Raw genomic sequence first — 57268 nt, 5'->3', positions numbered from 1 at the left:
GTCGAGCGCTTCGCTCAGCCCTTGTTGATATGGCCGCGCCTGGTAGCCTAGCGCCAGGCGGGCTTTCTCCGAGCTGAAGAACATCCGGTACTTCGACATCGACAGGCCGTCCGCTGTCAGGAAAGGCTCCTTGCCGGTCATGCGCGCCACCGCCTCCGCCGCGTAGGCGAGCGGGTAAAGCGGCCAGCGCGGCAAGCGCATGGTTGGGGCACGCCGCCCCGTCATGGCAGCAATATCGGCCAGCATCTGTTGCAGGCCCACGTCCTGCCCGCCGAGGATGTAGCGTTCGCCGGTCACGCCGCGCGCCAGCGCCTGCATATGGCCTTCGGCCACGTCGTCCACATGCACCAGGTTGAGGCCGGTATCGACGAAGGCGGGAATCTTGCCGGTGGCGGCCTCTACGATGATGCGGCCCGTGGGCGTGGGCCGCACGTCACGCGGGCCGATCGGCGTGGAGGGGTTGACGATCACGGCAGGAAGCCCGTCGCGGGCCACCATGCGCTCCACCACGCGTTCGGCCAGCACCTTGCTGCGCTTGTAGGCGCCAATCGCCTCATGGCCGGCCATGGCGGCCTCTTCGGTCACCGGCGCGGTGGCGCCCGCGACGCGCAAGGTAGCCACGCTGCTGGTGTAGACGATGCGCTCGACCCCGCAAGCTAGTGCCGCACCCATCACCGTCTCGGTGCCAGCCACATTGGTGCGCACGATTTCCTCGGGATCCGGCGCCCACAGCCGGTAGTCCGCCGCCACGTGGAAGAGATAGCGCACCCCTCGGAGCGCGCTTTCCATGGCGCGCGCGTCGCGCATGTCGCCCTCGGCGATCTCCACGGGCAGGCCCTCCAGGTTGCGGCGCGGGCTGCCGGCGCGTACCATCGCCCGTACGCGAAAACCGCGCGCCAGTGCCTGCCGCGCCACTGCCGAGCCGAGAAAGCCGGATGCGCCCGTTACCAGGACGTAGTCCCCTGAACTCATTTCACCCACCGAAAAACCCTCAAAGTGTTGCTGGCTGTAGCCAGGTGCCAGGCAAAGGTTGCCGCACCGGTATATAGTAACCACCGTATGACGGGAAAGTGATTCCGGAATATCAACTTATGCTGAACCCGTTGACTGGGTCGGGGGGCCTATCTTTATGCAGGTGATTCTTGCTCAACCCCGCGGTTTTTGTGCTGGTGTGGTGCGCGCGATCGAGATTGTAGACCGTGCCCTCGTCAAACACGGAGCCCCGGTGTTCGTGCGACACGAAATCGTGCACAACAAGCACGTGGTCGAAGGGTTGAGACGCAAGGGCGCGCAATTTGTGGAAGAACTGGACGAAGTGCCGACCGGCGCCGTCACCATCTTCAGCGCGCATGGTGTCTCCAAGGATGTCGAGAGCGATGCCAGGACCCGCCAGCTGCACTCGATCGACGCGACCTGCCCGCTGGTGATCAAGGTCCACACCCAGGGGCGTCAGTACGCCGCCAGTGGCCGCACCGTGATCCTGATCGGCCATGCCGGCCATCCGGAGGTCGAGGGCACGATGGGGCAAATTCCCGGCAAGGTAATCCTGGTGCAGAGCGAGGCGGAAGTCGCACTGCTCGACCTGCCCGCAGACACCCCGGTTGCCTACGTGACCCAGACTACGCTCAGCGTGGACGACACACGTAATATAATTGCCGCCCTGAGCCGGCGTTTTGCCAATCTGGTCGGGCCGGATACGCGTGACATCTGCTACGCCACGCAAAACCGCCAAAGCGCCGTGCGCGAGCTCTCCAAGCAGGTGGAAGTGATCCTTGTGATCGGCGCCACCAATAGTTCCAACTCCAACCGCCTGCGTGAAATCGGCACGGAGAGCGGTGTGCCCAGCTATTTGATTGCCGATGGCAGCGAACTGAACCCCGAGTGGGTGCGCGGCGTCGAAGTCGTTGGGATCACGGCCGGCGCCTCCGCCCCCGAGGAAATGGTCAAGGACGTGATCGCCACGTTGCGCCAGCTCGGCCCGGTGGACGTATCGGTCATGGATGGCCGCGAGGAACACGCCGAATTCCGCTTGCCAGCCGAGCTGGCCGATCCGTCGCCGCGCAGGCAGGCAGCCGGCACGGCCACCGCCGAAGCCGCGCCGCAGCCGGACCCGCAAACCGCCGCTGGCTAACGCCCGGGCGCCCCTATAACAAGGAAGTACATTTTGGCCATTCCCTTTTTGCAGGTTGCCCGCGTGGGCGCCTATGTCGTCAAGCAGCACCTCTCGGGCAACAAGCGCTATCCGCTCGCGCTGATGCTCGAGCCGCTGTTCCGCTGCAACCTGGCCTGTAACGGCTGCGGCAAGATCGACTATCCGGATCCCATCCTGAACCAGCGCCTGTCCATCGAGCAGTGCCTGGGCGCGGTCGACGAATGCGGCGCACCGGTGGTGTCCATTGCCGGTGGCGAGCCGCTGCTGCACAAGGACATGCCCACCATCGTCAAGGGCATCATTGCGCGCCGCAAGTTTGTGTACCTGTGCACCAATGCGCTGCTGATGGAAAAGAAACTGGACCAGTACGAGCCGAGCCCGTACTTCGTCTGGTCGGTGCACCTGGACGGCGACCGCGAGATGCACGACCGCTCGGTGAGCCAGGAAGGCGTGTACGACCGTTGCGTCGAAGCCATCGCCGCGGCCAAGAAGCGCGGCTTCCGCGTCAACATCAACTGCACGCTGTTCAACGATGCCGAGCCGGAAAAGGTCGCCCGCTTCTTCGACTCCGTGAAGGCCATGGGCGTGGACGGCATCACCGTCTCGCCGGGCTACGCCTACGAGCGCGCGCCCGACCAGCAGCACTTCCTGAACCGCGGCAAGACCCGCCAGCTGTTCCGCGACATCCTGTCGCGCGGCCGCGCCGGCAAGAACTGGGCGTTCAGCCAGTCCACGCTGTTCCTGGATTTCCTGGCCGGCAACCAGACCTACAAGTGCACGCCCTGGGGCAATCCGGCGCGCACCGTGTTCGGCTGGCAGCGTCCGTGCTACCTGCTGGGCGAAGGCTACGTCGACACCTTCAAGGAACTGATGGAAGGCACCGACTGGGACGCCTATGGCGTGGGCCACTACGAGAAGTGTGCCGACTGCATGGTCCATAGCGGCTTTGAGGCCACCGCGGTAGCGGACACCATCGCGCACCCGCTCAAGGCGTTGGGCGTGAGCCTGCGCGGCGTGCGTACGTCGGGCCCGATGGCACCGGATATCGACCTGACCCAGCAGCGCCCGGCCGAGTACGTGTTCTCGAAGCACGTGGAGATCAAGCTCGAAGAGATCGGCCGCGCGAAGCCTTCCAAAGCAGCCAACGACGCCGCGGCACGCAAGGCCGCTGCGCACTAAGCCGAAGGCCGGCCAGCAAAAAGGCTCGCCCCCGGGTACCGCGCGTACCCGGGGGCGAGCCTTTTGTGTCTGGCGTTGTCGCTGACGCGCTGGCTCAGGCCCGGCGCTCAGGCGTCGGCGGACTGGCGTGCGTTGTGGTTGGCCAGGTACTTGAGCAGGCCGTCGATGCCGTTGCGCGCGACGATATCGGCGAACTGGCGGCGGTACACCTCGATCAGCCAGGCGCCCATCATGTTGATGTCGTAGATCTTCCAGCCGTTGCCGCTGCGCTGCAGGCGGTAATCGATCTGCATTTCATCGCCGTTGTTCAGCACGCGTGTCTCCACCACGACATCCGTGGCGCCGCTGGCGGCCAGCGTCGGCTTGTAGCTGAACTTCACGTTCTGCTCGCGCAGTTGCGACAGCGAGACCGCGTAGCTGCGCACCAGCAAGGTCTGGAACTGCTCGTACAGCTGCTTTTGCTGCTCGGGCGTGGCATTGCGCCAGGCGCTGCCGACCGCCAGCCGGGTGGTGCGCTCAAAATCGGCGTACGGCAGGAACTGGCGCTGCACGACCGCGGTGATCTTGGCGAGGTCGCCGTTGCGGGTGTCGGGGCTGGACTGGATGGTGCCGATCACGCCCTCGACCGCCGCACGTACCAGGCGGTCCGGCGAGGACCTGTCAACCGTTTGCGCTTGCGCGGGGCAAACCATGGCCACTGCGGCAAGCGGAACGAGGGGGATGAGGGGAACGAGGGCCTGGAAAGCAATACCGTGTTTCTTCATGCGAATTTGGACCTGAAAATGCCAGTCGGTTCGCCGCCGGCAACGCCCGGCAGACTTGCCAGGAAAATCAAACAGGAAATGCGCCGCGCTGCGCCGCTGCAGGGCTGCAGCCCGGTCCGCGCGCACGTGCCGGGGCAGTATAGCGCACCGGCGCGCGCGCTCCGCGCAGCGCCACACCGCGCCGTCCCGTTATACTCGCGGCTGCCACTTTGCGCCCTGCTTTGCGCCTTTGACTACGCGCGTCATTGCGCACCACACCGTTACTGCTCCCTATATCGCCCATGTTGACGTCGTTGGTCATCCGCATTGTCCAGTTTTCCACCCGCCGCGCATGGCCCGTCATCGCGCTGGCGTTGCTGCTGACCCTCGTCAGCGGCGCCTATGTGGCCGGCCATTTCGCCATCAATACCGATATCAGCCGCCTGCTCGAGTCGGACCAGCCCTGGGCGCGCCGCGATGCCGCCGTAAGCGCCGCGTTTCCCCAACGCGACCAGATGATCCTGGCGGTGGTACAGGCGCCGGCGCCCGAGCTGGCGAACGCCGCCGCCAATGAGCTGGCTGACGCGCTCGCCAAGCAAGGCAAGCTCTTTCGCGCCGTCAGCCAGCCCGGTGGCGGCGAATTCTTCGAACGCAACGGCCTGCTCTTCGTCGATACCGCCAAGCTGCGCGACGTTACGTCGGAGCTGACCCAGGCGCGGCCGCTCCTGAACGCGCTGGCGCACGACCCGACCCTGCGCGGCCTTTCCGATACGCTATCGACCACGCTGTCGCTGCCGCTGCAACTGGGCCAGGTCAAACTGGGCGACATGGCCAAGCTGCTCGGCAAGAGCGCGGATACGGTCGACCGGGTACTCGCTGGCAAGCCGGGCGCCTTGTCCTGGACCGGGCTGGTGGATTCGAGCCAGGAGCCCGCCCCGGGCCACCCCGCCACGGCGTTCGTCGCGCTCAGCCCCGTGCTTGACTACGCTGGCCTGCAGGCCGGCGCGGATGCCGCCGATGCCATCCGCGCCACGGCCACCAAGCTGGGCCTGGCACAGCGCTACGGCGCCCAGGTACGCCTGACCGGCTCGCAGGCGCTGGCCGACGACGAGTTTGCCTCGGTCAAGGAAGGCGCGGCCTTCAATGGCGCGCTGACGGTGCTGGTGGTGATCCTGATCCTGTGGCTGGCGTTGCGCTCCAAGCGCCTGATCCTGGCCGTGCTGGCCAGCCTGGCGGTCGGACTGGCCATCACCGCGGCCCTCGGGCTGGCCATGGTGGGCGCGCTCAACATGATCTCCGTGGCCTTTGCCGTGCTGTTTGTCGGCCTGGGCGTGGATTTCGGCATCCAGTTTGGCGTGCGCTACCGCGCCGAGCGCCATGTGCATACCGATATCCCGGACGCGCTGGCCAGCACGGCGCGGGCAGTCGGCGTGCCGCTGGCGCTGGCCGCGGCTTCCACCGCGGCGGCCTTCTTCTGCTTCCTGCCCACCAACTATCGCGGCGTGGCCGAGCTGGGCCAGATCGCCGGCGTGGGCATGCTGGTGGCGTTCCTCACCACCATCACGCTGTTGCCCGCCCTGATCACCGTGTTCCGCCCGAAGGACGAAGTGGGACGGGTCAAAGTGCCTGGCTTTAAATGGCTGGCGCCCGCCGACGATTTCTTCGAGCGCAATCGCAAGCGCGTACTGCTTGCAACCGGCGCCCTGATTCTGGCGGGGTCGCCGCTGCTGATGCACCTGCGCTTCGACTTCGATCCGCTGCACCTCAAGGATCCGCATTCCGAGTCGATGGCCACCTTGCTCTCGCTCAAGGACGCGCCCCAGGCAGGCACCGACAACGTCAGCGTGCTGGCGCCCTCGCTGGCCGCCGCGCAGGACGCCGCCGCCCGCCTGGCAGCGCTGCCGGAAGTCTCGCGCGCCGTCACGCTGCAGACCTTCATCCCCGACGACCAGCCAGCGCGGCTCGCCTTGATCGCCGCCGCTTCGGCCAGCCTGATGCCGGTGCTGACGCAGGCAACGGCCACCCCTGCCAACGATGCCAGGCTAGTCAATTCGCTCAAGAACGCGGCACGCCAGCTCGCGCTTGCCGCGGACGAGCACCCCGGCCCGGGCGCCGCCGAGGCGGCGCGCCTGGCAGCCTCGCTGCGAAAACTGGCCGCCGCGGACGCGGCCACGCGCGAGCGCGCCGAGCAAGCCATCGCCCAGCCGCTGCGCCTGGCGCTGGCGCGGCTGCAGCGCGCGCTAGCGCCACAGCCGATCGCCCGCGAAACCCTGCCGCCGGCACTGGTGCGCGACTGGGTTGCCCCGGATGGCCAGGCGCTCGTCAGCGTGAGCCCCAAGCTTCCCGTCGCGGCCACGCCGGGAGACGCCTCCAGCACCGGCGACAGCGATGCGCGCGACGCCGCGCTCACGCGCTTTATCGACGCCGTCCAGCGCGTCGAGCCCACCGCGGTTGGCGGCCCGATCTCGATCCGAGGCTCCGCCGACACCATCATGACAGCCTTTGCCCAGGCCGGCGTGTGGGCCGTGCTGTCGATCACGCTGCTGCTGTGGATCACGCTGCGCCGCGTGGGTGATGTGCTGCGCACGCTGGTGCCGCTGCTGGTGTCCGCGCTGGTGACGCTGGAGCTGTGCGTGGTGTTCGGTATTCCGCTCAATTTCGCCAACGTGATCGCGCTGCCACTGCTGTTCGGCATCGGCGTGGCCTTCAAGATCTACTACGTGATCGCGTGGCGCGAGGGCAAGACCCAACTGCTGCAATCCCCGCTGACGCACGCCGTGCTGTTCAGCGCCGCCACCACCGCCGCCGCCTTCGGCAGCCTGTGGCTGTCCCAGCATCCGGGCACGGCCAGCATGGGCAAATTGCTGGCACTCGCGCTAGCATGCACGCTGGTCGGTGCCGTATTCTTTCAGCCGATCCTGATGGGGCGGCCGCGCGAGCGGTCGGCCCCCGCCACCGGTCCGGCCCATTGATGTCTCGTCTCCATAGAACAATGACTCACCCCGACTCTCGCCTCTCTCGCCTCCTGCCGGCGCTCTCTTTCTCGCTGTTGGTCACAGCCTGCGCCAGCGGCCCGCAAGCCAGCCCTGACGACCCCCTGGAGCCGCTCAACCGCGTTGTCTTCAAGGTCAACGACAAGGCCGACGAGTACGTCGCGACGCCGCTGGCCAAGGGCTACCGCGCCGTCACGCCGCAACCGGTGCGCACGGCGGTCACCAATTTCTATTCGAACCTCGCCGACGTCGGCAATACGGTCAACAACCTGCTGCAAGGCAAGGGCGTGGATGCGGCGGAAAGCTTCATGCGGGTGGCGGTGAACTCCGTGCTGGGCATTGGCGGCCTGATCGATATCGCCACGCCCGCCGGCATCGGCAAGCACTCCCAGGACTTCGGGCTGACGCTCGGCGTTTGGGGCGTGCCGGCCGGCCCGTACCTGGTCCTGCCGCTGTTCGGCCCCAGCTCGGTCCGCGACGGCGTTGGGCTGTATGTGAACTTCCAGCTGTCCCCGACCACGTGGGTGAACGATGAAGGCGTGAAGTGGGGCCTGTGGGGCCTGGGCTTCCTGGACGCACGGACCAATGCGCTTGGCGCGACCGATCTGCTGTCGCTGGCGGCGCTGGATAAGTACAGCTTTGTGCGCGATGCATACCGCCAGCGCAGGCAGTACCTGATCCAGGGCGGTGGAGGGAAGCTGCCGGACTATGAGGATACCGAAGCGCCGGCCGAAAGCGCGGCGCCTGCGCCTGGCGCACCGGGGGCGCCGGCCACCACCCCCGCGCCTGCCGGCGCGGAAGACAAAACACCCGAAGGCGAAGCGAAGAAGCCCTGAGCCTGGCTTGACCCTGTCTGGCTGGCTCTGGCCTTAATCCGGGCCTTAATCCGGGCCTAAGCCAAACCCCATCCCCACCCTGCCCCTGGCGGCCAGCAGCGCAAGCCTGGCCAGCCTCGCATCCCTGCCCAGCCGGATCAGGTCCGGCACCTGTCCCGGCCCCGCCAGCAGCGCCTTGAGCAATGCCCAGATGTCGGTGCTGCCATCGGGACCCATGCCGGCCACCGCGGCGGGCGGCACTTCCCGCTGCGCGGGATCGATCACCACCCGGCAGGCGGCGAACGGCAGCCCGAATTCCTCGGCGACACGCGCTGCGATATGCGATTCCATGTCGACCGCCAGCGCACCGGTGGCCGCATGCAACGCCGTCTTGGCCGCCACCGAGGTCACAGCCTGGTCAGCGCCGGCAAGCACGCCGGAAATGGCCTCGGGCAAGGCAAGCGAAAGCGAGCGCGACCAACTGGCGTCAACGGGCCGCAATCGATTCCCATCATGGATGGCAGAGGCGACGATCACCCGGCCGGGCAACAGCGCGGGATCCAGCCCGCCGGCCACGCCAAAGCTGATCACGCCGGCGCAGGGATGCGCCAGGCGTTGCCGCAGGCCTTGCGCCAAGGCTTCGGCGCGCAGGCCGTGCAGGGTTTCAACGCCGGGGCCGGCGGCGATGCCGGCCTCGAAGCGCATGCCAGTCACCACCAGCGTGGGACCGGCATGGCGTTGCGGCAAGCTTGGCGCCGTCACATCCCCCACGCCACTGCCCGCGTGCCGTCGCGGCGCAGGTTGCGGTAGCGCGCCAGTGCCCACAGCGGGAAGAAGCGCGCGTAGCCGTGGTAGCGCAGGTAGAACACGCGGGGGAAGCCCACCGCGGTGAAGCGCGCCTCGCTCCACAGGCCGTCGGCCTGCTGCATGCGCATGAGGTAGTCCACACCACGCGCCACGGCCGGATGATCGACCTGGCCCGCGGCCATCAGGCCCAGCACCGCCCAGGCGGTTTGCGACGGCACGCTCGGCGCGGTCTCGTAGCCCTGGTAGTCGAGGCGGTAGCTGCTGCCGTCCTCGCCCCAGCCGCCGTCAGCGTTCTGGATCGAGATCAGCCAGTCGGCGGCGCGGCGCATTTCCGGCGCTTCGGGCGCCATGCCGGCCGCATTGAGCGCACACAGCGCGCTCCACGTGCCGTAGACATAGTTCGTGCCCCAGCGGCCATACCAGCTGCCGTCGGCCATCTGCTCGTCGAGCAGGTAACGCTGGGCGCGCCGGAAGGCTTCGCTGCTGGCCGCGGTCTCGCCCAGTTGGGCGAGCATCGACAGACAGCGCGCCGACACGTCGGCGGTGGGCGGATCGAGCAAGGCACCATGATCCGCGAACGGGATATTGTTCAGGTACTCATGCGTGTTCTCGGGCTCGAACGCGCCCCAGCCGCCGTTGCCGCTCTGCATGCCCGCCACCCACTCGCGCGCGCGGCTGACAGCCTCTTCGTAGCGTGAACGATGGCTGGCCGGTGCCACAGCCGGCGCGGCTGCGCCGGTGCGCGCCGCGCGGTCCATGGCCATCGCCACCACGGCGGTGTCGTCCACGTCCGGGTAATGCGGGTTGGCGTACTGGAAAGCCCAGCCGCCGGGACGCACGTCGGGGCGCCGCACGATCCAGTCGCCGCGCACGTCCAGCACCTGCAGCGGGCGCAGCCATTGCAAGCCGCGCTCAACGGCCGCCTCGGCGCGCGGGCCGCCCACTTCCAGCAAGGCGTGGCTGACCAGCGAGGTGTCCCACACCGGCGACAGGCACGGCTGGCAATAGGCCTCGTCGCCATGCACCACCAGCAGCTTCTCGATGGAGGCGCGGGCCACCGCCACATCGGGATCGGTGCGCGGCACGCCGAGCACGTCGAACATCATCACGGCATTCGCCATGGCCGGAAAGATCGCACCCAGGCCATCCTCGCCGTTCAGGCGTTCGCGCACGAACTTCTCGGCGCGGGCGATGGCGCGCGCGCGCAGGCTGCGGGGGAACAATGGCTCCGCCACGCGCAAGCCGGCGTCGAGCACACGGAACAAGCCGAACCACACGCGCTTCTGGTGCGGCGCGCGCGGGGCCAGCCGGGCTGCCTGGCAAGGACGGATAAACAATTCGTCGATGCCCACGCCACGCGGGTTCCTGGCCTGGGGACGCAGGCTGTTGAGCACCAGCAGCGGCACGATCACCGTGCGGGCCCAGTACGCGACCTTGGACAGGTGGAACGGGAACCACAGCGGCAGCAACATGATCTCCACCGGCATCATCGGCACCGCCTGCCACGGCATCACGCCGTACAGCGCGAGCAGCGTGCGGGTGAAGACATTGCTGGCCTCGGCGCCGCCCATCCCGTGGATGGCGGCGCGGGCACGGCGCATAGGCTCCGACTCGGTGTCGTCGCCAATCATCTTGAGCGCGAAATACGCCTTCACGCTGGCGCTGATGTCCGAGCGGCCCTGATGGAACAGCGGCCAGCCGCCATCGGCGTTCTGGATGCGGCGCAGGTAACGCGCGATACGGGCTTCCAGCACGGTATCCGGGGTCTCGCCCAGGTAGTGCACCAGCAGTACATATTCCGCCGGAATCGTGGCGTCGGCCTCCAGCTCGAACACCCAGTGGCCATCCGGCCGCTGGCTCGCCAGCAAGGCGTCAAGCGCGCGGTCAAGCGTGCCCTCCAGCTCATCTTGCGCGGGCTCATTCGAATTGGGGGATAGTGCAACTTGGCTCATCGGTTTCGATGTCCTCTTTTCAACAACGCAATTACGGCAATGCCGCACGCGGCCGTCAGCGGCCTTGTGCGGCAGTCAATCGGCGGGACCACCTCAGACGAGGCCATGCCGCAGCAAAATCCATAACAATCGCGGCCGCGGCACGCGCACCCGCGCACGCGGAGCAGCCCAGCCGCGTGCCAGCAAACCCTGCAGGATCACGTGGTAGACCTCGCCCATGATGCGCGGCGAACGGACCGTGCGGCGCGGCGCCGCGTTCATGATGGCGAATGCCTGGTCGTAGTACGCCTGCGCCTGCTGCGCGACGTCCAGGCACGCGCGGCCAACGGCGGGATGCCCGACGATGGCATGCGGCGCGCCGATCGGCACGCCCGCGCCCAGCAGCGCTTCGGCCGGCAGGTACACACGGCCCAGCTCCGCGTCTTCGTCGATATCGCGCAGGATATTGGTCAATTGCAACGCGCGGCCAAGGTGATGCGCCAGCGCTACGCCGGCATCGCGCTCCATACCGAACACACGCACGGCAAGGCGCCCCACCGCACTGGCCACGCGGTCGCAATAGAGATCCAGCGTAGCGTTGTCGGGGGCGCGGATATCCGCGTGCACGTCCATGGCCATGCCATCGATGACGGCGAGGAAATCCTCCTGCTGCAAGCCGAAGCGCTGAATCTGGGCAGCCAGCCCGCGCAATGCCGCCGGCGGCGTGCCGGCATAGCACGCGGCAAGATCGGCGCGCCAGGCGTCAAGCCCGGCAAGGCGCGTGGCGCGCGGGCCATCGCCATCGGCAATATCGTCCACCGCACGGCAAAAGCCATAGATCTCGAACATCGCCTCGCGTTGCGCGGCGGGCAGGATCTTGAGGGCGGTATGGAATGAGCTGCCGGACGATACGGCATGGCCCGCTTGCGGGACGGTTTGCACTGCGATTTCTGTTCCGGCCACGTAACTCCTCGTCACGCGTTGGACCGCCGTGCTGCTTTGCTGCCTGGGCCTGGCTTGTCGCCACAGCCCGGCACGCAGCGCCAGGCGGCATGTTTGGGGTAGTGGGCGATTATACCAACTCCGGCCATGGGCTCAGGCACCAGCCGAAGAAGGGGGTTGGAGGAGGGTGTGCCGTGCAGGCCACCGCCAGCGCCACCGGGGCTGGCGCTGGCCTAGCGCGCGCGGCACCGCGTTCAGATTGGCTGGCGAGCGCCTATTTAACGCGCTGGCTGGCGCGGCGGCGCTCCATCACGAACCTGCCGCGCCTTGGATCGTAGCGCGCTATTTCGATGTAGTTAGCATCGTTTAGCGGGTTGTTATCGCATTCCATGGCACCCGCGCCACTTGCTGCAACCTGCGCGGCCAGCGCACGCTCGGCCTCGGCGGCGGCACGCATGCGGCGCAGGTCGGCCAGCACAGACGGCGAGATGCGATCGAGCAGACGGCTGGACCTTAGCTTGTTCATGGCGGCCTTCCTCGAAGGGATGGCGCCAGTGTAGGCCCGTGGTACGGCCGTTTAATGTGCCCTGGACCACGCACCGGAGCATTTTTTGCGCCGTGGCTGGCGCGCGAGCCACTCCGGTGCCGCCAGCCGGCAGGCAGGAAACGTGCTCAGAACCCCAGCGGATAGCCGTCCTTGCGGTGGTCCGAAGCCGCCGCGTAGCCATCCTCCATGCGCATCGCGATCTGCGCGCCGCCGAATTCGAGGTTGCCCTGCGGCGCCACGTCCACCTTGTGGCCGCGCGCGCGCAAGCCTTCCACGGTGGCGGCGGGGCAATTCCACTCCACCGCGATGGTGGCGTTGTCGTCCAGCACGCGCCAGCGAGGCGCATCGCACGCGGCTTGCGGGTTCTGTCCGAAATCCGCGAGCCGGCTGGCCATTTGCAGGTGGCCTTGCGCCTGCATCGAGCCGCCCATCACGCCGAAGCTGGCCAGCGGCGCGCCCTTGCGCATCAGGAAGCCAGGGATGATGGTGTGGAACGGCCGCTTGCCAGGGCTCACCTGGTTGGGGTGGCCCGGCTTGAGATTGAAGCCCCAGCCACGGTTATGCAGCGCAATGCCGGTGCCGGGCACGACCACGCCGGAGCCGAAGCCTTTGAAGTTGGACTGGATGTACGACACCATCATGCCGCTCTTGTCCGCCGTGGTCAGGTACACGGTGCCGCCGCTGTGGGGCTTGCCCGGGCCGGCTGCCGCCGCGCGCTCCGGGTCGATGGCCTTGGCGCGGCTGGCCAGGTAGGCGCGATCGAGCAGGTGGGCGGCCTGCACCTCGGTCATTGCCGTAGGGTCGCCCACATACGCGTGCAGATCGGCAAACGCCAGCTTCATGGCTTCCACCTGCACATGGATAGCGGCGGCGGAGTCCACGCCCATTGCCGCGACATCGAAATGCTCCAGCATGCCCAGCGCCATCAGCGCGCCGATGCCCTGCCCGTTCGGGCCGATCTCGAACAACTCCAGGTCGCGATAGGACATGCTGATCGGCTGGACCCAGTCAGCGCGATGGGCGGCCAGGTCGGCCTCGGTGATCAGCCCGCCAGTGGCGCGCGCATGCGCGGCGATACGGCCGGCCAGCTCACCGTGATAGAAATCGTCGCCCTTGGTCTGGGCGATGCGCGCCAGCGTCTGCGCCTGGCCCGCGCAGATGAAGCGCTCGCCCGGCAGCGGCGCGCGCCCGTTCGGCGCGAAGGCGTCGGCAAAGCCCGGCTTGTCGATCAGCACGGGCACCTGCGCCTGCCACTGGCGGTGCACGGTGTGCGAGACCAGGAACCCGTTGCGCGCGTATTCCAGCGCGGGCTCGAAGAGCTCGGCAAACGGCAGGCTGCCGAACTTTTCCCAGGTGGCGCGCCAGCCGGAAACGGCGCCAGGCACGGTCACGGTGTCCCAGCCGTTGACCGGCATGCTGCCGTAGCGCGAGAAATACTCGGGCGTCCACGCCGCCGGCGCCCGTCCACTGGCGTTCAAGCCATGCAGCTCCTTGCCATCCCAGATCAGCGCAAAGGCATCGCCGCCGATCCCGTTCATACACGGCTCGACCACGGTCAGCGCGATCGCCGTGGCCAGCGCCGCGTCCACGGCGTTGCCGCCGCGGGCCAGCATGCGTAGGCCTGCCGCGGCCGCCAGCGGCTGCGAGGTGGCCACCACGTTGTCGGCCAGCACGGGCACGCGTTGCGAAGGATAGGGGAAATTCCAGAAATTGGTCATGGCTTTGCGAGGCTCCGAGGGTTGGGGGTTCTGGCCAGCGGCTTGCACGGCAGCGCCGGCCAGATGCGTTTGTGCTTTGTTCTTGCGCGGCGGCTACTCGATCTTGACGTTGGCCGCGCGCGCCACCTTCTCCCACGCGCGCATCTCGTCGCCGATCATGCGGCCAAACGGCTCGGGCGCGGTGTACTTGATCTGCACGCCCTGTGCTTCCATGGCCGCAGCCAGCTCCGGCGCGGCCAGCACTTCTTTCATCGCGGCGGAAAGTTGCTTGAGCACCTGGGGCGGCGTGCCCTTGGGCGCAACCAGGCCGAACAGGTTGTCGGCACGGAAGTCTCGGATGCCGGCCTCGGTCACCGTCTGGGCATCGGGCAAGGAGCTCAGACGATGCTCGGACGCCACCGCCAGCAACCGCAGCTTGCCGGATTTCACGTGCGGCAGGGCCGAGGGAATGCTGTCGAACATCATGCTCGCCCGGCCTGCCATCAGGTCCGGCAGCGCGAAGGCGCTGCCCTTGTACGGCACGTGCACCACGTCCACGCCGGTACGCAGCTTGAACAGCTCCGACTCCAGGTGCGACAACGTGCCGGAGCCCTGCGAGGCAAAGTTGTACTTGCCGGGAGACGCCTTGAGCAGGCTGACCAGCTCAGGCACCGAATGCGCCGGCAACGAGGCCGGCACCACCAGGATATGCGGCACGGTGCCGATGCCGGCAATGGGCACGAAATCGCGGGCGAGGCTGGCGGGCTGGTTGCTATACGTCGCAGCCGCGATGGCGGCATTGCTGACAGCGGCCAGGTAGAGCGTATAGCCATCGGGCGCGGCCTTGGCCGCGAAGCTCATGCCGATAGCCCCGCCAGCGCCGGGGCGGTTGTCCACCACCACCGGTTGCTTGAGCACGGTGGACAGGCGCTGGCCCACCGCGCGCGCCAGCACATCGGTGGCGCCGGACGGCGGGAAGGACAGCACCAGCTGGACCGCGTGGTCCGGGTAGTCCGCTGCGGCGGCTGGCGTGGCGGTGGCAGCGGCGCCCGCGGCCAGCGCCAGCAGCAGGCCAGCTTGTGCCCGCTTGCCCCCACGGAAGAGACGGGCTGGCCCCTGCAACGTGCGGGTACGGTAAAGCGACTGGATAAACATGATCAGGGTAGCTCCGGATAGCGTCGAAGACGTTAACTGCCGAGGTAGAGTCGGAACGGTCCGGGGCGCAGCCGCTTTGGCTGCCGGCTTGTTTGCGCGCCCCTGTCATGCTGGATCTGGCTTCGCCTTGGGGCGAGATTGACTGACGGGAAGCGCAGATTTTAGGCCCGCCCGGCGGCCACCGGAATGCGGATCGGCCATAGAGCTATGCGAAAATGGAATACGCATTGCGTGCCACGGCCTGGCGCCCTTGGCAGGCCAAGCCGGCGGCAGGCTTTCCCTCACCGTTCCGACGCTTCCGAAGGCACATCCCATGCAGCTGAAATGGATCGACGACCTGCTGGTCCTGGAGAAGACGCGCAGCTTCTCGCGCGCCGCCGAGTTGCGGCATATCACGCAGTCGGCACTGTCACGGCGCATCCGCTCGCTGGAGGACTGGGCCGGCGCGGTGCTGGTCGACCGCAACACCTTCCCCATGGACCTGACCCCGGCCGGCAAAACCTTCTGCACCAGCGGGCGCGAGGCACTCACGCTGCTGATGGAGGCACGTGCCACGCTGCGCCAGGAAAGCCGCATGCCGGGCAAGGCCATCCAGATCGCCGCCGGGCATACCTTGTCGCTGACCTTCCTGCCGGGCTGGCTCAAGGCATGCCAGAAGCGCTACGGCCAGTTCAATGCCCGGGTCGTGGCCGCCAACGTGCTCGAAGCCGTGGTGGCGCTGTCGGAAGGCAACTGCGACCTGATGCTGGGCTACAACCATGCGCGGGTGCCGGTCTCGCTGGATCCGGACAAGTTCCGCAGCCTCACGGTCGGGCACGACGTGCTGATGCCGCTGTGCGCGCCCAATGCGCGCGGCGCCCCGCTGTTCCCGCTAGGCAGCAGTGGCGCCAAACCGATTCCCTACCTGGCCTATACGGCCAGCACCACGCTTGGGCGCATCGTCGAGGTGATCCTCGAAGACGCGCCGCCACGCCGTGCGCTGGCGCGTTGCTATGAGGCCGACATGGCAATCCTGTTGATGAAGATGGCCAGCGAAGGCCACGGCGTGGCCTGGCTGCCGCGCACCACCGCGGCCGATGCGCTCGCGGCGGGCACGCTGGTGCCGGCAGGAGACGCCGCGTGGTGCTCGGCATTCGATATCTGTGCGTATCGCGCCGCCCATGCCAGCAACCCTACCCTGCTGGAACTCTGGGAGGTGCTGGAGCGGCAAGCGCAATAACACTCATCGCTGCACCGCTCGCACCGCCGCGTCACCTATGCTGTATAGGTTTGAAAACTGCTGCGGGAGCACTGACACCATGGGCCTTCTTGGCATCCTGCTGGCCCTTGGCCTGCTGATCTGGCTGGCCTACCGGGGCTGGAGCATCCTGCTGGTGGCGCCGGCGGCGTCGCTGCTGGCCGCGGCCACGGCCGGCGAGCCCCTGCTGGCGCACTGGACCCAGACCTTCATGGGTAGCGCCGCGGGCTTCCTTGCCCAATTCTTCCCGTTGTTCCTGCTTGGCGCGCTGTTCGGCAAACTGATGGATGACAGCGGCTGCGTCAATGCCATCGCCGCATGGATGACGCTCACGCTCGGGCCACGGCGCGCCATCCTGGCGGTGGTGCTGGCCGGCGCGTTGGTCACCTACGGCGGCGTCAGCCTGTTCGTGGCCTTCTTCGTGCTAGCGCCGATGGCGCAAGCGCTGTTCGCCGCCGCGCAGATCCCGCGCCGGCTGATGCCGGCTGCGATTGCGCTGGGCACCTCCACCTTCACCATGTCCGCCCTGCCCGGCACGCCGGCCATCCAGAACGCGATCCCGATGCCGTTCTTCGGCACCACGCCGTTTGCCGCGCCGGGCCTGGGCGTGCTGGCGTCCGCCATCATGCTGGCCTTCGGCCTGTGGTGGCTCGCGCGCATGGAGCGCGGCGCGCGCCGCGCGGGCGAAGGCTTTGGCGACGAGGCGCTGGAATCCGCCGACCGTGCCGCTGGCGATGAACTGGTACGCGAGCGCGCCACGGTGGCCAATGCGTTCGATCCCGCCGAAGCGCGCCACGGCGCGCGCAGCGCCGAATGGCCGGCAGTGTGGAGCGCGTTCCTGCCCTTGGTGATGGTGGTGGCCGTGAACCTGGCGATGAGCTTGCTGGTGTTGCCCCGCTGGGACGCGAGCTACCTGGCGAACGAGCGCTGGGGCGGCACCAGCCTGGCGGCGCTGGGGGGCGTATGGGCGGTGCTGGTGGCGCTGGCAGCGGCCATCCTCTGCCTGCTGGCATTGCACCGCAAGCGCCTGGGCAAGCTGCGCGAGAGCATGGACGCGGGCGCCAATGCCGCCGTGCTGCCGGCAATCAGCGTGGCCAGCCTGGTGGGCTTTGGCTCGGTCGTGGCCGCCCTGCCGGCCTTTGAACTGGTGCGCGAATGGGTGTTATCGATCGCGGGCGGTCCACTGGTATCGCTGGCGGTGGCCACCAATGTGCTCGCCGCGCTGACTGGCTCGGCTTCGGGCGGGCTGACCATCGCCCTGCAGGCGCTGGGCGGCACTTACCTGCAGCTATCTGAGGTGACAGGCATCGACCCGGCCCTGATGCACAGGGTCGCCGTGATTGGCGCTGGCACACTGGACAGCCTGCCGCACAACGGCGCGGTGGTGACGCTGCTGGCGGTTTGCGGCACCACGCATCGCGAAAGCTATCGCGATATCGTGGTGGTTGGCGTCATCGGCCCGATCGCGGCGCTGGCGGCGGTCATCGCGCTCGGCGGCGCCTTCGGTTCGTTCTAGGCAGCTTCCGGGTAAAACGCGGCGCGGCGCTCAGGTGGTGGCCGCACGCGCGTAGCGCTGGCGCGGCACGGGCAGCGCCTTCAACTGCTCGCGGCGGATCCTGATGGCTTCCTCGTTGCCGCGCTTGACGGCGGCGCGCAGGTTCAGCACTGCCTTGCGGTACTTCTTCTTTTTTCTGACGCTGGTGGTAATGGCCATGGCGATCCGTTTCCTTCTCTCCAGGTGAGTTCCCGGGCGCGCGCCGCGCGCCCGGCCGAACTGCTAGTGGAAACCGTTTCCCCCGGATCGTCAAGACGCGGCGCCGCGTGGCTGGGCCATGCGTAAAGATCCGAATACCGCGCACGAGAATTTTCAGATCGGGGCGCGTTGCCCCGCCAGCGGGCGCGCCCCCTGCCTCAGCTACCTCAGGTGCCGGAAGCGACAGTCACGAACACGGGGTTCGAATAGAACCACAGGTCGTTGTAGTTGCGCGCGTTGATGGCGTTGAAGCGCGGCGTGTTCTCCGTCAGGTCCGTCTTCAGGTCGGGCAGCGGGTTGCCGTTGGCGGTCTCGCCCGGCACGTTCATGCCAAGATTGGTGCCGCGCAGCCGGAAGTACTGGCTCTTGGCCGCGTTGAAGGTGTAGGTCACCGTGTTGTAGCCGTCCTTGTCCAGCTTCCAGTCGGCCTTGGTGAAGGTGGCGATGACCTTGGTGGAGTCATTGGTGTCCTTGCTGTAGCCAGGCGTGCCGGGCAAGGCGCGCGGCGTGACGTCGCCGGCGATCAGGTCGATGTGGTCCACCGTGGGCTTGACGTTGACGTTGGCGCCGCTGTCCAGCGGGTACTCGAAGTTGTTGCGCTCCGGGCTCTTGAAGCGGATGGTCACCGTCACGCTGTCGCCGGCACGGGCCTTGAGCTCACCGCCCATCTCGCGTTTGGTGCCGCTCGCGGCCACGTTGAAGTCCAGCGCGTTGATGAGATCGCCGAACACCGAGAACGCCTTGCCGGCGCGTAATCCATCCACCACTGACTTGATGCCGGTCCCCTCCAGCCAGACGTAATTGCGGGCGTACTCGCCGGGGAAGTAGCCGCTGCTGAAAAGCCCGCCGGCGGTCTTGAAATGGTGGTCCGAATTCGCGATGTTCCAGAAGCGGCGGCCGTCGCCCAGCAGCGCGTCCCAGATCCCGCCGACCTGCGCGACCACGTAGTCCACGCCGCCGTAGGTGCGCGACTTGAGGTTCGCATCAACATAGCTGCTGTTATAGCCGCCGCGGTCGGGCTCCATCTGATTGCCGACCATGCCTTCCACCGCGAACGCGATGTTCGGCGCGAGGTCATTGAATTCGCGGTAGTCGGCGGCCGTGTACTTGCCTGGATTGCGCGACGGATGGTTGATCAGCGCGTAGCTGGTATCGGGGAAGTTGGTCTTGAGCCAGGTGAACGCCTGCACCGCATCGGCGTGGCTGGAGGCGGCGGTGCGCGGCGCCTTGGCGTTCCAGGCCGCCACGTCCGCCGGATCGAACATGGTGTCGGGGCGGCTGGTGAAGAAATACTCGAATTCGTTGGCGCCCTTGACCGCCGTTGCGAGTGCGGGCGAACCGCTGAAGATGCCCACGTTGACGTGATCGTGGGTGGGCATGTCCCACTCGAAGGTCGAGAAGATCAACTTGCCGGGGTAGCGGCCATCGGCCTGCAGTTGCTTGACGGCCGGGACTTCGTAGTTAGCCAGGCCCTTCGAGAATGGGATCGAGCCGCCTGGGATTGCCGTGCCCGTATTATCGCGATCCGACACGCGCAGGTGGTTCGACAAGGCCATCCAGTCGAGGTTGTTAGCAGTGAAGGCCTGGTCGAGCACCGTGGTGAGCGGGCTCTGCGCGTCGTTCGATTCGATGGTGTGGACGTGCAGGTCGCCGGTGGTCCACTTGCCGGTGACTTCGGCAACCGGCGGCGGCGTAACGGGCGTGACGGGCGTGCTCGGTGCGGCCGGCGCGGTGTTGGCGGATTGCTCGCCGTTGCCGTTGCAACCGTAGAAGCCGCCGGCGATGCACAAGGAGGCCGCTAGACCGAGGATGGATCTGGTGTGGCGCATTGGATTCGATTTCCCTGATGACTCTGTTTTGTATTGACCCGGCTGGTCCGCGCGTCTTTCGTCCGGGCGCGCTGGCAAGGCTCTTGTGGGCGCAGATAGTGATTGGCGTTCGTGACACAGAGGTGACGCAAAGACGACAAATCCAGCATTTGGGTAAATCGATACACTCAATTGGGAAAATCCGTATCACTGACACGACATTCTGACTTACAGAACGATCAATCGCATGCGCGAGGCCTCGCTTAATGCGCGCGTCATGCAAATCGGCTAGAGCGGAGAGAAGAAAGCGTCACTGCAGCGAAAGGCGATGGCCGATGCGGCAAGCACTATAGTGAAGACTGTTTCCACGCCGCCAGAAGGATGCCGCATGAACGCCAGCCTCTATCGCACCACCGCCGTGAAAATCCTGATCGCCGCGCTGCTACCGGTGGCAGCCGCGCATGCGCAGCTCGGGGACCTGCTCAAAGGCGCCACGCAGGGCGGCACCGAGAGTTCGTCCGGTGGCCTGAGCGGCCTGGGCAGCAGCCTGGGCGGGATGAGTGGAATGCCCTCGCTGCAATCGCTGAGTTCGGGCAGCACCGGCAATGTCGCCGGGATCCTGGAGTACTGCGTGAAGAACAACTACCTTGGCGGCGCCAGCGGCGCCGCCTCGGTCAAAGACAAGCTGCTGGGCAAGGTCGGCGGCGACTCTCCCACATCCGACGCCGGCTACACCAGCGGCGCCAAGGGCATCCTGAGCAGCAGCGATGGCAAGCAGTTCGACCTGAGCGGCGGCGGCCTCAAGGACCAGGTCACCAAGCAGGTCTGCGACAAGATCCTCGCGCAGGGCAAATCGCTGCTGTAGGGCCAGGCACGCTGAGCGCCCGGTCAGCGCTCAGTGCTCAGGCGGCCGACAGGCGGAAGGCCGACACGGCATGGTGCAGCGCGCCGGCCTGGTCTTCCAGCGACGTGGCGGCCGCGCTCGCCTGCTCCACCAGCGCCGCGTTCTGCTGCGTCATCTGGTCCATCTGCGCGACCGCGCGATTGACCTCCTCGATGCCGGTGCGCTGCTCCGCGGTGGCCGAGGCGATGCCATCCATGATCGACGTCACGCGGCCGACCGCGTTGACGATCTCGGCCATGGTCTGCCCGGCCTGCTCCACCAGTGCCGAGCCGCTGTCGACCTGGCCCACCGACTCGACGATCAGCGTCTTGATTTCCTTGGCCGCGCCCGCGCTGCGCTGCGCCAGGTTGCGCACCTCCCCAGCCACCACCGCAAACCCGCGTCCTTGCTCGCCGGCGCGCGCGGCTTCCACCGCGGCGTTGAGCGCCAGGATATTGGTCTGGAAAGCGATGCCGTCGATCACGCCGATGATGTCGTTGATCTTGCGCGAGCTGGCGGTGATGCCGCGCATCTTGTCCACCACCTGGCTGACCACGCTGCCGCCTTGCTTCGCGATCTGCGAGGCGTCAGCCACATACTGGCTGGCCTCCTTGGCGTTGTCGGCGTTCTGGCGCACCGTCGCGGTGATCTGCTCCATGCTGGCGGCGGTCTGCTGCAGCGAGGCCGCCTGCTGCTCGGTGCGGCTCGACAGATCGCTATTGCCCGAGGCGATCTCCTGGGCCGCCGAGGTGATGGAATCGGCCGATTGCTGGATGCCCGCCACCGTGCCGGCGAGCTGGTCGCGCATATGGCCGATGGCGTACATCAGGCTGGAGCGGTCGTCCGGGTGGGTTTCGACGCGCGCCGTGAGGTCGCCGCTGGCCATGCGCAAGGCAAGGGCCGCAGCGGTAGCGGGCTCGCCGCCCACCGAGCTCTGGATGCTGCGGATCAGCAGCGTGGCCACCGCGGAAATCACGATGCCCAGCAGCACCAGCAGCCCCAGCGATTGATACAGCGAGGCGCGGAACTGCGCTTGCACGTCATCCATATACGTGCCGGCGACCAGGTCCCAGCCCCACGGCTTGAAGCGCGCCACGTAGCCGATCTTGGGGCTCGGCTGGTCGCTGCCCGGCTTGGGCCACCAGTAGTCCAGGTGGCCAGCGCCTTCGGCCGACGCGCCGCGGGCCGCGATATCGGCATACAAGGCGTTGCCCTTGGCGTCCTTGAAGTCGCTCATGTTCTTGCCGTTGAGCTTGGCGTTGATGGGATGCATCAACAGCACGGAATCCGCGCCGACGATGGTGATGTAGCCATCCTTGCCATAACGCTGCGCGGCAACGCGGGCCGTGGCCTGGGCCTTGGCATCGGCCTCGGACATCTTGCCCTGGCGCGCCTGCTCGGCATAGTCGCGCACCAGCGAGAGCGACATGTCGACAATGTTAGCCAGCTCGCCGCGGCGATCGGCCATTTGCAGCTGGCGGGTCTGGAAGGCGTGCATCACGGTCAGCAACAGCAGGCCGAGCCAGGCCAGCACAAGGGGAATCCACAGCTTTTTTCGCAGGGTCAGACGATTCATGGCATTCGCTTCTCGGGGCAATGGCCGGTCATGCAGGAGGCATGCGGCACCTCCGAATATCGGAGCCGGGTTCGCCTTCTTTAGCGAAAGGCGCGACAGGACCGCACGAAAGGCCACGAAGCGCAGAAAATGTCGCATGAAGCACCAAAATGGCGACAGGTTGTGCCAGGCCGAAACGCTCGCGCACCCGCACGGTGCCAAAAAAAACACCTGCCATCCGCCCCCGAAAGCGGCGCAAATACGGCTACAATGCGCCTCGCATTCCACTCGGTAATTGCAATTGACTTGCAATTACCTGGCTAGTGGACTGCCAAGGGTTCGAAGGTGCCTCCGGCGCGCAGCGCGCGGCGGGGGTTAAACGGGAAACAGGTGCGCCGCCGGCCATGCCGCGGCTAATCCTGTGCTGCCCCCGCAACGGTCAGCAGGTACAAAGGTGTCACGCCGCGCCAACAGGCCGCGGCAGCCACTGCGCATCATCGCGCGGGAAGGCGGCACCCCGGACGCGCCCCAGCGGCAGGCGTCCCCCTGCAAGCCCGGATACCGGCCTTCGACCGATCACCGGGGCTGCGGACGGGCGGCCAGGCGTGAGACGGCTGGCCACGCGCCCGGCCGTCACTGCGCGCTCGTCCGCGGCTGGTTCGTTTATTGCCGCCGGGCGGGGTCGCCCCCGCGGCCAATGATGGAAAGTCCATGTCCGCGCGCCCTCGCATTGCCTGTACCGCCTCGCCGGCGGCCGTCACGCCACGCCAACGTCGTCATGCGCCCAAGCCGCCGCGCCAGCTCGCGCATCATTGCGCGCTCGCGCTATCGCTGGGGGCCTTCGCCGGCCTGGGCGCCGATGCCGCCTGGGCGGCGGACGATGCGCAACCTTCAGAGCGGGCGCAATCGCAGCCGTCGCGCGGCGACAGCACGGTGCTACCGCCAGTGGTAGTCAGGAGCGCCTCGCAGCCGGCCGGGCTGGCGCTGTCCGAGCCCACCAGCACCGGCAGCCGCCTTGCCCTGACCCCGCTGGAAACGCCCGCTAGCGTGGAAGTCCTGTCCGGCGACACCATTCGCGAACGCGGCGATTTGTCGGTGCGCGAGGCCGTGACCCGCGCCACCGGCATCACCGCCAATGGCGCGCCCGGCAACGGCGGCACGGCGCTCGCGGCACGCGGCTTTGCAGGACAAGGCTCGGTGATGCAGCTGTACGATGGCACGCGCCTCTACGTGGCCTCCGGCACCGTCACCTTCCCCTTCGATACCTGGTCCGTGGACCGCATCGAAGTGCTGCGCGGCGCGGCCTCGGTCATGGTTGGCGAGGGCGCGATCGGCGGCGTGGTCAACGTGATTCCCAAGAAGCCGATGCGCGCGCCGATCGCCAACGAGCTGCAGCTCACCGGCGGCACGCAAAAAACAGCGCGCGCGGCGTTCGACAGCGGCGGCGCGGTCAACGAGACCCTCTCCTACCGCTTCAACGCCAGCTACGGCCGCTCCGGCGGCTGGGTGGACCGGGGCGACTCGCGCAGCCTGGCGGTGTCGGCCGCGGCGCGGCTGGACGTATCGCCTGAGTTCAACCTGACGCTGTCCTATGACGACGCCGACCAGCACCCGATGCAGTACCTGGGCACGCCGCTGGCGGGCGGCAGCCTGGACACCTCGCTACGCAAGAAGAACTACAACGTTGGCGATGCCGACATCACCTACCGCGACCGCTGGACCCGGCTCGCGGCGCAGTGGCAGCCCAACGAGCGCGTCATGGTGCGCAACCAGTTCTATTACCTCACCAGCCAGCGCCACTGGCGCGACGCCGAGTCCTATACCTTCCTGCCCGCGACGGGCCAGGTGCGCCGCACCGACTATCTGGAGATCCTGCATGACCAGGAACAGGTGGGCGACCGCGCCGACCTGAAGATCGATGGCCAGCTGTTCGGCATGGCCAATACCGCCATGGTGGGGTTCGACGTCAACCGCATCAACTTCACTCACAGCAACAACTCGCCCTATGGCGGCGCGTCCACGGTCAATGCCTACCAGTTCGACCCGGGCCAGTTCTTCAGCCCGCCGGGCATTGTCACGTCGCCGCGCTTTCGCACCCACACCACGCAAGCCGCGCTGTTTGGCGAGGACCGCCTCAAGCTGACCCGGCAATGGTCGGTAATTGGCGGCGTGCGGCTGGACCATGCCCAGCTGGAACGCGGCAACCTGGTCACGGGCGACGACTGGACCCGCAGCTTCAACAACATCACGTGGCGTGCGGGCACGGTCTACGCATTCACGCCAGCCTTGTCGGTGTATGCGCAGTACGCCACCGCCACCGATCCCCTTGGCGCACTGATCTCCACCTCGGACGCACAGAAAGATTTCAAGCTGGCCACCGGGCGGCAGATCGAAGCCGGGGTCAAGCAATCGTTCTGGAACCAGCGCGGCGAGTGGACCTTTGCCGCCTACCAGATCGTCAAGAAGAACCTGTTGACACGCGACGCCAGCAACCCGGCGTTGTCGGTGCAGGTGGGCGAGCAATCCTCGCGCGGGCTGGAGGCCTCGGTCAGCGTGGAACTCATGCGCGGGTTGCGCTTGGATGCCAACGGCACCGTGCTGCGCGCCCGCTACGACAACTTCGCGGAAAGCGTGAACGGCGCGCTGGTCTCGCGCAATGGCAATGTGCCCACCAGCGTTGCGCAGCAGGCGGCAAACCTGTGGCTGACGTGGGCCTTCGCACCGCGGTGGCAGGCAGGCAGCGGCCTGCGCTACGTGGGCAAGCGCTACACCAACAACGCCAATACCACCACCATGCCGTCGTACGCGGTGGTGGATGCCTCGCTGCAATGGCGCGTATCGCGCAAGACGGCGCTGACGCTGCGCGTGTACAACCTGTTCAACCGCGACTACGCCGAATCCTCTGGCAACAGCGGCAGCCAGTGGCTGCTGGGCCGGCCGCGCGCGGCCGAGCTGACGGCCAACTTCTACTTCTAGGCCGGCCATGGCAAGCACACCCCTGCCCTGGCGTGAAGCCTGCTGGCGCTTCACGCGCCGCTGGCTCTACCTGGTGCACCGCTGGGCCGGGATCGCGGGCTGCCTGCTGATCGCCATGTGGTTTCTCTCGGGACTGGTCATGATGTACGTGGCCTTTCCCGCGCTGACCGACACCGAGCGCCACGCGGGGCTCCCGCCGCTGGACCTGCCCGGGGTAAGGATCACGCCGGATGCCGCGATGGCCAGCGCGGGCCTCACCCGCTTTCCGCGCAGCCTGCGCCTGGAGATCATGGGCACGCACCCGGTCTACCGGATGATCGACTGGAACGGCAAGCCTTACACCGTCTCCGCCCGCGACGCGGCGCCCATCGAGCAGGTGGATGCCGTTGCCGCGCAAGCCATCGCCCAACGTTTCTCCGGCGCGGCGGGCGCGCGCTGGGTGGAAACCGCGGAGCGCGACCAGTGGACCGTGCCCAACGGGCTCAATCCCTGGCGGCCGCTGCATCGCATTGTGCTGGACGATGCGGCCGGCTCCGAGCTGTATGTGTCTGCCCGGACCGGCGAGGTGATGCGCGACACGAACCGCGCCGAACGGTTCTGGAACTGGCTCGGCTCGGTACCGCACTGGCTGTACTTCACGCCGGTGCGGGCCGACCCGCCGCTATGGCGGCAGGTAGTGCTGTGGACCTCCGGCGCGTGCATTGCCGTGGCCGTCAGCGGCATCTGGATCGGCTGGCTGCGGCTACGCGTGCGCCGCCGGTTTGCGCACGGCAGCGCCGGCGGCACGTCGCCCTATCACGGCTGGATGGCCTGGCACCATATCGCCGGGCTGGCCGCATCGCTGTTCCTCGTGGCGTGGCTGGCCAGCGGCTGGCTATCGGTCAATCCCAATCAGTGGTTTCCCGGGCGCGCGTTTGCGCAGCCAGCGCTGGAACGCTACGCCGGAGAAACCCTGCCGCGCTTTCCCGCCGGCGATGGTGCGGCGCTGGCGAGCCTGCTGTCCGACACCGCGCTGCCTCCAAGGGAGATCAAGCTGGCCTGGCAGGCCGGCGTGCCGGTCATGCTGGTGGCGACCGCGGCCACCACGCACGCCTATCACGCCAACACCGGCGCGCCGCTGGCGCTCTCTGCCCGGACACTGGCCCAGGCAGCCGCGCGGCTGATGCCGGACGCCACCGTGGCCAGCCACGACCTGCTGCACGAGGACGACGCCTACTGGTACAGCCACCACCAGCCGCGCAAGCTGCCGGTGCTGCGCGTGCGCTTTGACGACGACTGCGCCACGTGGGTGTACATCGACCCGGACACCGGCAACCTGCTGGGCCGCAGCGACCGCAGCCGCCGTGCCTACCGATGGCTGTTCCATGCCGCGCACAGCTGGGACTTTGGCTGGCTGGTGCGCCATCGCCCGGCCTGGGATGCAACGGTCTGGTTACTTTCGGTTGCCGGGCTGGTAGTCTCGGTCAGTGGCGTGGTGATTGGCTGGCGCAGGTTGTTTCGCGGGCGCCGCCGGCGGGCTTGAGTCCCGGCCTGGCGTCCATCCATTCAGAATTCCCCATCTTTCACGGACCGCTCATGTTCCGCTTTCTAGCCAGCATCTTCAACGACCAGGACGCCGACGTGCGCCGCAAGGTCATTGCGCTCTACGTCTTCCTGATCGCCGCCAACGTGGGGGCCTGGCTGTGGGCACTGGCAGCGTTGCGCGACCACCCCATGCTGCTGGCGTCCGCCGTGCTGGCCTACACGCTCGGCCTGCGCCACGCCGTTGACGCCGACCATATCGCCGCCATCGACAACGTCACGCGCAAGCTGATGCAGGAAGGCAAGCGCCCGGTGACGGTCGGCTTCTTCTTCTCGCTCGGCCACTCCACCGTGGTCACGCTGATGTCGATCGGCATCGCGGTTGCCGCCGCCGCGCTGCAAACGCGCTTTGCCGACATGAAAGCCGTGGGCGGCATGATCGGCACCAGCGTCTCCGCGCTGTTCCTGTTCCTGCTGGCCTTCTTCAACCTGCTGATCCTGATCTCCGTGTGGCGTGCCTTCCGCGCGGTCAAGCGCGGCGAAGCGCTCAAGGAGCAGGACCTGGACCTGCTGCTGAACAACCGCGGCGTGCTCTCGCGGCTGTTCCGCCCGCTGTTCCGGCTGGCCAGCCGCAGCTGGCACCTGTTCCCGATAGGGCTGCTGTTCGGTCTCGGCTTCGATACCGCCACCGAGGTGGCGCTGTTCGGGCTATCGGCGGCGGAGGCGGCAAAAGGCGTGCCGTTCTGGACCATCATGGTGTTCCCCGCCCTGTTCACCGCCGGCATGTCGCTGGTGGACACCACCGACGGCATCCTGATGCTAGGCGCTTACGGCTGGGCCTTCACCAAGCCGATCCGCAAGCTCTACTACAACATGACCATCACGCTGGTCTCGGTGGTGGTCGCAGTGGTCATCGGCGGCATCGAAGCACTCGGGCTGATCGCCGACAAGCTCGGGCTGGAAGGCGGCCTGTGGGACGTGATCGGGGAGCTGAACGAGCATTTCGGCATGCTCGGCTATGTGATCATCGGCGTGTTCGTGCTGAGCTGGCTGATCTCGATGGTGGTGTACCGGGTCCGGCGTTATGACGAGATCGAGGTGAGGATGGGGTGAAGGTATGGTGGGACGGATAACCGCTTAGCGCTGATATGCGACCGTCATCGACTACAAGCTCAAAAGCGCGGAATCGGAGGATAAGGCGGTCATTTCCATAATCCCAGAATGCGTTTGGGCGGATTCGGGCTGGCCGCCTGCGCCGTGCTCGCGGCCCCAAGAGATCACGCGCGGTTGCCGCCACCACTGTGCCCGCGCCTGAATAAAGAAGTTGGCGCCCGTGCCGGGTCGTGCGGCGCGGGCTGGAGTGAGTGGCGCGTGGTCATGAGGTTGGATATGCGGACGAGGGACTGGCTCAGACACTGATCCGGGCCGGCATCGGCGCGAGCAACTCGTGCGGTGTGGCAATGCGCTGCGGGGCTTTGTGCACCATGGTGAAGGTGTAGTCGACACCCATGCCATATGTGCCAGAGTGCTCTCTGACGACTTGCATTACGGCGTCGTGCGTCTCGCGGCGGGCCCAGTCGCGTTGCCATTCGAGCAGTACCTGTTGCCAGGTCACCGGCACGACGCCGGCCTGTACCATGCGTTGCATGGCGAAGATGTGATGTGATGTGATGTGATGTGATGTGATGTGATGTGATGTGATGTGATGGATCAACCCTGGAGGGTCGATACCGACGCTGCATCATATCCGAGGGCGGTTCTGATGGTCAGCATGAAGATCGGATCTGCATGTGATTGCTTGTGCAGCGCGAATCCAACCTCGGCAAATGGACTCGTGACGGAGAGATCGGGGTTCGCAGCCTGAAAGGCAAAACACATCAGAAACTCGCAGTCGTGGCGTTGGGCCTCGACACCGAAATTAATCACCCCGAGGTGCCAATCTCCCTCATCCTTGGTTAGAGAAATCAGGAGCTGGCGGGCGCGCGCCTCAAGATACGCGCGATTCTGCACGATGGACGCGGCTTTCGCGATGCCCAGTGAGCTCGGCATGCCATGCAAATCGGCGACGACAACTTCCGTAAGATCCGTGAGCACCGCCATCCATTCGTCGCGCGGCGTAGCACCGAGCCTGTTGATGAGCGAAAACTCACCAGGTGTTGCGAACCCCAATTCGCCGCGCGGCTCCGATGCCGGCATCGGATGCGAACTCGATTTGGTGGCCGCCGGCAGCAGCGCCATGCGCGCCAAAGGATCGTTCAACCGCGAACAATGTTCAATGGCTTCGATCGTCGCCCGCCGAATGCGATCGATGGGCAGGCCATGACTCGGGGCTGCCATTGCGGCGGCTCTGTCCATTCGAGTCGCTTGAGCGTTTCGAGCCAGCAGCGCCTCGACATCCATCCGATAGTGCCGTCCAAACTGTAGATGCTTCTGCCTGAGTCTCGCCGACTGATCCCGAAGCCAAATGTCGCCAAGGTCTGCATAGGCGTCTGGCTGCACTTCATTGATGGGCATGACGGACTCCTTGCTTGAAGACATACCGGGCGGATACCGGGCGCGTGGAACCGAGACATGTCGCGACTGGCTCGCAATGAAGAGTAGGCGGCCGGTCTTGGCCGCGCTCTCCGTTTCTTGCGATTGAATCCAATACGCCTATCTGTTCCGCACGTGCGAAGGCTTGCGCGCCAATGGAATCCACGACACGACACTGGAGCGGCTAGCCACTCTAGTGCGCACCGCTCGCACAGACGATGAGGTACCGTCACTGGCCTAGACGGTACGTCGATCTTCGGATTGGTTTGCGTAGCAAGAATCGGAGTTCTTAACAACGTGGGGATGCCTATTCTCTTGCTCAGGGCATCGAATGGTTTCGATGAACCTTCCCGAAACTAACTGTGAGGACCTTTCCAATGAGCAAAGAAGAGCAGAACAAGGCCGTCGTCGGTCGTTGGTTCACGGAATTCTGGGGCAAGAACGTCAATCTGGCGGTGATCGATGAGATTGCCGCCCCGAACATGCTGCTCAAGTATTCGCTGCACGAACCTCGTCGTGGTCGCGAGGATATCAAGGCCTTCATGACCGACTTTCGTGCCGCGTTCCCGGATCTCAACTTCTGGGGCACGGCAGAGCTGATTGCCGAAGGCGACTATGTCGTCGGCCAGTGGGAAGGTGGCGGCACCCACACTGGCCCGGCATTTGATGACTTCCTGAGTGGCGGTCTGCCTGCCGCAACTGGCCGCAAGATGCATTTCACCGGTACTACCGTGCTGAAGGTGATCGGCGGCAGGATCGTGGAAGAACTCGGCCTGGACGACGGTGTGGCTGCGCTGACCCAGCTCGGGCTGATCAAGGAGGCCGCCATTAATGGCGACGGCTGATTTCCAGGAATCAGGAGAAGTGGCGCGACGTGCAGTATGCGCGTCGCGCGACGCCTATTCATTGCGCACCTCATATCCACGTTGCGTGATTCCAGAATGCCTGAGCAGAAACCGAGCGCACCGGATAGGATGAGGTCGCAGATTCCTGGACAGTGAGATCGATCAGTCTCGAGAGGACATCACTGCCATGATTCGAATCGGTTACGCACCCGGTGCCTATGAACTCTTTCACATCGGGCACCTCAATCTTCTGCGACAAGCCAAGGAGCATTGCGACGTTCTCATCGCCGGCGTCGTGGCCGACGAGGTTCTGATTCAGCACAAGGGGGGGGAAGCCTGTCATTCCGCTCGCTGAGCGATTGGAGATTGTCCGCAATGTGCGCTATGTCGATGCGGCCAATCCTGCGTTCACCAATGACAAGGTCGAGATCTGGAAGGACCTGCGGTTCAATGTCCTGTTCAAGGGGGATGATTGGCGCGGAACCGAAAAAGGCTATCGGCTCGAACGAAGCTTGGCGGGTCTCGGTGTCGAAGTTTTCTACTTTCCATATGGAAGGCGCACATCGAGCAGTGCGCTTCGCCAGACCCTGCAAAACATCGACGACCTCGCTGTACGAGTGCGCCGATGTGAGCTTGTGATGGACGCTATCTTTGCCATCTGACGGCCGCCCTATCGCGGACACGTAATCTGCCTATGGCTCAGCCCTCACTTCTTGCATCGCGTTTGCGATGCCCTCCATGATGAATAAAATCTCGTGTGCAGAGCCCGTTGCACAGTCGCTGGCTACTTGGGTAGCCGCAGTAAGAGTCGCCTTGCTGCCACAGAACCTCATTGCATCGAGACTCGATGACATGCGGCTGGAAGACCTCGTCCTCGATCTTCTCGACCTCGACGAGAGCGAGGCAGCGCAACTGGAAGCGTTGTCAGGGTCAAAAGTGCCATTCCATCGAAGTCCTGAGAGCTATTGCGAATCGTTGCTGCAGGCAATTCGGCAGCTTCGATTGTTCAAGCTGTTCGCCAGAACGCACGGTGGGGACCATCATCGAAGTGTTTGCCCTGCGGCTTACAACGAACGTACCGGCGGGCACCATCCAGAAGAGATGGCGCGCTGGCGTACCGACTTTCGTGCGATGGCCCCTGAACAGCAGATGATGGCCGCGACCGTCATTTGGCTCTACCGGTCTGGGCCCGATTCGATCTGGCTGCGGCGAGTCCCTAGTACCTGGAAGGCGTCCGAGGCCCTGCACTACATGCAAGACGCAGGATGTCTCACGCTCTGGCTCCAACTCATCGCCAGATACCCCGGCTGGTGAGTCGCGCCGCCCAAGAATTCAACCGCAAAGATCGGAGTTTCTCAGCGGGCGTGAATTTCTACACTTACGACACCCTGAAGCCGATGCGAGCGATTTGCCATGAGAATTCGTTCTTTTCCCACGTTCAAGTACAACTTCCGTGCCCCGGGAACCCGAGTAGAGGGCCCTATTCGATTCGCCGTCGGCCTGACATTGCAGGGTATGGTTCTCGTTGGACGAAGCCAGCTGGAAGTAGCTCAGGATCTCGGCAGGCCGGCAGCCGTTCGCGCCGTGGCGGGTGCCTGCGCCGCAAACGTGTTGGCCATCGTCATTCCCTGCCATCGTGTGGTGCGCAGCGATGGCTCTGTGTCCGGCTATCGCTGGGGTGTCGAACGCAAGCTTGCCATGTTGGCCGAGGAGCGCGCGCAATGAGGGCCAATGCGGGGCGCTATAGCCCCATGGAACGCTTGACCTACGACTGGATCGACATGGAGCGTTCGCTTGATGCCCATGGAAATGCCGTCTTGCCTGGCCTGCTGGCTGCGGAGCAATGCGATGAGCTCGCGGCGCTGTACTCGAAGGAGGAAGGCTTTCGCGCTCGGATCGTCATGGCTCGCCACGGATTCGGGCGGGGTGAATACAAGTACTTCACATACCCGTTGCCACCGCTGCTCAATTGGCTGCGGCATGCGCTGTATCCCCAACTCGTGCCGATCGCAAATCGCTGGAACCGGCAGTTGGGAATCGACACGCGATACCCGGATGAGCTGGATGTATTCCTCGACCGATGTCACCAGGCCGGGCAGACGCGGCCGACGCCGCTAATCCTCCAGTATGGCGAAGGTGACTACAACTGCCTGCATCAGGATCTCTACGGCGAGCACGTTTTCCCGTTGCAGGTGGCAATTCTCTTGTCGGAACCTGGCAGGGACTTCGCCGGTGGCGAGTTCGTCATGACGGAGTGTTCGACCAAAGGGCAACGCGCCGATGTCGTCGCACTGCGCCAGGGCGATGCAGTGGTATTCACCGTCAACAAGCGGCCAGCGACGGGGTTGCGTGGCATCAAAAACGTGGCGATGCGGCATGGCGTCAGCCGCATCCGCAGCGGCAAGCGGCATACGGTGGGGCTTATCTTCCACGACTCGAGGTGAACATGGAGCCGTGTGAACGCTTCGAGACAAGTGGCGAACGCTTGCGCCTGGGTTCAGGCGCCTTGGTGCTGCGCGGATTCGCACTGCCGTATGTGAGCGAACTGATGCCCGCCATTTCTGACATCGCGGCCATGTCGCCGTTTCGACACATGGTGACGCCTGGAGGTTTCACCATGTCGGTTGCGCTGACGAACTGCGGGGCACTGGGATGGACGACAGACCGGCGTGGCTACCGGTACACCTCAGTTGATCCGGACACCGGCGAGCGGTGGCCTGCCATGCCCGACGCGTTCGCGCGACTCGCCAACGAAGCAGCGGCAGCAGCGGGATTCGCCGATTTTGAGCCAGATTCCTGTCTGGTGAATCGCTACTTGCCTGGCGCGAGGCTCTCGTTGCACCAGGACAAGAACGAGCGGGACTACGAAGCACCTATTGTCTCGGTCTCTTTAGGCATGAGGGCCACCTTCCTGTTTGGTGGACATGAGCGCTCCGATCCCACGCTCAAAGTTTTTCTGCACCACGGTGATGTGATGGTATGGGGAGAGGTCGATCGCCTGCGCTATCACGGGGTGATGCCGTTAAAAGAAGAGCCGCATCCGCTGCTCGGAAGTCAACGCATCAACTTCACCTTCCGCAAAGCGGGATGAGCATCGGAATTCAAGAGCAAGAGTCGGAGTTTTTTCCCGAGACGATACACCTAAAGTAGCCGCAGTTGCCAAGACGCTCCCATGCACTCGATATCCATGGAACCGACGAACAAACGGGCCGAAGCGCGCCGCCAGATTGAGGCCTATTGCCAGTCGTTGGTGGACATGGGCGCGGCGCAATGGCGGGTCGGCGATGCCGGTGCCATCGAGCTGCGCATGGAAAGCGGCGAGGCCTACCTGTTTGGAGAATGGGGCGTTACCCGCCTGAGATGAGCAGACTGACCACACCAAGTGTGCCCGCCGATTCATTCAACAAGGAGTGCATCATGCAATTGTTCTTGAGCTATCTGGAGTCGCCGCTGGGCGACCTACTGCTCGTCACCGATGCGCGGCAGATTGTGCGCGGGCTCGATTTTGCCGACCACAAGGCGCGCCAGCATCGCAGCTTGCGCGAGCACTATGGCAGTGTCGAGCTGGTTGAAGTTCCGGCCCCATCCGAGATCGCCGAAGCCTTGGCTCGCTATTTTTCGGGTGAATTGGGCGCGCTGGATGCCCTGCGGACTGAGACCGCTGGCTCTCAGCTTCAGCGCCGGGTCTGGGCCGCGCTGCGCCGCATTCCGGCCGGCACGACCACGACCTACGGCAAGCTGGCCAAGGAACTGGGCTTCGACGATCCGCGCGCGGCCATCGACATCGGTGCAGCCAATGGCGCCAATCCGATCGCCATCATCGTACCGTGTCATCGGGTCATCGCCAGCAATGGCGACCTCAAGGGTTACGCCTGGGGGGTGCCCCGTAAGCGCTGGCTATTGGAACACGAGAGGGCGATCGCGCCAGAGCGTGCCGAACCACAGACTGCCATGCTGCCGGGGATCTGATCTTGGCCGATACCATTGCAGCTGACTTGTCTCCGCGCGCGTACGAACGGGCCTCTCAGTACTTGTCCGGTCTAGATGCAGACTGGGCGCGCCATATCGCCATCGTTGGCCCATGCCGACATGAGGCCAAACCTGCGCGCGAGCCCTACGAAGCCTTGGTGCGCGCCATCGCCTACCAACAGTTGCACGCCAAGGCCGGCGATGCGATTCTTGCGCGACTGCTGGCGCTCTATCCGGGAGCCTCCTTCCCATCGCCGGCACAACTCCTGTCGACCGATCCTGAGTCACAGCGCGCGTGCGGCTTCTCGGCCGCCAAGCTGGCCACCATACGTGGCATTGCGCAGGCCGCCGTGGACGGATTTGTGCCCAGTCTCGATGAAGCTCGGCGCCTTCCTGACGCCACGCTGATCGAGCGCTTGGTCTGCCTGCGTGGCGTGGGGCGCTGGACCGTCGAAATGTTCCTGATCTACTCATTGGAGCGCTCAGACATCCTGCCGGTGGACGACTTCGGCGTGCGCGAGGGTTACCGGCGCCTGAAGGGCTTGGAGGAGGCGCCGACACCTCGGCAGTTGCGCGAGATCGGCGGGGCCTGGAGTCCCTGGCGGACTGTCGCGGCCTGGTACTTGTGGCGACTGCCGCCTAAATGATGAAATTCATTCGCAAGAATCGGAGTTCTTGCGAATGAATTCCTGCCTATCCTGTCTCTGTGATTGACGATTCCAGGACTGTCGCCATGAATACGACCCATGTCTACGAAACCGAGGATACCCGTTGGGAGGCTGTGCAGGCGCGGGATGTCGCGGCCGATGGGCACTTCGTCTATGCCGTGCGCACCACGGGTGTGTACTGTCAGCCTAGCTCTACGGCACGGTTACCCAAGCGCGAAAATGTGGAGTTCTTCGACTCGGCAAAAGCTGCCGAAGCGGCGGGCTACCGCCGCAGCCGCCGCGCACGTGGCGACCAGACCAGCGCGGCAGCCGAGCGCGCCGCGCTGGTGGAGTGTGCCTGTCGCCTGATCGAGGCGTCAGAGACACCGCCCCAGCTCGACGACCTGGCAACCGAAATCGGCATGAGCCCGTTCCACTTCCACCGTCTGTTCAGGGCCGAAACGGGCCTCACCCCCAAGGCCTACAGCTCGGCCTATCGCGCCCGCAAGTTGAGGGAGGAGTTGAGCACACCCAACGCTTCGGTCACCAACGCGATTTATGGCGCCGGCTTCAACTCCAATAGCCGGTTCTACGAAGCCTCCGACCATCTGCTGGGCATGCGGGCGCGAGACTACCTGGCAGGCGGCACCGGGGCGGTCATTCGATTCGCGGTGGGACAGTGCTCGCTAGGTGCCATTCTGGTCGCACAGAGCCAGCGCGGCATTTGCGCCATTCTGTTGGGCGATGACCCGGATGCGCTGGTGCGTGACCTGCAGGACCAGTTCCGCAAGGCTCGGCTTATCGGCGGCGATGCTGAGTTCGAGCAATTGATCGCCCAGGTAGTGGGGTTCATCGAGGCACCGGCTATCGGGCTGCACTTACCGTTGGACGTACAGGGCACGGCCTTCCAGGAGCGCGTCTGGCGGGTTCTGCGCGAGATTCCGCCGGGCACGACCGTGAGCTACGCGGAGATCGCCGAGCGCATCGGCGCTCCCAAGGCCGTGCGTGCCGTAGCGCAGGCCTGTGCAGCGAACCACATTGCCGTGGCCATTCCATGCCACCGCGTGGTGCGGCGCGATGGCGATATCGCCGGCTACCGCTGGGGCGTGGATCGCAAGCGCGAATTGCTCCAACGCGAAGCTCAAACCTGAAAGGATGCTGCCATGACGCAATTCTCCGATGCGCTCAATCAACTGGATTGGTTTGCCATATACGGCCACCTGGATGCAGACGGCTACGCCGTGATTCCGGGACTGCTTGCAGCCGATCGGGCGCGCGAGCTGGCGCGGCGGACCGATTTCGACGGAAAGACGCGCCGAATGCCATTGGTGACCACCGAACTCGGGCAAGGTGATCTGTTCTACTTCGATCAGAATTTACCAGACCCGTGGCAGTCGCTGCACGAAGCGTTTTATCCCAAGCTCGCGGCAATTGCCAACTCATGGAACGAGCGACTGGACATAAGTTACCGCTACCCAGAGGAATTGTCGGCTTTCCTCCAGCAATGCAGCGCGGCGGGACAGAAGCGCGGCCAGTCTTACTTGAGCCGGTTGAGTGCTGGAGACTATGTCGCGTTGCACCAACGCAGTGATGCAGAGCACGTATTCCCGATGCAAGTCGTTGCCTTGCTTACGACACCGGGCGACGACTTCCTCGGAGGGGAGTTTGTCATGACGGAGCAGCGCCCACGCATGCAATCACGGCCACTGGTCGTTCCGCTCAAACTTGGCGATGTGGCCATTATCACGACAGCTCAGCGCCCGTTCAAAGGCACGCGTGGCGACTATCGGGTCAACCTCAAGCACGCGATCAGTCGCATCCGGCAGGGTGAACGTATTGGCGTGGAACTCACGTTCCATCATTTTGTGTGAGCCTAAATGGTGGATCGGACTATGACCGAATCGAGAACCTGGACGCTGATCGGACGGGACGGCAAGCCCTATGAAAGCTCGGTGCCAGGCACACTTGGTGGCCATCGAGGCGGGCGGATCTACGGCAGATTTGATTGCCGGGCGGCCCTGCAGTCCATCGCCCGCGGGGGCTATATCAAACAGCGGGTCTTCTTTCTCGACGAGTCGATCGCTATCGCCGCCTGCTTCCGGCCGTGTGCGGTTTGCATGCCTGTTCGATACGCTGCCTGGAAGAGGACGCAAGCCACTGGAAGCCGCCCTACATCACGAAATCGAGTGCAGTCATGACCGCTGAAACGCTATTCAACGCAGTCTTGGAGAAGGCCTCGGGAAGAGAACCCTTGAAACCGCAGTCCCTGGCCGACAAGCTTGCGATGGTTGACTGGCTCGCATTCGAGGAAGCGTTGACGCGCGATGGATACGCCGTGATTCCGGCGCTCTTGACATGCGAGCAGTGCGAGTCAGTCACTGGATACTTTCCTGAGGACCAGCGATTCCGAAGCCGGATCGTGATGGAGCGATACGCATTTGGGCGAGGCGAATACAAATACTTTCGAGACCCACTGCCTGATCTCATCAGTGAACTGCGGCGCGACCTCTATCCACGTCTCTCGCCAATTGCGAATCGCTGGCATGCGGTCATGCGCATTGCGGAGAGGTTTCCGGCCACACATGCGGAATTCAGCGAAATCTGCCGCCGGGCAGGACAGACCCGTCCAACCCCGCTCCTGCTACGCTATGGCGCCAACGATTATTGTTGCCTCCACCAAGATCTGTATGGCGACCACGTATTTCCGTTCCAGGCGGTCTTCTTGCTCAACGAGCCGGGGCGCGACTTTGACGGTGGCGAGTTGCTGCTAACCGAAACGCACCCGACAAAGCCGGGACGTGCTCAGGTCGTGCCCCTGCGTCAAGGTGATGCAGCAATCTTTGCCGTGAATCACAGGCCCGTGCGCTCGGCGCGAGGATTCCATCGCCTGAGTCTGCGTCATGGTGTTAGCAGGCTGCATCGGGGTCAGCGGCATACCTTGGGCATCATCTTTCATGATGCTAGATAATTGGCGTACGTCGGTCCGCCATTCGGGGCAGGAGTTCTGTGCCTGCCCATCCGTCGTGCATGTCTGGCCGGCGCAATCGGCTTCACGGAATTCACGACCTCAGGTGTCCGCATATCGGTGCGGATCAGTCATTGATTAATCATGGGCTGACCAACCGAGACTCAGGCCGAACGCGGTTGGACTGTCCTGCAAGGAGGCGAGACGAATAGTCTTAAGGACTTCCCAGTCTTCTTCTGCGGTTGCACGGACCGTCACAGCGCTCAAATCCATAGTCATATCGGGTTCCTTGAGAGTTAGAAAACAAAAAAGGCGCCGTTGGCGCCTTGGTCACTATCAGCATCAGTCGGGACTGGAGGGGGCCGAATCAACACTGTAAGCGTAACGAACCACGGTGCATGGGGCTGCGACCGCGACGCTGGTGAAAGTGGACGAGGAAGTTAATCGGTTCCATGTTTCTATGTTGACAGATGGCTCAAAGTTTGTCAGCAAGCCATGCAGGTCTGGTCGGCGATTTAGTGCACCAAGGATGGCTCCGGTCGTCGAGACTTCCATTGAGATAATTCAGATTCGAGGGGACGATGCGCTGATCGCCCGTAGCCAAGGTCATGGCGACTCTGCGCAACATCACCCCATCAACGCATCCGCCGCCAGATACTCCCCCTCCCACCCCTGCGCCAGCTGCCGGCAGCGCCCCAGCGCCACCGCCTGGCGCTCGAAATCCACCACCATCACCGCATCAGCCCAATGCGGACGCGGCGGCTGCTCCGTGCTGCGGCCATCGCTGAGCAGCCACAGCCAGCGCTGTTGCGCCGGGCGCCGGCGCGCGGCGTGGGCCAGCAACTGGGCGGCGCGCTCCATGCCGAGCGCGAGCGGCGTGCCGCCGCCGCCGGCGATCGGGCGGATCCAGGCTTCGCTCCATGGGCGAGCGCGTGCCGGCCGCAGGCGGACTTCGGCGCTGCCGGCGGCGAAGCACACCAGCGCCACCTCGGCGCGCGCCTGGTAGGCGCGTTGCAGCAGGCGCAGCAGCACGCCCTTGGCCAGCGCGAGCTGGCGGCCATGCAGCATCGAGGCCGAGCAATCGAGCACGAAGCAGTGCAGCACGCCGGCGTGCGCCTGCTGTGCGCGCCAGCGCAGGTGGCTCGGCGCAAACGGCTGGCTGCCCTTGGCAGCCAGCGTCCGTGTCCAGTGGATGCGCGAGCTGCCCGGGCGGCCGTGCGGCGCGGGCAGACGTGGGGCGAAACGAGAGGCTTGCCACCGGTTGCCGCCTTGCCCGGGTTCGGCGGCGGCCTGCCGGTGGCTCAGGCTTTTTTTGCGGGCAGCGGCCTCACGCCCTTGACCGGGGCGATACCGGCCGCAGCACTTGCCGGCGGGGGCGGGAGCGCGCCCCATGGGTTGTTGGCGGCTGCGTCGCCCGCATTGCGGCCATCGCCATCGCCGCTGCCATTCGCATGGCCAGCGCTATCGGCCTGCCCACCGGCCTGCCCGCCAGCGTTGGGCGGCGCCTGGCGCCGGTGGTGCAGGACCAGCTCCGCCACGGTGTCCACATGCGCGGGCACCACCGCCGCGTCGCACTGCAAGGCAGCCAGCGCGCGCGCCGCGCGCAGCATCACCAGGTCTGCCCGCACACCGTCGACGGCGGCGGCCAGGCACAGGTGGCTGACACGCTCGTGCACGGCATCGCTGAACGAAAGCGCGGACAGCGCGGCGCGCGCCAGCCGCACCTGCCGCGTGAGCGTTTCCTGCTCGGTGGCAAAGCGCGTGCGCAGGGCCACCGGATCGTTGTCGAACGCGAGCCGGGCCTTGACGATCGCCTGGCGCTGCGCGGCGTCCGTGCAGTTCTCCAGCGCCAGCGACAGACCGAAACGGTCCAGCAGCTGCGGGCGCAACTCGCCCTCTTCCGGGTTCATGGTGCCCACCAGCACGAAGCGCGCCTCGTGCTGGTGCGACACGCCGTCGCGCTCCACCACGTTGACGCCGCTGGCGGCCACGTCCAGCAACTGGTCGACGAGGTGATCCGGCAGCAGGTTGACTTCGTCCACATAGAGCACGCCCTGGTGCGCGCGCGCCAGCAGGCCGGGGGCAAAGCGGACCTCGCTCTGCTTCAGTACGTGGCCGAGGTCGAGCGTGCCGATCAGTTGTTCCTCGCTGGCGCCCAGCGGCAGCGTGACAAACTGGCCTTCGGGCAGCAATTCCGCAAGGGCTCGCGCCGCGGTCGACTTGGCCGTGCCGCGCGGGCCGCTGACCAGCACGCCACCGATGCCGGGATCCACCGCGGCGAGCAGCAGCGCTTGCTGCAGGCGCTGCTGGCCGACCAGGGCGCTGAAGGGAAATGGCATGCGGGCGAGCCGGGCGGTTGCATTCATGAGGGGATTCCTTCGATTCCTTTGATTCCTTCGATTCCTTCAAGCGCCTGCTCGCTATCGAGCAGGTGCTGTTCCAGTTGGGCGCGACGCTCGCCCGGCTCCTGCCACAGGCCGCGCTGCGCCGCTTCGAGCAGGCGCTCGCAGATGGCGTGCAGCGCGCGCGGATTGTGCTGGCGCAGGAAGGCGCGGGTGCCGGCGTCGCTCACATAGGCATCGGTCACCAGCGCGTACTGGTGATCGGCCACCACGCGGGTGGTGGCGTCGAAGCCGAACAGGTAGTCCACCGTGGCGGCCATCTCGAACGCCCCTTTGTAGCCGTGCCGCTTGACGCCGTCGATCCACTTGGGATTGACCACGCGCGCACGGATCACGCGGCTAATTTCCTCCTGCAGCGTGCGGATGCGCGGCGCCGCCGGGTTGCTGTGGTCGCCGTGGTAGATCGCCGGCTGGGCGCCGCCGAACGCGCGCGCGGCCGCTACCATGCCGCCCTGGAACTGGTAGTAGTCGTTGGCGTCGAGCAGGTCGTGCTCGCGGTTGTCCTGGTTCTGCACGACCGCGTCCAGGCTGGACAGGCGCAGGGCAAAGCTGGCGCGCGCCTCGACGCCATCCGTGCCTTGCCCATAGGCGTAGCCGCCGGCATGCAGGTAGGCCTGCGCCAGATCGCTGTCGTCCTGCCAGTTGCGGCTATCGATCAGGTCCTGCAGGCCGGTGCCGTAGCCGCCCGGGCGGGCACCGAACACGCGCCAGCCGGCGCGGCGGCGCGCCTCGGAAGCGGGCACGCCCTCGGCTTCCAGCCGCGCGCGCTCGCTCTCGATGCGGGCGCGCACGGGATTGACTTCGGCGGGTTCGTCAAGCTCCGCCACCGCCTGCACGGCGGCATCGAACAGGCGCATGACGTTGGCGAAGGCATCGCGGAAGAACCCCGACACGCGCAGCGTGACGTCGACGCGCGGACGGTCGAAGATCGCCATCGGCAAGATCTCGAAGTCGGTCACGCGGTAGCTGCCGGCCGCCCACTTGGGCCGCACGCCCAGCAGCGCGAAGGCCTGCGCGATATCGTCGCCGCCGCTGCGCATGGTGGCGGTGCCCCAGACGGACAGGCCAATGGACTGCGGATACTCGCCGTGCTCCTGCAGGTGGCGCTCGATCAGCTGGTTGGCAGACTTCAGGCCCAGCGTCCATGCCGTACGAGTTGGCACCGCGCGCGTGTCGACCGAGTAGAAATTGCGCCCGGTGGGAAGGACATCCGGCCGGCCGCGCGAAGGCGCTCCGCTGGGGCCCGGCGGCACGAACTGCCCAGCCAGCCCACGCGACAGTTGCCGCATTTCCTGCGGGCCGCAGGCATCCAGGCGCGGCATCACGTCCTGGCGCAGGCGCGCGAGCACGGCCGAAGCCCGCGGCAAGGCAACGTCGCCAGCCACATCGCCAAGCAACGCCGTGGCCAGCATCTCAAGGCGCTCGCGCGTATCGCCATGATGGCGCCACGGCCCGCCGTCCAGCGTGGCCAGTTGCGCCGGACGCGGCCCTTGCCAGGGCGCGGACCAGTCGGCATCGAGCGGGTCGAAGCCATCGCCCAATGCCAGGTCGGCGGCCAGCGCCGCCAGCAAGCTGGCTTGCGCGCCCTTGCCGTCGCCCACCGGAAAGCGCCCGAGCGCGAGCAGCGTATCGCGCCGCTGGCGGCCCTGCGGCGACACGCCGAAAACGTGCAGGCCATCGCGGATCTGAGATTCCTTCAGCTCGCACAGGTAAGCGTCGGTGCGGTTGAGCAGCGCATCTTCCCCATCGCTATCCGCCGGCGCATCCAGCCCCAGTTCACGATGCAGCTGCTGGTCCACGATCAGCTTCAGAATCTCCTTGCGCAGCATCCGCGCGCGGCGCGGGTCCACCGCCAGCGCCTCGTAGTATTCGTCGACCTGCCGCTCCAGGTCCTGCAGCGGGCCATAACTCTCGGCGCGCGTGAGCGGCGGCATCAGGTGGTCGATGATGACGGCCTGCGCGCGCCGCTTGGCCTGCGCGCCCTCGCCCGGGTCATTGACGATAAAGGGATAGAGATGCGGCAGCGGCCCGAGGATGGCATCGGGCCAGCAGGTATCGGCCAGCGCCACGCTCTTGCCGGGCAGCCATTCCAGGTTGCCGTGCTTGCCCACGTGGACGATGGCGTCGGCGCCAAAGCTGTGGCGCAGCCAGAAGTAGAACGCCAGGTAGCCATGCGGCGGCACCAGATCGGCATCGTGGTAGCTGGCGTAGCTCTGGCTGCCTTGCTCGCCCGGCAGCGCGTACGCCCGGGCCGGCTGCAGCCCGACGAACAGATGCCCGCTGCGCACGCCGGCGATCATGAAGCGCCCTTGCCGCACCATCGGGTCCTGGTCCGGGCTGCCCCAGCGCTCGGCAAGAGCGCGCTGGTTGTCCGCCGGCAGGCGGCTCAGGTGCGCCAGGTAGTCGGCCATCGACAGGCTCTGGAACGCCGGCCGCAGGTCGCGGTGCGTCAGGTCGTTGGTGATGCCCTGCGTGAGCCCGCGCATCAGGTCGTCGCCATCGGCAGGCAGGCCTTCGCAGTGGTAGCCCTGCTCGCGCAGCATGCCGAGAATGCCCACTACGGAGGCGGGCGTATCCAGCCCCACGCCGTTGCCGATGCGCCCTTCGTTGGCCGGATAGTTGGCCAGCACCAGCGCTACGCGCTTGTCGGCATTGTCCAGCTGCCGCAGGCGGCACCAGCGGCGGCTCAGCTCGGCCACGAAGGCGATGCGCTGCGCGTCGGGCTGGTAGCGCACCACGTCGACCTCGGTATGGGGGCAGCGATAGGCCAGCCCCTTGAAGCTGACGGCGCGCGTGATGATGCGCCCGTCCACCTCGGGCATGGCGATATGCATGGCCACGTCGCGCGGGCCCAGGCCCTGGCTGTCCTGCAGCCAGTCCTCGCGGTTGCCGCCGCTCAGGATCACCTGCAGCACCGGCGCGTCGCCGGCGAGCGCCAGGGTTTCAGGCGCGTCCAGCGACGAGACGGCAAACGCCGTGGTGTTCAGCACCAGCGCCGCGCCGTGCCCGGCGCACAGATGCTGCAGCACCTCGCGGCACAGCGTGTCCTTGAGTGAATTGACCGCCAGCGGCAGCGGGTTCATGCCCTGTGCGCGCAAGGCGGCGATGAGGGCATCGAACACAGCGGTGTTGCCAGCCTGCAGGTGGGCGCGGTAGAACACCAGCGCCACGACCGGCGCATCGGCATGGCCATCCTGCGCCCACTCCCGCTGCCAGTCCGCCGCAGTAGCCACGCCGTGTGCCGGGTGATAGATCGCCGCCTGCGGCAGCACGCGCGGCTGCAGGGCGGGCTCGCCCCAGCCGAAAGCGTGATGCGCCAGGCAGCGGAAGAATTGCTCGGCGTTGTCCGCGCCGCCCTCGCGCAGGTAACGCCACAGGTTGCTGGCCAGCGCTTGCGGCGCGTTGCCGCGCCCGAGCAAGTTGGCGTCCTCGGCGAGGTCGCCGGAGAACATCACCAGCAGCTGCTTGCGCGAGCGCGCCAGTTCGGTGAGCCGCTCCAGGCCATAGGGCCAGTCGCTGTCGCCGCCAAGATGGTCGACCACCACCACGCGTGCGTGCTGCAGCACGTCGTCCACATACATGTCGAGCGAAGCCGGCTGGCGCAGGTACATCTGGTTGGCCAGCCGCACCGTGGGAAAACCCTCTCCCAGGCGCGGAAAGACGCCGGCCAGCAGCGACAGCGTGGTATCCGCCGCGCTGAGCACCACGATTTGCGCCGGGCTTTGTGCAATGCGCACCACGCCGGCGTTATCGTCGACGAAGCCGCCCGGACGGGTGGAAAGCAGGTGCATCGGGTGCCTGGGCTGGTGTGGGCTGGTGTGGGCTGGTTGTGGGCCTTATGCCTTGCGCCTTACGCTGTACGCACGGCGGCGGCACTCAGCGCGGCCTCCAGGGCGGCCTGCAGCGTAGGCTGGTCAAGCGCCTGGCCGATCAGCACGATACGCGTGGATTGCGCCTCGCCCGGCAGCCAGCGGCGGTCGAAGTAGCTGTCAAAGCGCCGTCCCACGCCATGCAGCACCAGCCTCATGGGCTTGGCTGGCAGCTTGGCAAAGCCCTTGATGCGGTAGATGGTGTGGCTTTCCACCAGCTGGCGCAGGCCATCGATCAACGGGTCGCGGTCCACCTCGCCCAGCTCTACGACGACGGAGTCGAACTCGTCGTGATGGTGATCTGCGTGATCGGAATCGTCCGCCGAGCCGTGGTGATCCGGACGCAGGTGAATGGTGTCTTCCGAGGCGCGGTTCAGGCCCAGCAGCAGCGCGATATCCAGCTTGCCACCCTGCGCGCCGACGATCTTCACTTCGGCGGGGATCTCCGGGCGGATCAGCGCTTGCACTTCGGCGCGCTGCGCGTCGTCGATCAGATCAGTCTTGTTGAGGATGACGAGGTCGGCCGCGCCGAGCTGGTCTTCGAACAGCGCATGCAGCGGGGACTCGTGATCGAGGTTGGGATCGGCCTTGCGCTGCGCGTCCACGGCGTCCGGGTCGGCGGCGAACTGGCCGGCCGCGGCTGCCGCGCCGTCCACCACGGTGACGACCGCGTCCACGGTGAAGGCGTTCTTGATGCTGGGCCAGTTGAAGGCCTGCACCAGCGGTTTGGGCAGCGCCAGGCCGGAGGTCTCAATCAGCACGTGGTCGATATCGCCGCGGCGCTCCAGCAATTGCTCCATCACCGGGAAGAATTCCTCCTGCACCGTGCAGCACAGGCAGCCGTTGGCCAGCTCATAGAGCTGGCCATTGCTCTGGCCGGATTCGTCGCAGCCGATGCCGCAACCCTTCAGGATCTCGCCATCGATGCCCAACTCGCCGAACTCGTTGACGATCACCGCAATGCGCCGTCCGTTGGCGTTCTCGAGGATATGGCGCAGCAAGGTGGTCTTGCCGCTGCCAAGGAAGCCGGTGACGATGGTGGCGGGGATTTTACGGGTCTGCATGGTGGATAGGGGAATTCAGCGCTGGCGCTGGGGTTGAATCGGGGCGTGCGATGCGCGGCGTGGCTGGCCCTTCGCAAGTTATGTTTTGCGCAGCCGGTAATCAGTATCGACAAACGCAGTATCGACAAACGCAGTGTCGGCAAACGGCGACGGGCCTGGCCGCGGCGAGGGGATCAGCATAAAGAGATCGCACGGTGCTGTCCACCCGCGGCGCGTCAGCGTGGCGCGGGCTGCCGCCGGCCACGGCCGCGCCACCACTCCGCAAAGGCGCCAGCGCCAACCAGCAGCAGCATCAGCGCAGCGCTCCACAGCGCCTCGCGCGGCGCCAGGCCACTGAGCGGGGCGGGCGCGGCGAGCTTGAGCACGCGGCTTTCGAGCAACTGGCCTGTCACTTGGCCTGTCACTTGGCCCGTCACTTGGCCGGTCGCGGGACGCGGCGCCGGTGCTGGCTGCGGCTTGGCCTGCCGGGCCGGCGGCGGGCTCGCACGGGATGCGTCGGGCGGTGCAGCCCGGCCAGACGCCGCCGCCGGCGCGGCTGGCTCGCGCCCCGGCATGGCTGTCGCCAGCCGCGCGGAGAATTCGCGCAGCGCATCCGTGGGCAGCCGGGCTTGCTGCCCCAGCCCGGCGATGTACTGCATCAGCACGGGATTGCCGCAGCTATTGGCCGAGCAGGACAAGCCATCGCGATTGACCGACGCCACATAGCGCCGTGCCATGTCGGCGCGCTCGGCAGGCGTGAAGCGGTAGCTCCCCTGCCGGTCCACTTCCAGCAGCCGGGCCAGGATGCCCTGCCGCGCGTGCGGGTTGTTTTGCGCAAAGAAAGCGTCCATGTCCAGGCCATTCTTGTCGGCCACATAGACGTCATACGTGTTCTGCCAGAAGCTGCCGCTCATCTGCTCCGGGCTGGTGGCCTGGAAGCCGTAGAGATGCTCGATCTCCTTGAACATTTCGCGCGCGCCGGCATAGCCCGAGCGCTGCATGCCTTCGATCCAGCGCGGGTTCCAGTTGCGCGCGTTGAGCTCGGTGGCCAGCCAGGTGCGGGCATCCACGGTCTGCTCTTCGCCGGCGCGGCGCAGGTTGTGCAGCCAGAAGCGCGGCGCCTGCCCGCTGACGGCGCGCGTGGCCATGTTGAGGCCGCCGGCGTACTGGTAGGTATCGTCGTTGTCGAGCGCGCCGTAAAGCGTGCTGGCGCGCGAGAACAACACGGCCTGGTTGGATTTGAGGTGGCTGGCCAGCGCCTGCGGCGCGGTCTCGCCCCAGCCTTCGCTGGAGAACGCAAAATTCATGTAGCGCAAGTACTGCCGCGCCAGCGCGCCCGGCGGCTCGCCGGCCTGCGCCGCGTCCTTGCTCTGCTCCACCATCTGCTGCACGCCGATGCTGTAGTTGCCGGGCTTGGCGGCGAACACGCGGGCGCGGGCCAGCCGCGCGGCCAGTTGCGGCTCCACGCCGGCCGCCAGCAGCGTGGCCTGCGCTTCGCGGTCGTGGCGGCTGATGGCGTTGTCGCCGGCGGCGGCGGCCAGGCGCGCGGCCTTGTCCAGCAGCGCCACCTTGTCGCCGAAGCCGTCGCGGTAGATGCCGGAGATGGTGAACAGCACGTTGACGCGCGGGCGGCCGAGTTCGGCATCGGGGATCAGGCGCACATCCTCCACCACGCCGCGCGCGTTCCAGACCGGCTCCACGCCCATCAGGTAGAGCGCCTCGCTCTCCATCGCGCCTTGGTGGCGCTCGGTTTCGCCGTACCACAGCACCATCGAGACCTGCTCGGGCGCCTTGCCGGTTTCCTCGCGATAGCGCGCGAGCGTCTGCGCGGCCAGTTGCTTTCCGAGCTGCCAGGCCGCGGGCGTGGGGATCAGCGCGCCGTCGAAGGCGTGCAGGTTGCGCCCGGTGGGCAGGCCCTGCGGGGTGCGCACGGGGTCGCCCAGCGGCGCGGTCGGCAGGTAGCGGCCGGACAGCACGGTCACCAAGCCATCCAGCTCGCGGCGCGGCGATTCGCGCAGATTGGCCAGCCAGGCGCGCGTACTGGACAGCGCGGCTCTTACCTTCTGCGCCAGCGGCGGCGGCAATGGCGCGTTGGCAGCGCCGTCCGGCTCGCGGCCTTCTGCCAATGCGCCGGCCCAGCGCGAGAGCGCGTCCTTGCCGATCACCCGCATCTCGCTCGCGTCGAATGCGCTTTCCAGCACGGTGGCCAGCGCCTGGCGCTGCGCATCCAACGGCGGCAGCTCGCCCAGCGTGTGAACGCCCAGCGGCACCGGCTCGGCTTCCACCTTATGCAAGAAGCGGTGGATCACGGGTTCGACCTGCTCCCATGGCGCGCCGGGATCCAGCCCGAGCTGGCGGTCCAGCCCGAGGGCGCGGATCTGCGCCAGCGCCTGCAGGCGGTATTGGTCCGCCAGCGCCGGGGAGCTGTCGGCGGCGGCCTCCTGCTGCTCGATCACCGCGTCGAGCTTGGCCAGTTTGTCCGGCCAGCCGGCGCGGGCGATCAGCGGGGTCAGGTGGCTGACCAGCACGGCAGCGCTGCGGCGCTTGGCCTGGATGGCTTCTCCGCCGCCGTCCTGGATGTAGTAGTAAGCGTTGGGCAGGTCGCCCAGCAACACCTCGGCGCTGTCGTCGCCGCTTTGCCCCACCTGCTTGCCAGGCAGCCATTCGAGCGTGCCGTGGCGCCCCACGTGGACCATTGCGTCCGCGCCGAAGGCGTGGCGATACCACAGGTAGGCGGCGATATAGGAGTGTGGCGGCGGCGTCACCGTATCGTGCGAGCTGTCCATCGCTCGCGCGAAGGTGGAGCGCAGCGGCTGCGGGCCAACGAACAGATTGCCGAAGCGCAGGCCCGGAATCACGAAATCCTGCCCGCCATGGCCGTCACCCACCAGCATCAGCGGATTGCGCTCGGGCGGGCCCCAGGCGGCCACCACCGACTGGCGAAACGCCATCGGCAAGGCATCGAACCAGCGCTTGTACTGCGCCATCGGCAGCAGCGTAACGCGGCCGCGCGACACCATCTCAGCCAGTTCGCCGGGCGACCATTCCTCCATATTGCGGCCATTGCGCTCCAGCAGCGCGGTCAGCTCGGCCGTGTCCGGCAGCGTGGCGCCCGTGCGGTAGCCCGCCTCGCGCAGCCGCGCCATGACCTGCACCAGCGAGGGCAGCGTAGCCAGGTAGCTGGCGCCGATATTGCCGCGGCCCGGCGGGTTGTTGTAGTAGAGGATGGCGATGCGCTTGTCCGCCGCTGGCTTGTCCTGCAGCGCGATCCAGCGCCGCACGCGGGCCACCGCAGCGTCTGCCCGCTGCGGCACGGCACGGCTGGCCTTGGCGCCGTGTTCGTCCTCCAGCGTGGCGAACAGGATCGGCTCCGAGACGCCGGCCCGCTCGGGCGTGTTAAGCAGCAGCGGCAGGCGCTCGCCGCCAATGCCGCGCGCATCGGCCCGCCAGCCGGCCTGGCTGTCGCGCGTGGCGATCAGGTTGATGGCATGCAGGCCGTGGCGCTCCAGCCAGGCCTTGTCCTCGGCGCGGCTGATGGTGAGGTTCAGCGTCAGCAATGCGCGCAGCGGGCTTTGGCCGTCGACCGTGAGCATCGGATCCAGCCCGGACAGCGGCCAGCCGAACACCGGCACCGCGCCAATGCCCTGGCGCTCCAGCGCCGCGATCAGCGCATCGATATGCGCGAGATCCTGCTGGCGATAGTTGCTGGCATAGAAGGCAATGCCGGCCAGCGGTGCGCCGGCCGGCAGGCCACTTGCGCCGGCGCGGTACCAGGCGAGATAGTCCTTGAGCGTGGCAAATGCTTGCGCTGCGCGCGGGTGATAGATGCCGGCCGCGGGCAGCGGGCGCGGCGGCGGCACGGCCATGGCCTGCTCGCCGCGCACGGTGGCCACCAGCCAGGCCATCCAGCCCGCGAGGTTGTCGGCGCCACCGGCGCTCCAGTAAGCCTCGGCGGCCTGGTTGCGCGCGGCGTCCAGGCCAAAGCCCCAGGCGGCCTCGGCGGACGCTGCCGGCGCGGCCAGCACCAGCGCGCCGCGCTGCCGCGCCTGGCGCACGGCCGGCGCCATCTGGCGCAGCACGGCCGTGGGAACGAAATACGCGTAGATGACATCGGCGGCGGCGACTTGCGCGGCATCGGGCGCTGCAGTCACGGCATCCAGCACCACCCTGCCCGGCCCGGCCAGCTCGCGCAGGCGCGCTTCGGCCGCGGGCAGCAGGTGCGTGTTGGTGGTGACCAGCAGCACGCGTACCGGGGCTGGCTGTCCGGGCTGGGCTGCGCGGGCGTGGCCCGGGCCGGCAAGGCACCCGCACAGCAGCCCGAGCATCAGCAGCAGCCAGCGCTGCCAGCGCTGCCACAGCGAAACCCGCCGCGCCGAAGCCATCAACGCGCGCCCGTGGCCGAGGCCGCGCCGGCCGCCGCGCCCTCCGGCACATACACCACGCTGCCATCCGGCAACTGGTAAGCCACGCCCAGCCGGGTGCCCTCGCCCGTTTTCTGCCGCGGGGACATCTTGCTGACCTTGACCTCCTTGCGGTTCTTCTCCAGCCATTGCAGCTCGCCGGTGCGCGGATCGCGCTGGACCATGGTGAACTGCGAGTCGGGATTGAGCAGCTGGGTCAGGCTGAACGCCTGCGTGAGCGCCACCATCAGGCCCACCGCAAAGACGATGGAGGCATCGAACAGGTTGGCCACGCCAGCTAGCGGGTCTTCCCGATGCACCGAGGCAAGCTCGCCCTGCGCGCGGCGCCGCCGCACGAAGCGCCGCCGCCTGAACTGGTGTCCCTGGCCCGCGTCCATCAGGCCTGGGTCCCGGCCAGATGGATGGCGGCGCGCGCGTGTGCAGCGGGCGCCACTGGTTCGGGCATGGCCCGCAGCACCAGCTCGCACAGGTTTTCCATTTCCTTGAGATCGCTGCGCGCCCAGCGCTCGCGCGTGAGCGTCAGCACGTAGGCGATGCCGCCCAGCACCAGCCCGCAGACGACCGCGCCAAAGCCGATCACCAGGTGGTTGACCATGCCGGCCATATCGCCACCGAGCAGCGATTGCAGCGCCGGACCGAGCGGGATGATGGTGCCGGCAAGGCCCAGCATCGGCGCGATGCGCACCAGCGTGCGGGTCAGGTCGAGCCGGTTGGCCACACGCATTTCCTCGCGCTGCAGCGTTTCGTCCAGCCACAGGTCAAGGTGTTCGTGCGAATCGAGCCGGGCGAGCCGTTCTTCCAGCATGCCCCAGAAGCGGGCTAGCGAAGGCGACAGCAATGCCGCGTCCAGATGCGCCTGCGTGCCATTTTGCAGGCTGGAGGCCAGCGCGTTGGCCAGCGCGGGGAGATCGCTGCGCGGCGCCACGGCGCGGCGCCGGGACTGCACGATCAGGCTGCCGAGATCGGCCAGCGAGAGCACGAACAGCACCAGCAACGCCAGCGCGACCGGCCAGAAGAACGCCGTGGAAAGGCGAAAGAAAATCTCGGTGACGACGCTTTCCATTGTGATTGGCGGCAGTTGGGTTAGGCGGATCGGCAGGCCACGGCGGGCCCCGGCGCAGTATTGTACGTCGCAGGTGCCCCCTTATCCCAAGCCAGGACCCGCCTGCGATTGCCTTGCCGCCAAGGCCTCAGGGCCAGCTTTCGCGCGCATACACGCCCGACTGCGCGCGCAGCCGCGCGGCGCGTTCGGCCACCCGGGCATCCGTGTAGAACGGCGGGTCCGCCAGCACCAGGCCATTCTCCCGGGCTTCTTCCACCAGGATTTGCAGGTACTCGGTCATGTGCGAGGCCGTGTAGTCGTTGGTGTCATGAAAGCTCACCACGATCGGCACCACGCCCCCCATGGATGGCAGCCGCTGCTCGGCGATGGCCACCTTGACCTGCGCGAGCTCGCTATTCATATGGGAGCGGCGACGCAGGCTGATATGCCAGCCGTAGATCTTGCCATCGCGCGCGTTCACGTCCGACATCAGCATGCCCAGGCCGAGCTTGCGGTAGACCGCCTGCACCGCATCGTTGTAGGCCCAGTTGGGCGGGCGTACCAGTTGGGCCGCGCCGCGGCATTGCGCGATGATGTCGGCCTCGCCCGACAGCAGCGACGCCTCCAGTTCTTCGGGCGACATGCGCGTGTGCGAGAGATGCCCGATCGGCAATCCGCTATGCACCGCCAGCCGATGGCCGGCGAGGCAGGTAGCGTGCATCTGCGCTTTGCCGGCCTCGCCGCCACCGCGCCTCGGGTGGGCGGTCTGCACGAAGAAGAGCGCTTTGATGCCTGGCGTCACCGGGTTATCGGCAAGCTGGCGCAGAATCAGCGGCGTGCTGCCATCCTCGCCGGCATCGGGGCCGTCGTCGAACGTGAGCAGGAAGCGGATGGGCGGGAGCGGCCGCTGCGCGCGCAGGGCGGCCAGCTGGATCGCGGGCAGCGCGCTCGCCGGCATGTCGGAAGGGGCTGCCTGCGCGGCCAAGCAGGCGAGACTCAGGCTGCACGCCAGGGTCCCGGCGGCGAGACGAACAAAATGGGAAAAGCGCATGCGGGGCGTCCGGTTCGCCACTTCGGGCGCTCTTTGGCGCGCTGCGCGGGCAATCCGGAATGAGTCTCAAGCTAAAGAAATGGGGGCGAACCGCAGCCATGTGCGCGAATCGCCGCAGCGATCGCCGTGGCCCCGGCAAAAAGCAAAATGGCATTGTGCCATATCGTGCTGGCGCGCTTTTGCGCTGGTGCAGCCGAGCCCGCGCAGCGAAAAAAAACCAGGCCATGAGACATGGCCTGGCGGGCAAATCGGCAGCAGGGGGCACTGCTGCCTGCGGGTAAGGGATGCCGTTTTGGACACCCCGGCCGACAGGTTAGCGGCTCCCCCATTTTGCAAACGCAAACAACTGTGTCACTGCGCCTCACCCGTTTGGCAATCCCGCCAGACGATACACCTGGCGCGCGCGTGGAGCGCACGGTCCGGCTTTGTCGAAAGACGTGAAAGGCAGCGGCAATGCACAAAGCGCACAGGCATGCTGCCGAGCCAGCATCGGACGGCCACGAGGCTATCGCGGCCACCCGGTGCAAATGTCAACAATTGTGAACGCTGAGCCGGAGCCGGCTCAGTAGGTTTCATCCGCGGGATCGATCATCAGGTGAAGATGCCCGGCAAGCTCTGCCAGCACCGGCTCGTCCGCACTGCGGATCATCCATCCCGCGTAGGCGTCCGCCTGCGTGTCCCAGCACCACAGCGTAAAGCCGGCCGCTTGCAACGAGACCTGCGCGATCGCCATCAAGCCGGGCACATCCTTGCCCGCGAGGAAGGCCGCCGCGAGCGGCTCGGGCGCGCCCCAGTCCACGCGCAGGCCGACCCGGTCGCACATGGCTTGCACACCGCGCACCAGGGCGGCCGTGTCTTTCCATTCCACGTAGAAGCCTGCGGCGCCGATCGCTTCGGTCAGCGGCCATAGCAGCATATGGCCCTCGCAGCCGGTCTCGGTGCGCGCGAGCGCATTCTGGAACGCGGTCCAGTATTTGTCCGCGGCATCCTGGTCGTGCAGAGAAATCAGCAGGATCAGCTCGCGCACGGCGTCCTGCGTTTCACTCGGGAGCACAGTGGTCATAGGCTTCTGGCAGGTTGGGAACACAGGGAACGGAAGGGGTTCGATGCTGGCAGGCCACAGCGTGATGCCGCGAGCCGACGCGGTGGTTGACTCGGATGCTGGAACCTTGTGTGAGCATCCGAGTGGCTGGACGTCTGGCGGTGCTTTGCCCAACGCCGGGAAAATGGCAGCCCCCTATTCTGACAAAGGTTGGTGCGAGGCGCTACTACACATACGCATCGAAGACGCATCGAAGGCGCGCTGATCGTCTCGCAAGACCAGCCCATACGCATTGCCTTACGGCACGAAAAACGCAAAGTTTAGGACGTGTCCTATTCGGCGGAAAAAGCCGGAAGAAAAAGATTGCCAAGCGCGCGCCGCCTTTGTTACCCTTCGCCCCGTTATCGCTTCGGAGTCATCTCCATGGACAGTTGTTCTAGTTGGCCTTACGGCCAAACCTTGAACGGCTAGGCAAGTCCAGGCGTCTTACCGCCACTGCCTAGCCGATACCGGCGGGTAGTGGTCCGTTGCACGGGTTCTCCGTGCGACCCCCTCCCAGTTCGTTGCAAATGCCTGCGGCTATCCCGCCGCGAGAATGCGTTCGTCCGCAGTTTCGCGATGCGTTATCCGCCGCTGCCTGCGCGCGCCGTCGAGCGTTAGCGCAAGGAGGCCCCATGCCGTCCCTCTTCATCGCACAACATGCCTTGCTGGCGCTGCAGATCCTGCGCTGCCACGCCGGCGGGCCAGGCAGTGCCGCCGTCCTCCTGCTCACGCTGGCCCTGCCCCCCGCGCGCCGTGCCGCAGCGCGTCATGACGCCGCGCACCGGCCCCGGCCGGGCTGACGCGCGCGACGCTGTCACGCTCACCGCATCCGGCGAAGGCGGCGCGCCGCGCCCGCCTTTGCCGCTCCTCGCCTCACTCCAGCATCGCTGCCCGGCACGCCGGGACTTTTGGGAAACCGCACCGATGAACCTGATGAAAACGCTCTTCGTCGCCTTCCTGCGCACGCGCCGGGCGACCCACCACTTCCGCCGGCTGGCGATGTTCGAGTCGCTGGGCAAGCCGGGGCCGTCGCGCACCGTGCCAGAGCAGTTGGCACAATCGCTCAAGCGCGCCGCGCGAGAGGACGTGCCAGCCGTACTGGTACGCATGCACTCCCACGAGGACGGGCTGACCAGCGCCGAGACGGACGAAAAGCTCAAGCAGTTCGGCCCGAACGAAGTCGACCATGAGAAGCCGCTGCCGGCGTGGCTGCACCTGTGGCATTCGTACAGCAACCCGTTCAATCTGCTGCTGACACTGCTGGCGGCGATTTCCTACTTCACCGAGGACATGAAGGCAACGATCGTCATCGGCACCATGGTGACGTTGTCCACGCTGCTGCGCTTCGTGCAGGAGCGGCGCTCCAACCAGGCCGCGGAAAGCCTCAAGGCCATGGTCAGCACCACCGCCACGGTGATCCGGCGGGACCTTTCGGCCGGCGTTGCCGCCTTCAGCGCGGAGTACTTCAACGTGCACGTGCATTCCCGCCCGCCGCACAAGATCGAAGTGCCTATCCGCAAGCTGGTCCCTGGCGACCTGGTCGCGCTTTCCGCCGGCGACATGATTCCCGCCGACTGCCGCATCATCGCGGCCAAGGACCTGTTCATCAGCCAGGCGGCCATGACGGGCGAATCGCTGCCCGTGGAAAAATTCGCCGAGCTGCGCGATCGCCACGACAGCCCGCTGGAGCTCTCCAACATCGCCTTCATGGGCACCAATGTGGTCTCGGGCGCCGCCACCGCCGTGGTGCTAGCCACCGGCAACCACACTTACTTCGGCACGCTGGCCGAGCGCGTCACCAGCACCGACCGCTCGGCCACGGCCTTCCAGGCTGGCGTCAACCAGGTGAGCTGGCTGCTGATCCGCTTCGCGCTGGTGATGGCGCCGCTGGTGCTGCTGGTCAACGGATTTACCAAGGGCGACTGGACGCAAGCGTTCCTCTTTGCCTTGTCCGTCGCGGTAGGGCTCACGCCCGAGATGCTGCCGATGATCGTGACCTCCACGCTGGCCAAGGGCGCGGTGATGTTGTCGCGCCGCAAGGTCATCGTGAAGCGGCTCGACGCGATCCAGAATTTCGGCGCCATGGACGTGCTGTGCACCGACAAGACAGGCACGCTGACGCAGGACAAGATCGTGTTGGAGCGCCACACCGATGTGCTGGGCCGCATCAGCACCGACGTGCTCAAGCACGCTTACCTGAACAGCTACTACCAGACCGGCCTGAAGAACCTGCTCGACCGCGCGGTGCTCGATCACGTGGAGCTGCAAAGCGAGCTGAAGCTGACGCAGCATTACCGCAAGGTCGATGAGATCCCGTTCGATTTCGAGCGGCGCCGCATGTCGGTGGTGGTGGCCGAGCGCGAGGATCACAACGAGCTGATCTGCAAAGGCGCGGTGGAGGAAATGCTGGGCATCTGCACGCGCGTGCAGATCGATGGCGCGGCGCAAGCGCTGGACGCCGATATGCTGGCGCGCGTGCGCCAGGTGACGCACGACCTCAACGAGGAAGGCTTGCGCGTGGTGGCTGTGGCCATGAAGGAAACGCCCACCACGCAAACGCAGTACGGCGTGGCCGACGAATGCGAGCTGACGCTGGTCGGGTACATCGCTTTTCTCGATCCGCCCAAGGATTCCACGCTGCCCGCGCTCAAGGCGCTGGCCGAGCACGGCGTCACGGTGAAAGTGCTGACCGGCGACAACGAACTGGTCACGGCCAAGATCTGCCGCGAAGTGGGGCTGCCCGTCACGCGCGTGCTGCTGGGGCCGGACATCGAGAAGATGGACGCCCCGACGCTGGCCCGTGCCGTGGAAGATCACAACGTATTCGCACGCCTGTCGCCGCTTCACAAGGAGCAACTGGTGCTGGCGCTGCGCGCCAACGACCACGTGGTTGGCTTCATGGGTGACGGCATCAACGATGCGCCCGCGCTGCGCGCGGCCGATATCGGCATCTCGGTGGACAGCGCGGTGGATATCGCCAAGGAAGCCGCCGACCTCATCCTGCTGGAAAAGAGCCTGATGGTGCTGGAAGAAGGCGTGATCGAAGGGCGGCGCACCTTCAGCAATATGCTGAAGTACATCCGCATGACGGCCAGCTCCAACTTCGGCAACGTGTTCTCGGTGCTGGTGGCCAGCGCCTTCCTGCCCTTCCTGCCGATGCTGCCGCTGCAACTGCTGGTGCAGAACCTGCTGTACGACGTCTCGCAGATCGCGATTCCGTTCGATCGCGTGGACAAGGAACTGGTGGCGCGGCCGCTGCGCTGGAACCCGGGCGACATCGGCCGCTTCATGGTGGTCTTCGGCCCGATCAGCTCGATCTTCGACATCACGACCTATGTGGTGATGTGGTACGTGTTCGCCGCCAACAACGTGGAGGCGCAGGCGCTGTTCCAGTCCGGCTGGTTCGTGGTCGGGCTGCTCACGCAAACGCTGATCGTGCACATGATCCGCACGCCCAAGCTGCCGTTCATTCAGAGCCGCGCGGCGTGGCCGCTGACGTTGGCCACGGTGGCCATCATGGCCGTGGGCATCTGGCTGCCAATGGGCCCGCTGGCGGCGTACTTCAAGCTGGAGGCATTGCCGCCGGGCTATTTTCCCTGGATGATCGGCATCGTGCTGGGCTACGCCCTGCTGGTGACGGCGGTCAAGCGGTTCTATATCCGACGCTTTGGCTGGCAATAAGCTTTGGGCGGCGCCTATCGCGATACTTGCGCGAAAGGCGCCGCCGATGACATCGGCGTGACACCTGGCCGGCGTAAAAAGACGCAAGCGGTTCCATAACAATAACTTTCAAGCCCGGGGAAACCATGACGTCCCTCCAAGCCTTTCAAAACATCAACCTTGACTCGCTGCTCGACACCACCGTCAGCCTGACCACCGCCTTCATCCTCGGCGCGGTGATCGGCTACGAGCGGCAGATCCGCCAGCGCACGGCTGGCCTGCGCACCAATGTGCTGGTGGCGGTAGGTGCCGCCATCTTCGTCGACATGGCCAACCGCATGGCCGGGCACGACGGCGCGGTACGCGTGGTGGCCTATGTGGTCTCGGGCATCGGCTTTCTCGGTGCCGGCGTGATCATGCGGGAGGAAGGCAATGTGCGGGGGTTGAATACCGCGGCCACGCTATGGGGATCGGCGGCGATTGGCGCCAGTGCGGGGGCGGACCTGATTCTCGAGGCCGGGCTGGGCTGCCTGTTTGTGCTGGCGGCCAATACCCTGTTGCGGCCGGTGGTGAATCGCATCAACCAGCAGCCAATGGATACGACCGCGGTAGAGGTGACCAACACGGTCTATGTGATTGCGCCGCGCTCCGCGCAGAAGCTGGCGTTGCGCTTGCTTGAGGATACGCTGGAGGCGGGGAACTACCCGACCCGGGACCTGGAGGTGCATGCGTTCGGGGATAGCGATGTCGAGATTGAAGCGGTGCTTACGTCAACCTCCGTTGATGGGGATGTGCTGGATCGGTTGATGGCGGAGTTGGCGGAGTCGGAGCATATTCATCAGGCGTTTTGGAGTCCTAGTACGACGGATTGATTTTGGGATGAGTTGGTTGGCTGACGTTTGTGGCCGTTTTTTTTGCGGCGTTGGTTTTTGTAGCCAAGGGCCGTACGACATCTGCCTGCGGGGTTGGTCTGTAGTGGTCTAATGAACTTGGACACCTCAAAAGGTAGACTTCCCGTCGACTAGAGAGGTGATGATGGCACGC

General features: G+C 66.3%; 48 protein-coding genes, 1 pseudogene and 1 riboswitch (1 of these 50 cut by a window edge). Of the genes and pseudogenes, 27 read left to right on the top strand and 22 right to left on the bottom strand.

What is annotated here, in order from left to right; genetic code table 11:
- Positions 1–972, bottom strand: partial view of a hopanoid-associated sugar epimerase gene (hpnA, locus tag AC07XB_RS25610; protein ID WP_492373005.1) — the 5' portion only. It extends 30 nt beyond the left edge of the window; only the first 972 of its 1002 coding nucleotides appear in the window; the start codon lies at positions 970–972; the stop codon falls past the left edge of the window.
- A gap of 157 nt (positions 973–1129) precedes the next feature.
- On the opposite strand from hpnA, the gene ispH reads away from it, so the two are divergent.
- Together ispH and hpnH are read left to right on the top strand one after the other, a co-directional pair.
- Positions 1130–2131, top strand: coding sequence for a 4-hydroxy-3-methylbut-2-enyl diphosphate reductase (ispH, locus tag AC07XB_RS25605; protein ID WP_492373006.1), 1002 nt, complete (start codon positions 1130–1132; stop codon positions 2129–2131).
- Between the two features lie 33 nt (positions 2132–2164).
- On the top strand, positions 2165–3331 hold the full coding sequence (hpnH, locus tag AC07XB_RS25600; RefSeq protein ID WP_492373007.1) for an adenosyl-hopene transferase HpnH: 1167 nt from the start codon (positions 2165–2167) through the stop codon (positions 3329–3331).
- Positions 3332–3438: 107 nt separating this feature from the next.
- On the opposite strand, the gene AC07XB_RS25595 is transcribed toward hpnH, so the two are convergent.
- Entirely contained in the window at positions 3439–4095 is a 657-nt protein-coding gene (locus tag AC07XB_RS25595) for an MlaC/ttg2D family ABC transporter substrate-binding protein (protein ID WP_492373008.1), read from the bottom strand.
- 281 nt (positions 4096–4376) lie between these two features.
- Between AC07XB_RS25595 and hpnN the strand changes: the two genes are divergently transcribed.
- Together hpnN and AC07XB_RS25585 are read left to right on the top strand one after the other, a co-directional pair.
- Complete coding sequence (hpnN, locus tag AC07XB_RS25590; protein ID WP_492829652.1) at positions 4377–7046, top strand: hopanoid transporter HpnN; 2670 nt, start codon at positions 4377–4379, stop codon at positions 7044–7046.
- 20 nt (positions 7047–7066) lie between these two features.
- Positions 7067–7903: an MlaA family lipoprotein gene (locus AC07XB_RS25585; protein WP_492829654.1), complete on the top strand. Its 837-nt coding sequence runs from the start codon at positions 7067–7069 to the stop codon at positions 7901–7903.
- A gap of 45 nt (positions 7904–7948) precedes the next feature.
- On the opposite strand, the gene AC07XB_RS25580 is transcribed toward AC07XB_RS25585, so the two are convergent.
- From AC07XB_RS25580 to AC07XB_RS25555, 6 genes are all read right to left on the bottom strand, one after another.
- The gene (locus AC07XB_RS25580) at positions 7949–8629 is read right to left on the bottom strand and encodes a phosphorylase (RefSeq protein WP_492829656.1); all 681 of its coding nucleotides are present in this window, start codon (positions 8627–8629) and stop codon (positions 7949–7951) included.
- Between the two features lie 11 nt (positions 8630–8640).
- Positions 8641–10641: a squalene--hopene cyclase gene (gene shc / locus AC07XB_RS25575; RefSeq protein ID WP_492829658.1), complete on the bottom strand. Its 2001-nt coding sequence runs from the start codon at positions 10639–10641 to the stop codon at positions 8641–8643.
- Positions 10642–10734: 93 nt separating this feature from the next.
- The gene (hpnD, locus tag AC07XB_RS25570) at positions 10735–11583 is read right to left on the bottom strand and encodes a presqualene diphosphate synthase HpnD (protein WP_492373013.1); all 849 of its coding nucleotides are present in this window, start codon (positions 11581–11583) and stop codon (positions 10735–10737) included.
- Between the two features lie 253 nt (positions 11584–11836).
- Positions 11837–12088, bottom strand: a complete 252-nt coding sequence (locus AC07XB_RS25565) for a hypothetical protein (protein ID WP_492373014.1) — start codon at positions 12086–12088, stop codon at positions 11837–11839.
- Between the two features lie 146 nt (positions 12089–12234).
- Positions 12235–13827 (bottom strand): gamma-glutamyltransferase family protein, encoded by a 1593-nt coding sequence (locus AC07XB_RS25560; protein WP_492373015.1) that lies wholly within the window; start codon positions 13825–13827, stop codon positions 12235–12237.
- Between the two features lie 93 nt (positions 13828–13920).
- Positions 13921–14961: a Bug family tripartite tricarboxylate transporter substrate binding protein gene (locus AC07XB_RS25555; RefSeq protein WP_492373016.1), complete on the bottom strand. Its 1041-nt coding sequence runs from the start codon at positions 14959–14961 to the stop codon at positions 13921–13923.
- A 313-nt stretch (positions 14962–15274) separates the two neighbouring features.
- On the opposite strand from AC07XB_RS25555, the gene AC07XB_RS25550 reads away from it, so the two are divergent.
- Positions 15275–16180: a LysR substrate-binding domain-containing protein gene (locus AC07XB_RS25550; RefSeq protein WP_492829661.1), complete on the top strand. Its 906-nt coding sequence runs from the start codon at positions 15275–15277 to the stop codon at positions 16178–16180.
- A 79-nt stretch (positions 16181–16259) separates the two neighbouring features.
- The gene (locus AC07XB_RS25545; RefSeq protein WP_492373018.1) at positions 16260–17714 is read left to right on the top strand and encodes a GntP family permease; all 1455 of its coding nucleotides are present in this window, start codon (positions 16260–16262) and stop codon (positions 17712–17714) included.
- Positions 17715–17744: 30 nt separating this feature from the next.
- Here the strand turns inward: AC07XB_RS25545 and AC07XB_RS25540 are convergent, their stop codons facing one another.
- Positions 17745–17912 (bottom strand): hypothetical protein, encoded by a 168-nt coding sequence (locus tag AC07XB_RS25540; protein ID WP_492829664.1) that lies wholly within the window; start codon positions 17910–17912, stop codon positions 17745–17747.
- Between the two features lie 206 nt (positions 17913–18118).
- Positions 18119–19780, bottom strand: a complete 1662-nt coding sequence (locus AC07XB_RS25535; RefSeq protein WP_492373019.1) for an S-layer protein — start codon at positions 19778–19780, stop codon at positions 18119–18121.
- A gap of 367 nt (positions 19781–20147) precedes the next feature.
- Here AC07XB_RS25535 and AC07XB_RS25530 point away from each other — a divergent pair, with 367 nt between their 5' ends.
- Positions 20148–20624, top strand: a complete 477-nt coding sequence (locus tag AC07XB_RS25530; RefSeq protein WP_174428084.1) for a YjjA family protein — start codon at positions 20148–20150, stop codon at positions 20622–20624.
- Positions 20625–20661: 37 nt separating this feature from the next.
- Here the strand turns inward: AC07XB_RS25530 and AC07XB_RS25525 are convergent, their stop codons facing one another.
- Positions 20662–22218 carry a methyl-accepting chemotaxis protein gene (locus tag AC07XB_RS25525; protein ID WP_492373020.1) on the bottom strand — a complete coding sequence of 519 codons (1557 nt, stop codon included), beginning with the start codon at positions 22216–22218 and terminating at the stop codon, positions 20662–20664.
- Between the two features lie 305 nt (positions 22219–22523).
- A riboswitch (cobalamin riboswitch) is annotated at positions 22524–22781 on the top strand.
- 127 nt (positions 22782–22908) lie between these two features.
- Here AC07XB_RS25525 and AC07XB_RS25520 point away from each other — a divergent pair.
- From AC07XB_RS25520 to AC07XB_RS25510, 3 genes are read left to right on the top strand one after another with little or no spacing between them, the layout of a single operon-like run.
- Positions 22909–25173, top strand: a complete 2265-nt coding sequence (locus AC07XB_RS25520; protein WP_492814130.1) for a TonB-dependent receptor — start codon at positions 22909–22911, stop codon at positions 25171–25173.
- 7 nt (positions 25174–25180) lie between these two features.
- Entirely contained in the window at positions 25181–26695 is a 1515-nt protein-coding gene (locus tag AC07XB_RS25515) for a PepSY domain-containing protein (protein WP_492373022.1), read from the top strand.
- A gap of 53 nt (positions 26696–26748) precedes the next feature.
- Positions 26749–27807: a HoxN/HupN/NixA family nickel/cobalt transporter gene (locus tag AC07XB_RS25510; RefSeq protein ID WP_492829670.1), complete on the top strand. Its 1059-nt coding sequence runs from the start codon at positions 26749–26751 to the stop codon at positions 27805–27807.
- A gap of 295 nt (positions 27808–28102) precedes the next feature.
- On the opposite strand, the pseudogene AC07XB_RS25505 reads toward AC07XB_RS25510, so the two are convergent.
- Both AC07XB_RS25505 and AC07XB_RS25500 read right to left on the bottom strand, forming a co-directional pair.
- A pseudogene (locus AC07XB_RS25505) lies at positions 28103–28354 on the bottom strand (hydrolase); the annotation flags it as partial.
- A gap of 50 nt (positions 28355–28404) precedes the next feature.
- Positions 28405–29208: a hypothetical protein gene (locus tag AC07XB_RS25500; protein WP_492814136.1), complete on the bottom strand. Its 804-nt coding sequence runs from the start codon at positions 29206–29208 to the stop codon at positions 28405–28407.
- A gap of 395 nt (positions 29209–29603) precedes the next feature.
- Between AC07XB_RS25500 and AC07XB_RS25495 the strand changes: the two genes are divergently transcribed.
- The 14 genes from AC07XB_RS25495 (at position 29604) to AC07XB_RS25430 (ending at position 37655) form a co-directional block, all read left to right on the top strand.
- Positions 29604–30071, top strand: coding sequence for an ester cyclase (locus tag AC07XB_RS25495; RefSeq protein WP_492373025.1), 468 nt, complete (start codon positions 29604–29606; stop codon positions 30069–30071).
- A 187-nt stretch (positions 30072–30258) separates the two neighbouring features.
- On the top strand, positions 30259–30426 hold the full coding sequence (locus AC07XB_RS25490; protein WP_492829672.1) for an adenylyltransferase/cytidyltransferase family protein: 168 nt from the start codon (positions 30259–30261) through the stop codon (positions 30424–30426).
- Positions 30427–30430: 4 nt separating this feature from the next.
- Positions 30431–30733 (top strand): hypothetical protein, encoded by a 303-nt coding sequence (locus tag AC07XB_RS25485; RefSeq protein ID WP_492829673.1) that lies wholly within the window; start codon positions 30431–30433, stop codon positions 30731–30733.
- Positions 30734–30809: 76 nt separating this feature from the next.
- Positions 30810–31385 carry a hypothetical protein gene (locus AC07XB_RS25480; RefSeq protein ID WP_492373027.1) on the top strand — a complete coding sequence of 192 codons (576 nt, stop codon included), beginning with the start codon at positions 30810–30812 and terminating at the stop codon, positions 31383–31385.
- 99 nt (positions 31386–31484) lie between these two features.
- Complete coding sequence (locus tag AC07XB_RS25475; protein ID WP_492373028.1) at positions 31485–31796, top strand: methylated-DNA--[protein]-cysteine S-methyltransferase; 312 nt, start codon at positions 31485–31487, stop codon at positions 31794–31796.
- A 26-nt stretch (positions 31797–31822) separates the two neighbouring features.
- Positions 31823–32515, top strand: coding sequence for a 2OG-Fe(II) oxygenase (locus AC07XB_RS25470; RefSeq protein ID WP_492829676.1), 693 nt, complete (start codon positions 31823–31825; stop codon positions 32513–32515).
- Positions 32516–32517: 2 nt separating this feature from the next.
- A complete protein-coding gene (alkB, locus tag AC07XB_RS25465; RefSeq protein WP_492829678.1) occupies positions 32518–33162 on the top strand; it encodes a DNA oxidative demethylase AlkB in 645 nt (214 codons plus the stop codon).
- 96 nt (positions 33163–33258) lie between these two features.
- Positions 33259–33435 carry a hypothetical protein gene (locus AC07XB_RS25460; RefSeq protein WP_492373031.1) on the top strand — a complete coding sequence of 59 codons (177 nt, stop codon included), beginning with the start codon at positions 33259–33261 and terminating at the stop codon, positions 33433–33435.
- A gap of 53 nt (positions 33436–33488) precedes the next feature.
- The gene (locus tag AC07XB_RS25455; protein WP_492829680.1) at positions 33489–34040 is read left to right on the top strand and encodes a methylated-DNA--[protein]-cysteine S-methyltransferase; all 552 of its coding nucleotides are present in this window, start codon (positions 33489–33491) and stop codon (positions 34038–34040) included.
- Between the two features lie 2 nt (positions 34041–34042).
- Complete coding sequence (locus AC07XB_RS25450) at positions 34043–34687, top strand: DNA-3-methyladenine glycosylase family protein (protein ID WP_492829682.1); 645 nt, start codon at positions 34043–34045, stop codon at positions 34685–34687.
- An 86-nt stretch (positions 34688–34773) separates the two neighbouring features.
- Positions 34774–35838 carry a bifunctional DNA-binding transcriptional regulator/O6-methylguanine-DNA methyltransferase Ada gene (gene ada / locus AC07XB_RS25445; RefSeq protein ID WP_492829684.1) on the top strand — a complete coding sequence of 355 codons (1065 nt, stop codon included), beginning with the start codon at positions 34774–34776 and terminating at the stop codon, positions 35836–35838.
- Positions 35839–35850: 12 nt separating this feature from the next.
- On the top strand, positions 35851–36558 hold the full coding sequence (locus AC07XB_RS25440) for a 2OG-Fe(II) oxygenase (protein WP_492373035.1): 708 nt from the start codon (positions 35851–35853) through the stop codon (positions 36556–36558).
- Between the two features lie 21 nt (positions 36559–36579).
- Complete coding sequence (locus tag AC07XB_RS25435; RefSeq protein ID WP_492373036.1) at positions 36580–36885, top strand: metal-binding protein; 306 nt, start codon at positions 36580–36582, stop codon at positions 36883–36885.
- The gene (locus AC07XB_RS25430) at positions 36882–37655 is read left to right on the top strand and encodes a 2OG-Fe(II) oxygenase (protein WP_492373037.1); all 774 of its coding nucleotides are present in this window, start codon (positions 36882–36884) and stop codon (positions 37653–37655) included. Before AC07XB_RS25435 ends, AC07XB_RS25430 begins: the two co-directional genes overlap by 4 nt.
- Positions 37656–38279: 624 nt before the next feature.
- Here AC07XB_RS25430 and AC07XB_RS25425 read toward each other — a convergent pair.
- From AC07XB_RS25425 to AC07XB_RS25385, 9 genes are all read right to left on the bottom strand, one after another.
- Entirely contained in the window at positions 38280–38756 is a 477-nt protein-coding gene (locus AC07XB_RS25425) for a vWA domain-containing protein (protein ID WP_493688112.1), read from the bottom strand.
- A 197-nt stretch (positions 38757–38953) separates the two neighbouring features.
- Positions 38954–40018: a magnesium chelatase ATPase subunit I gene (locus tag AC07XB_RS25420; RefSeq protein ID WP_492373039.1), complete on the bottom strand. Its 1065-nt coding sequence runs from the start codon at positions 40016–40018 to the stop codon at positions 38954–38956.
- A complete protein-coding gene (gene cobN, locus AC07XB_RS25415; RefSeq protein ID WP_492829688.1) occupies positions 40015–43845 on the bottom strand; it encodes a cobaltochelatase subunit CobN in 3831 nt (1276 codons plus the stop codon). The genes AC07XB_RS25420 and cobN overlap by 4 nt, the downstream gene beginning before the upstream one ends.
- A gap of 59 nt (positions 43846–43904) precedes the next feature.
- Positions 43905–44987, bottom strand: coding sequence for a cobalamin biosynthesis protein CobW (gene cobW, locus AC07XB_RS25410; protein ID WP_492373041.1), 1083 nt, complete (start codon positions 44985–44987; stop codon positions 43905–43907).
- A gap of 215 nt (positions 44988–45202) precedes the next feature.
- On the bottom strand, positions 45203–49348 hold the full coding sequence (locus tag AC07XB_RS25405) for a cobaltochelatase subunit CobN (protein ID WP_492829690.1): 4146 nt from the start codon (positions 49346–49348) through the stop codon (positions 45203–45205).
- A complete protein-coding gene (locus AC07XB_RS25400; RefSeq protein WP_492373043.1) occupies positions 49348–49764 on the bottom strand; it encodes a DUF2149 domain-containing protein in 417 nt (138 codons plus the stop codon). The genes AC07XB_RS25405 and AC07XB_RS25400 overlap by 1 nt, the downstream gene beginning before the upstream one ends.
- Complete coding sequence (locus tag AC07XB_RS25395; protein ID WP_492373044.1) at positions 49764–50450, bottom strand: MotA/TolQ/ExbB proton channel family protein; 687 nt, start codon at positions 50448–50450, stop codon at positions 49764–49766. The genes AC07XB_RS25400 and AC07XB_RS25395 overlap by 1 nt, the downstream gene beginning before the upstream one ends.
- A 127-nt stretch (positions 50451–50577) precedes the next feature.
- Positions 50578–51480 (bottom strand): polysaccharide deacetylase family protein, encoded by a 903-nt coding sequence (locus AC07XB_RS25390; RefSeq protein WP_492814149.1) that lies wholly within the window; start codon positions 51478–51480, stop codon positions 50578–50580.
- 562 nt (positions 51481–52042) lie between these two features.
- Complete coding sequence (locus AC07XB_RS25385; RefSeq protein WP_492829692.1) at positions 52043–52543, bottom strand: DUF6630 family protein; 501 nt, start codon at positions 52541–52543, stop codon at positions 52043–52045.
- 653 nt (positions 52544–53196) lie between these two features.
- On the opposite strand from AC07XB_RS25385, the gene AC07XB_RS25380 reads away from it, so the two are divergent.
- The 3 genes from AC07XB_RS25380 (at position 53197) to AC07XB_RS25370 (ending at position 57096) form a co-directional block, all read left to right on the top strand.
- Entirely contained in the window at positions 53197–53364 is a 168-nt protein-coding gene (locus tag AC07XB_RS25380; protein WP_492373047.1) for a hypothetical protein, read from the top strand.
- Positions 53365–53488: 124 nt separating this feature from the next.
- The gene (mgtA, locus tag AC07XB_RS25375) at positions 53489–56245 is read left to right on the top strand and encodes a magnesium-translocating P-type ATPase (protein ID WP_492373048.1); all 2757 of its coding nucleotides are present in this window, start codon (positions 53489–53491) and stop codon (positions 56243–56245) included.
- 125 nt (positions 56246–56370) lie between these two features.
- A complete protein-coding gene (locus AC07XB_RS25370) occupies positions 56371–57096 on the top strand; it encodes an MgtC/SapB family protein (protein WP_492373049.1) in 726 nt (241 codons plus the stop codon).
- Positions 57097–57268: the final 172 nt, after the last annotated feature.

The organism is Cupriavidus sp. GW821-FHT02F09 (genome assembly GCF_059421605.1).
Note: the sequence above shows the minus strand (reverse complement) of the source record. Positions and strands in the feature narration are given on the sequence as shown.

Bases quoted from the DNA above. Each gene is read 5' to 3' on its own strand.
- ispH (WP_492373006.1), top strand. From the start codon at position 1,130: ATGCAGGTGATTCTTGCTCAACCCCGCGGTTTTTGTGCTGGTGTGGTG.
- AC07XB_RS25595 (WP_492373008.1), bottom strand. From the start codon at position 4,095: ATGAAGAAACACGGTATTGCTTTCCAGGCCCTCGTTCCCCTCATCCCC.
- hpnN (WP_492829652.1), top strand. From the start codon at position 4,377: ATGTTGACGTCGTTGGTCATCCGCATTGTCCAGTTTTCCACCCGCCGC.
- AC07XB_RS25585 (WP_492829654.1), top strand. From the start codon at position 7,067: ATGACTCACCCCGACTCTCGCCTCTCTCGCCTCCTGCCGGCGCTCTCT.
- shc (WP_492829658.1), bottom strand. From the start codon at position 10,641: ATGAGCCAAGTTGCACTATCCCCCAATTCGAATGAGCCCGCGCAAGAT.
- AC07XB_RS25565 (WP_492373014.1), bottom strand. From the start codon at position 12,088: ATGAACAAGCTAAGGTCCAGCCGTCTGCTCGATCGCATCTCGCCGTCT.
- AC07XB_RS25560 (WP_492373015.1), bottom strand. From the start codon at position 13,827: ATGACCAATTTCTGGAATTTCCCCTATCCTTCGCAACGCGTGCCCGTG.
- AC07XB_RS25555 (WP_492373016.1), bottom strand. From the start codon at position 14,961: ATGTTTATCCAGTCGCTTTACCGTACCCGCACGTTGCAGGGGCCAGCC.
- AC07XB_RS25550 (WP_492829661.1), top strand. From the start codon at position 15,275: ATGCAGCTGAAATGGATCGACGACCTGCTGGTCCTGGAGAAGACGCGC.
- AC07XB_RS25545 (WP_492373018.1), top strand. From the start codon at position 16,260: ATGGGCCTTCTTGGCATCCTGCTGGCCCTTGGCCTGCTGATCTGGCTG.
- AC07XB_RS25540 (WP_492829664.1), bottom strand. From the start codon at position 17,912: ATGGCCATTACCACCAGCGTCAGAAAAAAGAAGAAGTACCGCAAGGCA.
- AC07XB_RS25535 (WP_492373019.1), bottom strand. From the start codon at position 19,780: ATGCGCCACACCAGATCCATCCTCGGTCTAGCGGCCTCCTTGTGCATC.
- AC07XB_RS25530 (WP_174428084.1), top strand. From the start codon at position 20,148: ATGAACGCCAGCCTCTATCGCACCACCGCCGTGAAAATCCTGATCGCC.
- AC07XB_RS25525 (WP_492373020.1), bottom strand. From the start codon at position 22,218: ATGAATCGTCTGACCCTGCGAAAAAAGCTGTGGATTCCCCTTGTGCTG.
- AC07XB_RS25520 (WP_492814130.1), top strand. From the start codon at position 22,909: ATGTCCGCGCGCCCTCGCATTGCCTGTACCGCCTCGCCGGCGGCCGTC.
- AC07XB_RS25515 (WP_492373022.1), top strand. From the start codon at position 25,181: ATGGCAAGCACACCCCTGCCCTGGCGTGAAGCCTGCTGGCGCTTCACG.
- AC07XB_RS25510 (WP_492829670.1), top strand. From the start codon at position 26,749: ATGTTCCGCTTTCTAGCCAGCATCTTCAACGACCAGGACGCCGACGTG.
- AC07XB_RS25500 (WP_492814136.1), bottom strand. From the start codon at position 29,208: ATGCCCATCAATGAAGTGCAGCCAGACGCCTATGCAGACCTTGGCGAC.
- AC07XB_RS25495 (WP_492373025.1), top strand. From the start codon at position 29,604: ATGAGCAAAGAAGAGCAGAACAAGGCCGTCGTCGGTCGTTGGTTCACG.
- AC07XB_RS25490 (WP_492829672.1), top strand. From the start codon at position 30,259: ATGATTCGAATCGGTTACGCACCCGGTGCCTATGAACTCTTTCACATC.
- AC07XB_RS25480 (WP_492373027.1), top strand. From the start codon at position 30,810: ATGATGAATAAAATCTCGTGTGCAGAGCCCGTTGCACAGTCGCTGGCT.
- AC07XB_RS25475 (WP_492373028.1), top strand. From the start codon at position 31,485: ATGAGAATTCGTTCTTTTCCCACGTTCAAGTACAACTTCCGTGCCCCG.
- AC07XB_RS25470 (WP_492829676.1), top strand. From the start codon at position 31,823: ATGGAACGCTTGACCTACGACTGGATCGACATGGAGCGTTCGCTTGAT.
- alkB (WP_492829678.1), top strand. From the start codon at position 32,518: ATGGAGCCGTGTGAACGCTTCGAGACAAGTGGCGAACGCTTGCGCCTG.
- AC07XB_RS25460 (WP_492373031.1), top strand. From the start codon at position 33,259: ATGGAACCGACGAACAAACGGGCCGAAGCGCGCCGCCAGATTGAGGCC.
- AC07XB_RS25455 (WP_492829680.1), top strand. From the start codon at position 33,489: ATGCAATTGTTCTTGAGCTATCTGGAGTCGCCGCTGGGCGACCTACTG.
- ada (WP_492829684.1), top strand. From the start codon at position 34,774: ATGAATACGACCCATGTCTACGAAACCGAGGATACCCGTTGGGAGGCT.
- AC07XB_RS25440 (WP_492373035.1), top strand. From the start codon at position 35,851: ATGACGCAATTCTCCGATGCGCTCAATCAACTGGATTGGTTTGCCATA.
- AC07XB_RS25435 (WP_492373036.1), top strand. From the start codon at position 36,580: ATGACCGAATCGAGAACCTGGACGCTGATCGGACGGGACGGCAAGCCC.
- AC07XB_RS25430 (WP_492373037.1), top strand. From the start codon at position 36,882: ATGACCGCTGAAACGCTATTCAACGCAGTCTTGGAGAAGGCCTCGGGA.
- AC07XB_RS25420 (WP_492373039.1), bottom strand. From the start codon at position 40,018: ATGAATGCAACCGCCCGGCTCGCCCGCATGCCATTTCCCTTCAGCGCC.
- cobN (WP_492829688.1), bottom strand. From the start codon at position 43,845: ATGCACCTGCTTTCCACCCGTCCGGGCGGCTTCGTCGACGATAACGCC.
- cobW (WP_492373041.1), bottom strand. From the start codon at position 44,987: ATGCAGACCCGTAAAATCCCCGCCACCATCGTCACCGGCTTCCTTGGC.
- AC07XB_RS25405 (WP_492829690.1), bottom strand. From the start codon at position 49,348: ATGGCTTCGGCGCGGCGGGTTTCGCTGTGGCAGCGCTGGCAGCGCTGG.
- AC07XB_RS25400 (WP_492373043.1), bottom strand. From the start codon at position 49,764: ATGGACGCGGGCCAGGGACACCAGTTCAGGCGGCGGCGCTTCGTGCGG.
- AC07XB_RS25395 (WP_492373044.1), bottom strand. From the start codon at position 50,450: ATGGAAAGCGTCGTCACCGAGATTTTCTTTCGCCTTTCCACGGCGTTC.
- AC07XB_RS25390 (WP_492814149.1), bottom strand. From the start codon at position 51,480: ATGCGCTTTTCCCATTTTGTTCGTCTCGCCGCCGGGACCCTGGCGTGC.
- AC07XB_RS25385 (WP_492829692.1), bottom strand. From the start codon at position 52,543: ATGACCACTGTGCTCCCGAGTGAAACGCAGGACGCCGTGCGCGAGCTG.
- AC07XB_RS25380 (WP_492373047.1), top strand. From the start codon at position 53,197: ATGCCGTCCCTCTTCATCGCACAACATGCCTTGCTGGCGCTGCAGATC.
- mgtA (WP_492373048.1), top strand. From the start codon at position 53,489: ATGAACCTGATGAAAACGCTCTTCGTCGCCTTCCTGCGCACGCGCCGG.
- AC07XB_RS25370 (WP_492373049.1), top strand. From the start codon at position 56,371: ATGACGTCCCTCCAAGCCTTTCAAAACATCAACCTTGACTCGCTGCTC.